The organism is Streptococcus sp. Marseille-Q6488, from assembly GCF_946902925.1.
In the GTDB taxonomy this organism is placed as follows: Bacteria; Bacillota; Bacilli; order Lactobacillales; family Streptococcaceae; genus Streptococcus.
Genome location: NZ_CAMPPZ010000009.1, coordinates 56790 through 114460 on the forward strand (window position 1 = coordinate 56790; position 57671 = coordinate 114460).

The 57671-nt window shown below is 38.6% G+C and carries 60 protein-coding genes, 1 tRNA gene, 1 pseudogene and 1 other annotated feature (1 of these 63 only partly in view); of the genes and pseudogenes, 46 read left to right on the forward strand and 16 right to left on the reverse strand.

From position 1 onward, the window contains the following. From OVN23_RS04835 to trpA, 23 genes and pseudogenes are all read left to right on the forward strand, one after another. On the forward strand, nt 1-523 hold the 3' portion of the coding sequence (locus tag OVN23_RS04835; RefSeq protein ID WP_267240708.1) for an ABC transporter ATP-binding protein. Its footprint begins 1220 nt before the window's first position; only the last 523 of its 1743 coding nucleotides appear in the window; its start codon lies off the left edge, out of view; the stop codon is at nt 521-523. A gap of 130 nt (nt 524-653) precedes the next feature. Further along, nucleotides 654-1346, forward strand: a complete 693-nt coding sequence (locus OVN23_RS04840; protein WP_267240709.1) for a sugar transferase — start codon at nt 654-656, stop codon at nt 1344-1346. 42 nt (nt 1347-1388) lie between these two features. After that, nucleotides 1389-2615 (forward strand): DegT/DnrJ/EryC1/StrS family aminotransferase, encoded by a 1227-nt coding sequence (locus OVN23_RS04845; protein ID WP_173213121.1) that lies wholly within the window; start codon nt 1389-1391, stop codon nt 2613-2615. Nucleotides 2616-3536: 921 nt separating this feature from the next. Further along, nucleotides 3537-5325, forward strand: a pseudogene (locus OVN23_RS04850) (glycosyl hydrolase family 28-related protein). 53 nt (nt 5326-5378) lie between these two features. Further along, nucleotides 5379-5615 carry a hypothetical protein gene (locus OVN23_RS10405; RefSeq protein WP_413777634.1) on the forward strand — a complete coding sequence of 79 codons (237 nt, stop codon included), beginning with the start codon at nt 5379-5381 and terminating at the stop codon, nt 5613-5615. Continuing rightward, a complete protein-coding gene (locus OVN23_RS04855; RefSeq protein WP_084675176.1) occupies nt 5599-6345 on the forward strand; it encodes a protein phosphatase 2C domain-containing protein in 747 nt (248 codons plus the stop codon). Before OVN23_RS10405 ends, OVN23_RS04855 begins: the two co-directional genes overlap by 17 nt. 57 nt (nt 6346-6402) lie before the next feature. After that, nucleotides 6403-7044, forward strand: a complete 642-nt coding sequence (locus tag OVN23_RS04860) for a phosphate signaling complex PhoU family protein (protein ID WP_000945323.1) — start codon at nt 6403-6405, stop codon at nt 7042-7044. Nucleotides 7045-7056: 12 nt separating this feature from the next. Further along, the gene (gene galT, locus OVN23_RS04865) at nt 7057-8532 is read left to right on the forward strand and encodes a UDP-glucose--hexose-1-phosphate uridylyltransferase (protein WP_267240710.1); all 1476 of its coding nucleotides are present in this window, start codon (nt 7057-7059) and stop codon (nt 8530-8532) included. Between the two features lie 12 nt (nt 8533-8544). Then, nucleotides 8545-9555, forward strand: a complete 1011-nt coding sequence (gene galE / locus OVN23_RS04870; protein WP_000996560.1) for a UDP-glucose 4-epimerase GalE — start codon at nt 8545-8547, stop codon at nt 9553-9555. 184 nt (nt 9556-9739) lie between these two features. Next, nucleotides 9740-10399: a DUF1868 domain-containing protein gene (locus OVN23_RS04875; protein ID WP_050206829.1), complete on the forward strand. Its 660-nt coding sequence runs from the start codon at nt 9740-9742 to the stop codon at nt 10397-10399. 24 nt (nt 10400-10423) lie between these two features. Beyond that, nucleotides 10424-11491: an extracellular solute-binding protein gene (locus OVN23_RS04880; protein WP_000738380.1), complete on the forward strand. Its 1068-nt coding sequence runs from the start codon at nt 10424-10426 to the stop codon at nt 11489-11491. Between the two features lie 102 nt (nt 11492-11593). Then, nucleotides 11594-12604: an ABC transporter ATP-binding protein gene (locus OVN23_RS04885; RefSeq protein WP_000589134.1), complete on the forward strand. Its 1011-nt coding sequence runs from the start codon at nt 11594-11596 to the stop codon at nt 12602-12604. 11 nt (nt 12605-12615) lie between these two features. Continuing rightward, nucleotides 12616-14307: an ABC transporter permease gene (locus tag OVN23_RS04890; RefSeq protein WP_138707339.1), complete on the forward strand. Its 1692-nt coding sequence runs from the start codon at nt 12616-12618 to the stop codon at nt 14305-14307. Nucleotides 14308-14309: 2 nt separating this feature from the next. Then, nucleotides 14310-15020, forward strand: a complete 711-nt coding sequence (locus tag OVN23_RS04895; protein ID WP_001149044.1) for an MgtC/SapB family protein — start codon at nt 14310-14312, stop codon at nt 15018-15020. A gap of 686 nt (nt 15021-15706) precedes the next feature. Further along, entirely contained in the window at nt 15707-16702 is a 996-nt protein-coding gene (locus OVN23_RS04900; protein ID WP_000410752.1) for a LacI family DNA-binding transcriptional regulator, read from the forward strand. A 607-nt stretch (nt 16703-17309) separates the two neighbouring features. After that, nucleotides 17310-18488 carry a tryptophan synthase subunit beta gene (gene trpB / locus OVN23_RS04905; RefSeq protein WP_267240711.1) on the forward strand — a complete coding sequence of 393 codons (1179 nt, stop codon included), beginning with the start codon at nt 17310-17312 and terminating at the stop codon, nt 18486-18488. After that, nucleotides 18479-18710, forward strand: a binding site (T-box leader). (Overlaps the previous gene by 10 nt.) A 71-nt stretch (nt 18711-18781) precedes the next feature. Continuing rightward, nucleotides 18782-20143 carry an anthranilate synthase component I gene (trpE, locus tag OVN23_RS04910; RefSeq protein WP_267240712.1) on the forward strand — a complete coding sequence of 454 codons (1362 nt, stop codon included), beginning with the start codon at nt 18782-18784 and terminating at the stop codon, nt 20141-20143. Continuing rightward, complete coding sequence (locus OVN23_RS04915) at nt 20140-20706, forward strand: aminodeoxychorismate/anthranilate synthase component II (RefSeq protein ID WP_267240713.1); 567 nt, start codon at nt 20140-20142, stop codon at nt 20704-20706. Before trpE ends, OVN23_RS04915 begins: the two co-directional genes overlap by 4 nt. Before the next feature lie 10 nt (nt 20707-20716). Then, entirely contained in the window at nt 20717-21721 is a 1005-nt protein-coding gene (gene trpD, locus OVN23_RS04920) for an anthranilate phosphoribosyltransferase (RefSeq protein WP_267240714.1), read from the forward strand. Continuing rightward, a complete protein-coding gene (gene trpC, locus OVN23_RS04925; protein WP_267240715.1) occupies nt 21718-22485 on the forward strand; it encodes an indole-3-glycerol phosphate synthase TrpC in 768 nt (255 codons plus the stop codon). The genes trpD and trpC overlap by 4 nt, the downstream gene beginning before the upstream one ends. Next, a complete protein-coding gene (locus tag OVN23_RS04930; protein WP_267240716.1) occupies nt 22472-23071 on the forward strand; it encodes a phosphoribosylanthranilate isomerase in 600 nt (199 codons plus the stop codon). The genes trpC and OVN23_RS04930 overlap by 14 nt, the downstream gene beginning before the upstream one ends. Next, entirely contained in the window at nt 23049-24272 is a 1224-nt protein-coding gene (gene trpB, locus OVN23_RS04935) for a tryptophan synthase subunit beta (RefSeq protein WP_000331265.1), read from the forward strand. The genes OVN23_RS04930 and trpB (OVN23_RS04935) overlap by 23 nt, the downstream gene beginning before the upstream one ends. After that, nucleotides 24265-25041: a tryptophan synthase subunit alpha gene (gene trpA, locus OVN23_RS04940; protein WP_164226073.1), complete on the forward strand. Its 777-nt coding sequence runs from the start codon at nt 24265-24267 to the stop codon at nt 25039-25041. Before trpB (OVN23_RS04935) ends, trpA begins: the two co-directional genes overlap by 8 nt. Here trpA and OVN23_RS04945 read toward each other — a convergent pair. After that, nucleotides 25013-25672 carry a prepilin peptidase gene (locus tag OVN23_RS04945; RefSeq protein WP_173213100.1) on the reverse strand — a complete coding sequence of 220 codons (660 nt, stop codon included), beginning with the start codon at nt 25670-25672 and terminating at the stop codon, nt 25013-25015. The genes trpA and OVN23_RS04945 overlap by 29 nt on opposite strands. 69 nt (nt 25673-25741) lie before the next feature. On the opposite strand from OVN23_RS04945, the gene OVN23_RS04950 reads away from it, so the two are divergent. Then, nucleotides 25742-26197, forward strand: a complete 456-nt coding sequence (locus OVN23_RS04950) for a GNAT family N-acetyltransferase (RefSeq protein WP_173233217.1) — start codon at nt 25742-25744, stop codon at nt 26195-26197. 122 nt (nt 26198-26319) lie between these two features. On the opposite strand, the gene OVN23_RS04955 is transcribed toward OVN23_RS04950, so the two are convergent. Next, nucleotides 26320-27498, reverse strand: coding sequence for an ROK family transcriptional regulator (locus tag OVN23_RS04955; RefSeq protein WP_173233215.1), 1179 nt, complete (start codon nt 27496-27498; stop codon nt 26320-26322). A 414-nt stretch (nt 27499-27912) separates the two neighbouring features. On the opposite strand from OVN23_RS04955, the gene OVN23_RS04960 reads away from it, so the two are divergent. The 7 genes from OVN23_RS04960 to OVN23_RS04990 all read left to right on the forward strand — a co-directional run bounded on the left by OVN23_RS04960 (nt 27913) and on the right by OVN23_RS04990 (nt 34268). Next, a complete protein-coding gene (locus OVN23_RS04960) occupies nt 27913-28809 on the forward strand; it encodes a haloacid dehalogenase-like hydrolase (RefSeq protein ID WP_173233213.1) in 897 nt (298 codons plus the stop codon). A gap of 14 nt (nt 28810-28823) precedes the next feature. Continuing rightward, nucleotides 28824-29141 (forward strand): PTS sugar transporter subunit IIB, encoded by a 318-nt coding sequence (locus OVN23_RS04965; protein WP_001151646.1) that lies wholly within the window; start codon nt 28824-28826, stop codon nt 29139-29141. A gap of 16 nt (nt 29142-29157) precedes the next feature. Next, a complete protein-coding gene (locus OVN23_RS04970; protein WP_173233210.1) occupies nt 29158-29475 on the forward strand; it encodes a PTS lactose/cellobiose transporter subunit IIA in 318 nt (105 codons plus the stop codon). A gap of 9 nt (nt 29476-29484) precedes the next feature. Further along, complete coding sequence (locus tag OVN23_RS04975; RefSeq protein WP_267240718.1) at nt 29485-30840, forward strand: PTS sugar transporter subunit IIC; 1356 nt, start codon at nt 29485-29487, stop codon at nt 30838-30840. A gap of 322 nt (nt 30841-31162) precedes the next feature. Next, nucleotides 31163-32638: an arylsulfatase gene (locus OVN23_RS04980; protein WP_267240719.1), complete on the forward strand. Its 1476-nt coding sequence runs from the start codon at nt 31163-31165 to the stop codon at nt 32636-32638. Next, nucleotides 32635-33483 carry a formylglycine-generating enzyme family protein gene (locus OVN23_RS04985; protein ID WP_267240720.1) on the forward strand — a complete coding sequence of 283 codons (849 nt, stop codon included), beginning with the start codon at nt 32635-32637 and terminating at the stop codon, nt 33481-33483. The genes OVN23_RS04980 and OVN23_RS04985 overlap by 4 nt, the downstream gene beginning before the upstream one ends. A gap of 14 nt (nt 33484-33497) precedes the next feature. Then, on the forward strand, nt 33498-34268 hold the full coding sequence (locus tag OVN23_RS04990; protein WP_267240721.1) for a sulfite exporter TauE/SafE family protein: 771 nt from the start codon (nt 33498-33500) through the stop codon (nt 34266-34268). A 276-nt stretch (nt 34269-34544) separates the two neighbouring features. Here the strand turns inward: OVN23_RS04990 and OVN23_RS04995 are convergent, their stop codons facing one another. Continuing rightward, the gene (locus OVN23_RS04995) at nt 34545-34790 is read right to left on the reverse strand and encodes an IS30 family transposase (protein ID WP_261024936.1); all 246 of its coding nucleotides are present in this window, start codon (nt 34788-34790) and stop codon (nt 34545-34547) included. A gap of 385 nt (nt 34791-35175) precedes the next feature. On the opposite strand from OVN23_RS04995, the gene OVN23_RS05000 reads away from it, so the two are divergent. The 5 genes from OVN23_RS05000 (at nt 35176) to OVN23_RS05020 (ending at nt 41120) form a co-directional block, all read left to right on the forward strand. Continuing rightward, nucleotides 35176-36177, forward strand: a complete 1002-nt coding sequence (locus OVN23_RS05000) for a LacI family DNA-binding transcriptional regulator (protein WP_172928775.1) — start codon at nt 35176-35178, stop codon at nt 36175-36177. Between the two features lie 151 nt (nt 36178-36328). After that, nucleotides 36329-37246 carry an ABC transporter permease gene (locus tag OVN23_RS05005; RefSeq protein ID WP_045605839.1) on the forward strand — a complete coding sequence of 306 codons (918 nt, stop codon included), beginning with the start codon at nt 36329-36331 and terminating at the stop codon, nt 37244-37246. A 10-nt stretch (nt 37247-37256) separates the two neighbouring features. Next, nucleotides 37257-38147, forward strand: a complete 891-nt coding sequence (locus OVN23_RS05010; protein ID WP_000797956.1) for a carbohydrate ABC transporter permease — start codon at nt 37257-37259, stop codon at nt 38145-38147. Nucleotides 38148-38174: 27 nt separating this feature from the next. Next, on the forward strand, nt 38175-39791 hold the full coding sequence (locus tag OVN23_RS05015; protein ID WP_023935662.1) for an ABC transporter substrate-binding protein: 1617 nt from the start codon (nt 38175-38177) through the stop codon (nt 39789-39791). Nucleotides 39792-39800: 9 nt separating this feature from the next. After that, on the forward strand, nt 39801-41120 hold the full coding sequence (locus OVN23_RS05020; RefSeq protein WP_267240723.1) for a glycoside hydrolase family 32 protein: 1320 nt from the start codon (nt 39801-39803) through the stop codon (nt 41118-41120). A 207-nt stretch (nt 41121-41327) separates the two neighbouring features. Here the strand turns inward: OVN23_RS05020 and OVN23_RS05025 are convergent. Next, nucleotides 41328-41400, reverse strand: a tRNA-Lys gene (locus tag OVN23_RS05025). 264 nt (nt 41401-41664) lie between these two features. Next, on the reverse strand, nt 41665-42936 hold the full coding sequence (locus OVN23_RS05030; protein WP_267240724.1) for a replication-associated recombination protein A: 1272 nt from the start codon (nt 42934-42936) through the stop codon (nt 41665-41667). 115 nt (nt 42937-43051) lie between these two features. On the opposite strand from OVN23_RS05030, the gene OVN23_RS05035 reads away from it, so the two are divergent. From OVN23_RS05035 to pepF, 7 genes are all read left to right on the forward strand, one after another. Continuing rightward, on the forward strand, nt 43052-43522 hold the full coding sequence (locus OVN23_RS05035; RefSeq protein ID WP_000257122.1) for a DUF3013 family protein: 471 nt from the start codon (nt 43052-43054) through the stop codon (nt 43520-43522). An 18-nt stretch (nt 43523-43540) separates the two neighbouring features. Further along, nucleotides 43541-44608, forward strand: a complete 1068-nt coding sequence (locus OVN23_RS05040; protein WP_267240725.1) for a M50 family metallopeptidase — start codon at nt 43541-43543, stop codon at nt 44606-44608. A gap of 1 nt (nt 44609) precedes the next feature. After that, on the forward strand, nt 44610-45038 hold the full coding sequence (locus OVN23_RS05045) for an NUDIX hydrolase (protein WP_173233190.1): 429 nt from the start codon (nt 44610-44612) through the stop codon (nt 45036-45038). Beyond that, a complete protein-coding gene (locus OVN23_RS05050; protein ID WP_173233188.1) occupies nt 45035-45508 on the forward strand; it encodes a GNAT family N-acetyltransferase in 474 nt (157 codons plus the stop codon). The genes OVN23_RS05045 and OVN23_RS05050 overlap by 4 nt, the downstream gene beginning before the upstream one ends. A 137-nt stretch (nt 45509-45645) precedes the next feature. Next, nucleotides 45646-46596, forward strand: coding sequence for a 50S ribosomal protein L11 methyltransferase (prmA, locus tag OVN23_RS05055; RefSeq protein WP_173233186.1), 951 nt, complete (start codon nt 45646-45648; stop codon nt 46594-46596). 1 nt (nt 46597) lies between these two features. Beyond that, nucleotides 46598-47341 carry a 16S rRNA (uracil(1498)-N(3))-methyltransferase gene (locus OVN23_RS05060; RefSeq protein WP_164226094.1) on the forward strand — a complete coding sequence of 248 codons (744 nt, stop codon included), beginning with the start codon at nt 46598-46600 and terminating at the stop codon, nt 47339-47341. A gap of 10 nt (nt 47342-47351) precedes the next feature. Continuing rightward, entirely contained in the window at nt 47352-49148 is a 1797-nt protein-coding gene (gene pepF, locus OVN23_RS05065; RefSeq protein WP_267240726.1) for an oligoendopeptidase F, read from the forward strand. Between the two features lie 168 nt (nt 49149-49316). Here pepF and OVN23_RS05070 read toward each other — a convergent pair whose 3' ends face one another. After that, on the reverse strand, nt 49317-49706 hold the full coding sequence (locus tag OVN23_RS05070) for a nuclear transport factor 2 family protein (protein WP_261024958.1): 390 nt from the start codon (nt 49704-49706) through the stop codon (nt 49317-49319). Nucleotides 49707-49856: 150 nt separating this feature from the next. On the opposite strand from OVN23_RS05070, the gene OVN23_RS05075 reads away from it, so the two are divergent. After that, the gene (locus OVN23_RS05075; RefSeq protein ID WP_000182730.1) at nt 49857-50189 is read left to right on the forward strand and encodes a winged helix-turn-helix transcriptional regulator; all 333 of its coding nucleotides are present in this window, start codon (nt 49857-49859) and stop codon (nt 50187-50189) included. Between the two features lie 11 nt (nt 50190-50200). Continuing rightward, nucleotides 50201-50992, forward strand: coding sequence for a DUF2785 domain-containing protein (locus OVN23_RS05080; protein ID WP_267240786.1), 792 nt, complete (start codon nt 50201-50203; stop codon nt 50990-50992). A gap of 107 nt (nt 50993-51099) precedes the next feature. Here the strand turns inward: OVN23_RS05080 and OVN23_RS05085 are convergent, their stop codons facing one another. Further along, on the reverse strand, nt 51100-51864 hold the full coding sequence (locus tag OVN23_RS05085) for a (S)-acetoin forming diacetyl reductase (RefSeq protein WP_267240727.1): 765 nt from the start codon (nt 51862-51864) through the stop codon (nt 51100-51102). Between the two features lie 255 nt (nt 51865-52119). On the opposite strand from OVN23_RS05085, the gene OVN23_RS05090 reads away from it, so the two are divergent. Beyond that, entirely contained in the window at nt 52120-52788 is a 669-nt protein-coding gene (locus OVN23_RS05090) for an MIP/aquaporin family protein (protein WP_173233180.1), read from the forward strand. A gap of 83 nt (nt 52789-52871) precedes the next feature. Here the strand turns inward: OVN23_RS05090 and OVN23_RS05095 are convergent, their stop codons facing one another. From OVN23_RS05095 to OVN23_RS05135, 9 genes are all read right to left on the reverse strand, one after another. Then, nucleotides 52872-52994, reverse strand: coding sequence for a hypothetical protein (locus OVN23_RS05095; RefSeq protein ID WP_259391141.1), 123 nt, complete (start codon nt 52992-52994; stop codon nt 52872-52874). 11 nt (nt 52995-53005) lie between these two features. Continuing rightward, nucleotides 53006-53497 carry a preQ(1) synthase gene (queF, locus tag OVN23_RS05100; protein WP_267240728.1) on the reverse strand — a complete coding sequence of 164 codons (492 nt, stop codon included), beginning with the start codon at nt 53495-53497 and terminating at the stop codon, nt 53006-53008. A gap of 18 nt (nt 53498-53515) precedes the next feature. Continuing rightward, nucleotides 53516-54232: a 7-carboxy-7-deazaguanine synthase QueE gene (queE, locus tag OVN23_RS05105; protein ID WP_267240729.1), complete on the reverse strand. Its 717-nt coding sequence runs from the start codon at nt 54230-54232 to the stop codon at nt 53516-53518. Next, a complete protein-coding gene (gene queD / locus OVN23_RS05110) occupies nt 54225-54668 on the reverse strand; it encodes a 6-carboxytetrahydropterin synthase QueD (protein WP_267240730.1) in 444 nt (147 codons plus the stop codon). The genes queE and queD overlap by 8 nt, the downstream gene beginning before the upstream one ends. Beyond that, a complete protein-coding gene (gene queC, locus OVN23_RS05115; RefSeq protein ID WP_267240731.1) occupies nt 54668-55321 on the reverse strand; it encodes a 7-cyano-7-deazaguanine synthase QueC in 654 nt (217 codons plus the stop codon). Before queC ends, queD begins: the two co-directional genes overlap by 1 nt. 201 nt (nt 55322-55522) lie before the next feature. After that, on the reverse strand, nt 55523-55837 hold the full coding sequence (trxA, locus tag OVN23_RS05120) for a thioredoxin (RefSeq protein ID WP_267240732.1): 315 nt from the start codon (nt 55835-55837) through the stop codon (nt 55523-55525). 16 nt (nt 55838-55853) lie between these two features. Then, nucleotides 55854-56075: a DUF4649 family protein gene (locus OVN23_RS05125; RefSeq protein ID WP_000570255.1), complete on the reverse strand. Its 222-nt coding sequence runs from the start codon at nt 56073-56075 to the stop codon at nt 55854-55856. A gap of 98 nt (nt 56076-56173) precedes the next feature. Then, nucleotides 56174-56554: a MarR family transcriptional regulator gene (locus tag OVN23_RS05130; RefSeq protein WP_173219545.1), complete on the reverse strand. Its 381-nt coding sequence runs from the start codon at nt 56552-56554 to the stop codon at nt 56174-56176. Nucleotides 56555-56696: 142 nt separating this feature from the next. Further along, nucleotides 56697-57650, reverse strand: coding sequence for an aromatic acid exporter family protein (locus tag OVN23_RS05135; protein WP_267240733.1), 954 nt, complete (start codon nt 57648-57650; stop codon nt 56697-56699). Between the last annotated feature and the right edge of the window lie 21 nt (nt 57651-57671).

A 57671-nucleotide genomic window follows, 5' to 3' on the forward strand; every position in this document is an offset into this window, starting at 1 on the left:
CTACAGTCAGGAAGAGTTGAGAAAAAACATCGGTCTGGTCTTGCAGGAGCCCTTCCTCTATCATGGGACCATTAAGTCCAATATCGCCATGTACCAAGACATCAGTGATGAGCAGGTTCAGGCTGCAGCTGCTTTCGTGGATGCAGATTCCTTTATTCAGGATCTTCCTCAGGGGTACGACTCCCCTGTTTCCGAGCGTGGCTCTAGTTTTTCAACTGGACAGCGTCAGCTTCTTGCCTTTGCTAGAACAGTCGCCAGTCAGCCTAAAATCCTGATTTTGGATGAAGCGACAGCCAATATTGACTCTGAAACAGAAAGTTTGGTTCAAGCTTCTCTGGCTAAGATGAGACAGGGACGGACAACCATTGCCATCGCTCACCGCCTTTCTACCATCCAAGACGCCAACTGTATCTACGTATTGGACAAGGGGCGCATTATCGAGAGTGGAACCCATGAGGAACTTTTGGCCTTGGGTGGAACCTACCACAAGATGTATAGCTTGCAGGCAGGGGCCATGGCCTAATACTCTTTGATTTTCATTGAGTGTAAGAAGGAAATCCTTCAAATTACAGATTTCTTTCACCGCCTTTTCCATTTTGTGGTATAATGAAAAATGTTGACAAATAGTATAATAAAAACAAAGGAGAAACAGCATGCTGAAATGGGAAGACTTGCCCGTGGAAATGAAATCAAGCGAGGTTGAGTCTTACTACCAGCTTGTCTCTAAAAGGAAGGGTTCGCTGATTTTCAAGCGTTGTTTGGACTGGGTTCTAGCCGTAATCTTGCTGATTCTGACCTCTCCCATCTTTCTCATCTTGAGCATTTGGATCAAGTTGGATAGCAAGGGGCCAGTAATTTACAAGCAAGAGCGCGTGACCCAGTACAATCGACCTTTCAAGATTTGGAAGTTCCGTACCATGGTGACGGATGCGGATAAAAAAGGGAGTCTGGTGACTTCTGCTAACGATAGCCGCATTACCAAGGTTGGCAATTTTATCCGCCGTGTCCGTTTGGACGAACTGCCTCAGTTGGTCAATGTTCTTAAAGGTGAGATGTCTTTTGTCGGTACACGACCTGAAGTGCCACGCTACACAGAGCAGTATAGCCCTGAAATGATGGCAACCTTGCTTTTGCCAGCAGGGATTACCTCTCCAGCTAGCATTCACTACAAGGATGAGGACACTATTATCAGTCAAATGACGGAGAAAGGTTTGTCGGTTGACCAAGCCTATGTCGAACACGTCCTTCCTGAAAAGATGCGCTATAACCTCGCCTATCTCCGAGAATTTAGTTTCCTAGGAGACATTAAAATCATGTTTCAAACCGTGTTTGAAGTGCTAAAATAAAGTAGTCATTAGAAAATGAGTACAGATAAAAGGAGCAAATCAATGCCAAATTACAATATTCCATTTTCACCACCCGATATTACGGAAGCAGAAATTGCTGAAGTAGCGGATACCCTGCGTTCTGGTTGGATCACAACAGGTCCTAAGACAAAAGAACTGGAGCGTCGCTTGTCCCAATACACACAGACGCCTAAGACCGTCTGCCTCAACTCTGCGACTGCCGCGCTTGAGTTGATTTTGCGCGTCTTGGAAGTTGGACCTGGTGATGAAGTTGTCGTTCCAGCCATGACCTATACAGCTTCATGTAGTGTCATTACTCACGTAGGAGCGACCCCTGTCATGGTGGATATCCAAGCAGATACGTTTGAGATGGACTATGACTTGCTTGAGCAAGCCATTACTGAAAAGACTAAGGTGATCATTCCGGTTGAGCTTGCGGGGATTGTTTGCGACTATGACCGTTTGTTCCAAGTCGTGGAGAAAAAACGTGACCTCTTTACCGCTTCAAGCAAGTGGCAAAAGGCCTTTAACCGTATCGTGATTGTTTCTGATAGTGCCCATGCTTTGGGATCAACTTATAAAGGGCAACCGGCTGGTTCTATCGCTGACTTTACATCCTTCTCATTCCATGCCGTTAAGAATTTTACAACTGCTGAGGGAGGAAGTGCGACTTGGAAAGCCAATCCAGCGATTGACGACGAAGAGATGTACAAGGAATTCCAAATCCTTTCCCTTCACGGGCAAACTAAGGATGCTCTTGCCAAGATGCAACTGGGCTCATGGGAATATGATATCGTCACACCAGCCTACAAGTGCAATATGACTGATATCATGGCGTCACTTGGTTTGGTACAATTGGATCGTTACCCTGGTTTACTAGAACGTCGTAAGGAGATAGTGGACCGCTATGATCGTGGTTTTTCAGGTTCTCGTATCCATCCATTGGCACATAAGACTGATACTGTCGAATCTTCACGCCACCTCTACATCACCCATGTAGAAGGAGCGAGCTTAGAAGAACGCAACCTCATCATCCAAGAATTGGCCAAAGCAGGAATTGCAAGTAATGTACACTACAAACCGCTTCCGCTCTTGACAGCCTATAAGAATCTTGGCTTTGATATGGCGAATTATCCTAAGGCCTATGCCTTCTTTGAAAATGAAATTACGCTTCCGCTTCACACTAAATTAAGCGATGAAGAAGTGGACTATATCATTGAGACTTTCAAAACAGTTTCTGAAAAAGTACTAGCTTCATCAAAAAAATGACAAACTACAGTCAAGTAATAGTGATTCTGTTTCTAAAAAGTCTAATTGAGTGTAAAACTGTTGTTTTCAATTGAAAGTCCTATAGTAAAATGAAATAAAAACAGGACAAATCAATCAGGATAGTCAAATTAATTTCTAGCAATATTTTAGAAGCAAAGGTGTACTCTTATAGTTTCAATATACTGTATGGTTTGAAATGAGATGTGAGCAATTTGGTGTAGCATTTAGAATTTTTATTAGGCATCATTTAGAAAATGTAGTGTCTTGTTCTAGTTTTCAATTCACCCTATTTTTTGAAAGACGCGAGTTTCCACGAATGAGGTTGTGGAAACTCGCGTCTTTCTTTTTTGTTTTCAGAATATTGTTCAAAGTTTTGAGACTATTTTTCATGTTCTAGTCATTCTTTTGAAATAATCTATAAAACACGTGTCTGCAATGATTTATATGTCCTATTCCAGTATTTTAGAAGAACTGCGTTTATTTTTATAGAGCTTGAATCTAGCTTTTATAGAAAATCTATTTAAGAAATATATTGTATTGTTTTGATTTCAATCCGCTATATGAACGATATTCATGTAAATATACCTGGCGAATGCTTGCATGACAAGATATTTGTTCTTGTATTTATAAATTAGTATTTTACGAGATGTCAACATGCTTTAAATACAGTGAATAGGATATTTTTATGTTCAAGCTAAGAAAGATAGTAATCACTTTTGAATGGAAGGTTAAAGAATTATTAGAAGTATGGTTAGATATATAAATGGTCACGCTTTCACAGTTTTGATATTTTATTGTGTTATTCCTTGACAATTTTGATTTAAAAATATATTATAAAGAAAATGACAGCGGTGTCATTTTCTGGCATGGAATTTATATGAATATTAAATTAGGACATAATGTTTTTAATTGGAGGCTAATATGAAATCTTTTCAACAAAATGAGGTTTTCTCTATTCGTAAGTCTAAGGTGGGAGTTTGCTCAGTTCTCTTAGCGGTTTTATTTATTGGAACACAAAGTGTTTTAGCTAATGAAGTAGTTGGTGAAACTTCTTCGTCTAAAGATAATATGCAAATGAACTCTTTGTTGAGTAGCACATCTACATCATTATCTGCGGAACCCCATTCTGATACTCTCAGTCTTGATAACAATTCAAGTTTAAGTACTGATAATAATGGAGGAGTGAGTATTAATCAAAATAAACCTGATATAACAAATGATACTATGATGGGTAACATCTCTGGGATGGAAGTGAATACTATTTTAAGTACTAATCTGAACGAAGACGTAGCTTTGAATGTTAAAGATTATGGAGCAATAGGTGACGGAGTTAATGATGATTGACAAGCAATTCAAGATGCAATAGATGCTGCAGCTCAAGGGCTAGGTGGAGGAAATGTATATTTTCCGGAAGGAACTTATTTAGTAAAAGAAATTGTTTTTTTAAAAAGTCATACACACTTAGAATTGAATGAGAAAGCTACCATTCTAAATGGTATAAATATTAAGAATCACCCTTCTATTGTTTTTATGACAGGTTTATTTACGGATGATGGTGCGCAAGTAGAATGGGGCCCAACAGAAGATATTAGTTATTCTGGTGGTACTATTGATATGAACGGTGCTTTGAATGAAGAAGGAACTAAAGCAAAAAATCTACCACTTATAAATTCTTCAGGTGCATTTGCTATTGGGAATTCAAATAACGTAACTATAAAAAATGTAACATTCAAGGATAGTTATCAAGGGCATGCTATTCAAATTGCAGGTTCGAAAAATGTATTAGTTGATAATTCTCGTTTTCTTGGGCAAGCCTTACCCAAAACGATGAAGGATGGGCAAATCATAAGTAAGGAGAGCATTCAGATTGAACCATTAACTAGAAAAGGTTTTCCTTATGCCTTGAATGATGATGGGAAAAAATCTGAAAATGTGACTATTCAAAATTCCTATTTTGGCAAAAGTGATAAATCTGGGGAATTAGTAACAGCAATTGGCACACACTATCAAACATTGTCGACACAGAACCCCTCTAATATTAAAATTTTAAATAATCATTTTGATAACATGATGTATGCAGGTGTACGTTTTACAGGATTCACTGATGTATTAATCAAAGGAAATCGCTTTGATAAGAAAGTTAAAGGAGAGAGTGTACATTATCGAGAAAGCGGAGCAGCTTTAGTAAATGCTTATAGCTATAAAAACACTAAAGACCTATTAGATTTAAATAAACAGGTGGTTATCGCCGAAAATATATTTAATATTGCCGATCCTAAAACAAAAGCGATACGAGTTGCAAAAGATAGTGCAGAATATTTAGGAAAAGTATCAGATATTACTGTAACAAAAAATGTAATTAATAATAATTCTAAGGAAACAGAACAACCAAATATTGAATTATTACGAGTTAGTGATAATTTAGTAGTGTCAGAGAATAGTATATTCGGTGGTAAAGAAGGAATTGTTATTGAGGATTCAAAGGGTAAAATAACCGTTTTAAATAACCAATTTTATAATTTATCCGGTAAGTATATATCATTCATCAAATCTAATGCAAATGGGAAAGAACCTGTTATACGTGATAGCGATGGTAATTTCAATATTGTAACGGAGAATGGGCTTTACAAAATTGTAACAAATAATTTAAGTGATAAAAACGAAAAAGAAAAAAACAAAGAGGAAAAACAATCTAATTCAAATAATGTAATTGATAGTAACCAGAAGAACGGAGAGTTTAACTCAAGTAAAGATAATAGACAAATGAATGACAAGAGCGACAATAAACAAGATAATAAGACAGAAGAAGTAAACTATAAAATAGTTGGAGATGGCAGAGAAACTGAAAATCATATTAATAAATCTAAAGAAATAGTAGATGTAAAACAAAAATTACCAAAGACTGGTTCGAACAAGATTATGGAACTATTCTTAACAGTGACAGGAATTGGTTTACTTTTGACACTAAAAGGGTTGAAGTATTATGGTAAAGATAAATAAAATTTGTTCGATACAAGGAAGTTCTGTAGAAAATGAGGATACTGTAGGTTCACAAAATCAGTATTTTTGGATTATCGATGGAGCTACAGATTTATATAATTCTAAAGAGGAGATAGGTTATTCAGTCTCAGAAGTTGTACATATTTTATCAGAAAGTTTGTCGGTTAATTGTAAAGAATCAAAAACTCTTAAACAAATATTTGAAACTGCTTTACTCGAGGTTAAAGATGAAATCGGTTTAAACTCATATGAATTAACAGAGTATTATCGCTTACCAACATTTGCTTTTATATTTGCTAAACTTTCAGAAAAAAAGTTGGAGTATATGATGCTAGGTGACTGCGTCATGTTAGTAAACGAAATGGAAATAACTGATCATAGAGTAGATAACTTATTTGAAAAAGGAAAAAATGAGATAAAAGATTCAATTGGTACAAATAGTGCTTTAAATAAAAAAATTATTTTACAAAAAATCAGAAAATTATCTAATCAACCGAGTGGGTACTGGATAGGTTCGTTGGATGAGAGATTTTTAGACCATGCTATTATTAATCAAATAGATGTTACTAGTGAACAAATTGTTTTAATGAGCGATGGCTTTTATGAATTCTATCAAAATAATCAAAATAAGACTTTTGAAGAGTTAATTAAGATGAGATTTAATTCTTCTGCTATTGATCCAATCTATGGAAAGAAGGATGATGCAAGTATTCTAGTTATTGATGTTTGATATATTGTTTAAAATATTAATTGTTACTATTGAACTTTGTTAAGAAGAGGTACCTAAATGTTAAGGTTATATTTAGAAAATGAAATTATAGAATTATCAAATAATTTAGAGACCATTTGGGTATCTGTGCTTGATAAATACGAGAAGTTATTTGAATATTTATCAAATGAAGAACGAATAGAATTGATTAAAGAAGATTTAATCATAAATGAGTCAGTTCTAAATGTTGATAAAAAAGGATATGAGTTAATTTGTTTACAACATCCTGTTTCATATGACTTAAGAAGAATTATTAGTGTAATAAAAATATCAACTGACATTGAACGTATTGGGGATAGAATTGTTGAAATTTTAAAAAATCTACAGATTATTCAAAATAATGAAATTTTGAAGAAAATTATTTCAGAAATAAAAATACTTCATGAAGTTATCGGACTGCATATGAATAGGGCTATATCTTGTTATAGAGAGGAACAATTTGGATGTTTAGATATGGTTGTTATACAAAAACAGAATGAGATAGAAGAGCTTAGTATAAATATTGAAAAGAAAATAATGAATTACATATTTGAAGATGATGGGAATGTTTCTGAAGTAATTGGTGCTTTGGATATTATTCATCACCTTGATAAAATTGCTCATACTACGCAATCAATTTATAAATGGATAATGTATAGAAAATATGGGAACATAAATTAGAAAGAAAAATATATGAAAACAATTATTGATAATTTTGTTGATAGAGTAATTGAATACGGAATGTATAATGAAATTGACAAAATATATGTGAAAAATAGGGTACTAGCGTTAATAGGTGAGGAGGGAACTGATCGCATTTCCGATGAAAATGACCTGAAACAAATAAAAGATTACTTAGTGGAAATCGCCTTAAAAAACGGTAAAATTAAAGATTTAATTGAGGAAAAGGAATGTTTAGGAGCAGAGTTAATGAATTTCATAGTTCCTTTACCTAGTCGATTAAATGATATTTTTTGGAGTTCATATGATATATCACCTCAAGAAGCAGTTGAAGAGTTTTATAAGTTAAGTAAAGATAGTGATTATATTAAAACTTCTGCTATTGCTAAGAATATTGAGTTTCGAGCATCAACTAAATACGGAGAGCTAGAGATTACGATAAATTTGTCAAAACCCGAAAAAGATCCAAAAACAATTGCTGCTGAAAAATTAGTAAAAGCCACTAATTATCCCAAATGTTTACTATGTATGGAAAATGAAGGATATCAGGGGCGAATAAATTATCCAGCACGTTCGAATCATAGAATTATTCGGATGAAACTTGGTGACGAAGTATGGGGATTCCAGTATTCTCCTTACTCATACTTTAATGAGCATGCGATATTTTTGAATAGTCAACATGTACCAATGGCTATTACCTCTAAAACATTTGAACAATTATTGGAGATTGTTGATATTTTGCCAGGATATTTTGCTGGTTCAAATTCTGATCTTCCTATCTCAGGAGGCTCCATTCTTAGTCATAACCACTACCAGGGAGGGAAACATATTTTCCCAATGGAAAAAGCAAAATTTGAGAGTGAATTTCGTTTTAAAGACTTTGAGGATGTTAATGCTGGTGTTGTAAAATGGCCAATGTCAGTAATTAGGTTACAAAGTGAAAATAAAAATCGCTTGTTAGATTTAGCTACTAAAATTCTAAATAAGTGGAGAGAATATTCAGATTTAGAAGTAGACATCATTGCTATGACTGAAGATGTTCCACACCATACGGTGACTCCTATTGCTCGTAAAGTGGACGGGAGATATGAATTAGATATTGTTCTAAGAGATAATCATACTACTGAACAATACCCAGATGGTGTTTTCCATCCTCATCAAGATGTACAACATATTAAAAAGGAAAATATCGGATTAATCGAAGTGATGGGACTTGCGATATTACCACCTCGTTTGAAACCAGAGTTAGAAGAAGTTGGAAAATATCTTTTAGGAGAGGAAAACGCAATTGCGGATTATCATTTAGAATGGGCCGACCAATTGAAAGAAAAATATCCTCGCATTAATAAAGAAGAGGTTAATAGCGTAGTTCAACACGAAGCAGGACAAGTGTTTGCGAGAGTTCTGGAAGATGCAGGAGTTTATAAGAATACACCGTCTGGGCATGAAGCGTTTATGAGATTTGTTAAGTCGGTTGGAATTAATTAGGAGGAAACCCAAATGGCAATATTGGTAACAGGCGGAGCTGGTTATATTGGTAGCCATACCGTAGTAGAATTACTAAATTTAGGAAAGGAAGTCATCATTGTCGACAACCTTTCGAACTCTAGCATCTTGGTGCTAGACCGTATTGAAGCAATTACAGGAATACGTCCCGTGTTTTACGAATTAGATGTTTGTGATAAACAAGCATTGAGAAAGGTATTTGAACAAGAATCGATTGATGCTGCAATTCATTTTGCAGGTTATAAAGCTGTCGGAGAATCCGTGCAAAAACCTGTGATGTACTACAAAAATAATATTATGAGTACATTGGCACTTGTTGAAGTGATGTCAGAATTTAATGTTAAAAAGATTGTCTTTTCTTCAAGTGCGACTGTATATGGAATTAACAATCAGTCACCTCTAATTGAGACTATGCAAACAAGTGCGACAAATCCTTATGGGTATACGAAAGTGATGCTTGAGCAAATTTTAAAAGATGTTCATGTGGCAGATTCAGAATGGAGTATTGCGTTGCTTCGTTATTTCAATCCAATTGGTGCTCATGAGTCTGGTTTGATTGGGGAAGATCCCTCAGGAATTCCTAACAACTTGATGCCCTATATTGCACAAGTAGCGGTAGGTAAGCTGTCAGAACTAAGTGTGTTCGGAAATGATTATGATACGCTTGACGGTACTGGTGTGCGCGATTATATCCATGTAGTAGATTTAGCAATAGGACATATAAAAGCTTTAGAAAAAGTATCTGAAAAAACAGATGTTTATATCTATAACCTAGGCTCGGGAGAAGGAACTAGTGTATTACAACTAGTAAATACATTTGAAAGTGTTAATAAGATCCCTATTCCTTATAAAATAGTTCCAAGACGTTCAGGAGACGTTGCAACTTGTTATGCAAATGCAGACAAAGCATATAAGGAATTAAATTGGAGGACAACAAAATCGATTGAAGACATGTGTAGAGATACATGGAATTGGCAATCAAAAAATCCCAATGGCTATAATTGATGATACTGTCTATATGAGTGCTGTATTTTGGAAAAATTACTTAACCTTTTAATGAAATGCATATTTAATGAAAGATAAATTTTTTTAAAAAAATTTTTGAAAGCGCTTGACAAAGTAAACGGTTTCGTTATATAATATAAGCATGGATGACACCGGTGTTAAATATAAAAAAGAGGGTCTTTATATGAAAAACCTAACAAAAATTAAGTTCAAAGAAAATGGAGAATTTAATCATTTTCCAGGAAATACTGTTGTAGCAAATCTTTATACTAAACAAGATTTGATGGAAGTTGTTGATATTATTCAATCACGTTATAGAGAATTACCATTTATCGATAAGTTTACTTTAACTCCAAGGAATTCTATTCACATGACTGTAATTGAATTGTTGTGCCATGAAAATCGTGAAACGGAGTTTTGGAGCAGTAATCTTCCTCTTGATACACCTTTACAGGAAATACATGATTACTTTGCTAAACAACTTGAAATTTTTCCATTGTTAAATGAAGAAATTCTTATGCGTGTAACGGAAATGGGAAAACAAAACATACTAGTTGAACCTGCAGATGAAGCTTCTGCTAAGAGATTAGAAGAAATTCGTACTTATGTCTCAGAAAAAGCAGGTGTTCGTTTCCCTAATCATGATAGATATCAATTCCATATTTCAATTGGGTATCTTCGGATTCCTCTAACCGAAGAGGAGGAAGAAGAGTTTACTAAAGTTAGAGCGGAATTAACTGAAATTTTATTAGAGAAGATTCCAACTATTACTGTAAACCGTATTGACTATACTGTATTTGAAGATATGAGACAATTTGTTCCATATCACGAAAAATTTAAATAAAATAATAAAAAAGGAGAACTTATCATGAAAAAAATGAAAGTTTGGTCTACTGTACTTGCAACGGGAGTTGCTCTTACTACACTTGCTGCTTGCTCTGGAGGTTCAAATTCTACGACTGCTTCTTCATCTGAAGAAAAAGCTGATAAAAGTCAAGAACTAGTAATCTATTCGAACTCAGTCTCAAATGGTCGTGGTGATTGGTTAACTGCTAAAGCAAAAGAAGCTGGTTTTAATATCAAAATGGTTGATATCCCTGGCGCTCAATTAGCAGACCGTGTTATTGCTGAGAAGAATAATGCAGTTGCAGATATGGTATTTGGAATTGGTGCTGTTGATTCAAATAAAATTAGAGATCAAAAATTACTAGTACAGTACAAGCCTAAATGGTTAGATAAAATTGATCAATCTTTATCAGATAAAGATAATTATTATAATCCTGTGATTGTTCAACCATTAGTTTTAATTGGAGCGCCTGATGTAAAAGAAATGCCTAAAGATTGGACTGAATTAGGTAGTAAGTATAAAGGTAAATATTCAATTTCTGGGCTCTCAGGTGGAACAGGACGGGCAATTCTAGCAAGTATCTTAGTTCGATACCTTGATGATAAAGGTGAATTAGGTGTTTCTGAAAAAGGTTGGGAAGCAGCAAAAGAATATCTGAAAAATGCATACACTCTTCAAAAGGGAGAAAGTTCAATTGTTAAGATGTTAGACAAAGAAGATCCAATACAATATGGAATGATGTGGGGTTCTGGTGCATTAGTTGGACAAAAAGAACAAAATGTTGTTTTCAAAGTTATGACTCCTGAGATTGGTGTACCATTTGTAACTGAACAAACTATGGTTTTAAGCACTAGTAAAAAACAAGCGTTAGCTAAAGAATTTATTGATTGGTTTGGTCAAACAGAAATTCAAGTAGAATATAGTAAGAACTTTGGATCTATTCCTGCAAATAAAGATGCGCTAACAGAGTTACCTGAAGATACGAAAAAATTTGTGGATCAAGTGAAACCACAAAATATTGACTGGGAAGCTGTTGGAAAGCATTTGGATGAATGGGTAGAAAAAGCTGAATTAGAATACGTACAATAAGAAATAAGAGTTAATTTTTATGTCCAAGTCTCTCTATTATTTCTAAATTTATGGAAGAAATAAAGAGAGGCTTTTGGTTTAGTAATAGAGGGAGTTAGTGAGATGATTAAATTTGATAATATTCAAATTAAATATGGTGATTTTGTTGCAATTGATAATCTGAATTTAGATATACATGAAGGGGAATTTTTTACATTTCTTGGGCCTTCAGGATGTGGTAAATCAACTACTTTGAGAGCATTGGTAGGTTTTCTAGATCCATCATCAGGAAGTATTGAAGTTAATGGAACAGATGTCACTCATTTGGAACCTGAAAAGCGTGGAATTGGTATTGTATTTCAATCTTATGCGCTATTTCCAACTATGACTGTTTTTGATAATATTGCATTTGGTTTAAAAGTTAAGAAGGTAGCTCCAGATGTTATTAAAGCTAAAGTATCAGCAGTAGCAGCAAAAATTAAGATCTCTGATCAACAGTTACAGCGTAATGTATCAGAATTATCTGGGGGTCAACAACAAAGGGTAGCATTGGCTCGTGCTCTGGTTCTTGAACCTAAAATTCTTTGTCTAGATGAACCATTGTCAAACCTTGACGCAAAATTACGTGTAGATTTGAGAAAAGAGTTGAAAAGACTTCAAAAAGAGTTAGGTATTACTACTTTATATGTTACTCATGATCAAGAGGAAGCCTTGACTTTATCTGATAGAATTGCAGTCTTTAACAATGGATTCATCGAACAGGTCGGTACACCAGTAGAAATTTATCATAATTCTCAAACTGAATTTGTATGTGATTTTATTGGAGATATTAATGTTTTGACCGATGAAACAGTCCACGAAGTATTACTGAAAAATGCAAGCGTTTTCTTAGAAGATAAAAAAGGATACATTCGATTAGAGAAAGTTCGATTCAATCGTGAAACTGAACAAGATTTCATTCTAAAAGGGACAATTATTGATGTTGAGTTTTCTGGAGTTACAATTCACTATACAATAAAAGTTTCTGAAAGTCAGATTCTTAATGTAACAAGTATTGATAGTCAGGCTGCTATTAGATCTGTCGGAGAAAGTGTGGAATTATTTATCACACCATCAGACGTTCTGCAATTTTAAGGAGGTGCAGTATGCGTCATAAATTAAATTTAAAAGATTGGCTTATTCGTTTAGGGTTAATCTGGTTCTTAGTAACATTTATTATTTATCCAAACTTTGATCTAGTAGTGAATGTATTTGTAAAAGGAGGAGAATTTTCCCTTGATGCTGTACATCGTGTTCTAAAATCTCAAAGGGCACTTCAGAGTATTATGAACAGTTTTAAGTTGGCATTTTCACTCATTATTACAGTTAATATCGTAGGTATTCTTTGTGTTCTATTTACAGAATACTTTGATATTAAAGGTGCTAAAATTTTAAAATTAGGTTATATGACCTCTTTAATTTATGGAGGAGTGGTTTTAGCGACTGGATATAAATTTGTCTATGGTCCTTATGGATTGATTACAAAATTTTTACAAAATATTATCCCTTCTTTAGACCCTAACTGGTTTATTGGGTATGGTGCAGTCTTATTCATTATGACATTTTCAGGAACTGCTAATCATACATTGTTTTTAACAAATACAATTCGAAGCGTTGACTATCACACTATTGAGGCTGCTCGAAATATGGGAGCAAAACCATTTACTGTTTTCCGAAAAGTAGTGTTACCAACCTTAATTCCAACTCTATTTGCACTTACTATCATGGTTTTTCTTAGTGGTTTATCTGCAGTAGCAGCACCCATGATTGTTGGTGGTAAAGAATTTCAAACTATAAATCCAATGATTATTACATTTGCAGGGATGGGGAATTCTCGTGATTTAGCTGCTCTACTTGCAATTATTTTAGGTATTGCAACTACAATTTTGCTTACTATCATGAACAAGATAGAAAAAGGTGGAAATTATATTTCTATCTCTAAGACTAAAGCGCCTCTTAAAAAACAAAAAATTGCGTCTAAGCCTTGGAATATCATTGCTCACATTGTAGCATATGGATTGTTCACAGTTTTCATGCTTCCACTAATTTTTATAGTATTATACTCATTTACAGATCCAGTTGCAATTCAAACAGGTAACTTAACATTATCAAACTTTACTTTAGAAAATTATCGCTTATTCTTTAGTAATAGTGCGGCATTCTCTCCATTCTTGGTCAGCTTTATTTATTCTATTATTGCTGCGACAACAGCAACAATTCTCGCAGTTGTATTTGCTCGTGTTGTCAGAAAACATAAATCTCGTTTTGATTTCTTATTTGAATATGGTGCTCTACTTCCTTGGTTACTACCAAGTACACTTTTAGCAGTAAGTTTATTATTTACTTTTAATCAGCCACAATTTCTTGTCTTGAATCAGATTTTGGTAGGTAGTTTGGTAATTCTACTTATTGCATATATAGTTGTAAAAATCCCATTTTCTTATAGAATGGTACGTGCTATTTTATTTAGTGTTGATGATGAGATGGAAGATGCAGCAAGAAGTATGGGTGCTTCACCTTTTTATACTATGATGAAGGTTATCATTCCATTTATTTTACCGGTTGTTCTCTCTGTTATTGCTTTAAACTTTAACTCTTTATTAACTGACTTCGACTTATCTGTATTTCTTTACCATCCATTAGCTCAACCACTGGGTATAACTATTCGTTCAGCAGGTGATGAAACAGCAACTTCAAATGCTCAAGCACTTGTATTCGTTTATACTATTGTATTAATGATAATTTCTGGTTCTGTTTTATACTTTACTCAGAGACCAGTTAGTAGAAAAAGGAAATAATAATGCAAGCAACAAGCTTAGGACTATCATATATCGAAATTGTATTAAGAATTGTACTTTCATTAGTTATTGGTGGTGTAATTGGTTTAGAGAGAGGAAGTAAATCTCAACCAGCAGGTATTCGTACACATAGTATTGTTTGTCTGGCTGCATGTTTAATTATGATGACTAATGAGTATGTATCTTATAAATTTGGTACAGGAGATCCTACACGCTTAGGTGCGCAGGTTATATCAGGTGTTGGTTTTCTTGGGGCTGGAACAATACTTATTACAGATAAAAAGAAAATAACTGGTTTAACAACTGCAGCCGGAATATGGGCTTCAGCTGGAATCGGTCTAGCTATTGGTGTTGGTTTTTATGAAGGAGCCATACTAGGAGCAATGTCTGTTTGGAGTGTTATAACTATGTTCCAACCTTTAAAAAAATATCTTCAAAGTCGTTCAAAGATAATCGAATTGTATATCGTTGTTAGATCTACAGAGGCATATAATCGGGTACTAGTATACTGTGCTGAGAATGGCATTAGAATGACTGATTCTAGAACTGCATTTGGAGATGTTAATTCAGAAAGAATTGAATATTTTGATGTTCCAGACAAAAAAATCGCGTCATTTATTACTCTGGAATTATCAGGTAGATTTGAGCACCTTAAACTAATGGAAGAAATTGCTAATATTGTTGGTGTGATTTATGTTGAGGAAATCAGCTAATCTAGGGATAAACAAAGGGACGGATTATTCTAGTCCTTTTGTTTTCTTTAAATAATAAGAAATATAAGGGCACATCTAAAAACTCAATTTCAATACTTTTAAACATTGATGTATCAACGTTTTCTGAGCAATAAAAATAGAAAATCGGTAGTTTTTAGAGGTGTCCATAATAATTTTTGAAGAAAAGGATCTAACTAATTTGAGAGTATATAAAGTGGATTTTGATGCAGGAAAAATAACTTATTTTGATGACTATAATCTCATACAGGTATACCACTTCCATTCATTTTATGATGTTTGTGAGATGGTGTTCGCTTGTCATTTACCATTTGAAGAAATGCTTAGAAATGTTATTGTTAAGGAGAAAGCTGTTCCCATATTAGAGTGTTATATTGAACAGATAATGAATACATTTCTAAATACAGAAGGATTTACTGAAAATGATTCCTTGGAATTTTCAGGTAGTGTATTTTCTTATACGGTGATTTGTAATGCAGTTTACAAAATAGTACAAAACAGTGAATTGAATTGTAAAATTTATGTTACTAGTACTGAAAGTTAATGTAGATTTAGTGAAGTATTTCCTCCAGATGTAAACTAGATTAAAAGATTAGAATGTAATTTTCTTGTTAAAATAATTTAAATATTGTATAGTTATAGTGAAGGTTTATGACAGGAGTATTTTAATGGAAAAAGGGAAAAAGGTAACGATATATGATATTGCACGTTTGTCTGGTTTTTCTCCAAAGACAGTTTCACGTGTAATAAATGGAGGGAATAGAGTAAAACCTGAGACTTATAATGCCATAAAAAAAGTCATCGATGAGTTATCCTATATTCCAAATGCCTATGCTCAGAATTTAACGAAGAAAGAAACCACGAATATTTTAATATCTGTGAAGAAGATTGATTCTTTTCCTTTAATCTGGTTTCAAACACTTTTAGATAAAGTTTTACAAACTTGTAGACAATTTGGAGTAAATGCTATTGTTGAATATTTTGGAGAGGAAGATTCGATTAGTAATTCAATTATTTCAAGTATTGGTAGCCTTGTAGATGGAGTGATTGTCTTTTATGAGGGGGAGAATGATATTCGAATCCAATATTTAAAGAAAAATAATATGCCTTTCATTGTCTTTGGAGAGTCTCAAACACCTGGAGTAGTTTACGTATCTAACAATAACTTTCAAGCTACTTATGATATGATGAAAGTAGTTTTGGAAAAGAATTTTAAAGATATGTGGTTACTTATGGGAGGTGAGTCTTATGTAAATAAGGATCGAGAGAGAGGAGTGAGAACTTTTTTAAAGGATAATAATTATTCTATGGATTTGAAGGTAGTTTATGGTTTAACTACAATAGAGTCAGTTTATTCCTTTGCTGTGAATGATTTGTCTTTTGGAAATTATCCAGATATTATATTTGTTTCAGGCGATGAAAAAGTTCAGGGACTAATTCGTGCGTGTTACGAAAAAGGAATAGCGATTCCGGATAATATATCCGTTGTTGGATTTGATAATATTCCAATTTCACAGTATTACACTCCTGCTTTATCTACAATTTCTCCTAATTATGTTAAATTAGCTCAAGAAATGATTGAAGGGGTATTAGCAATTATAAAGGGGGAAAGTGTCACATCTGTTGAAGTTTCTACTAAACTTGTTAGGAGACAGAGTTTCTAGTATTGTTTAATTCTTGAAAATCCTAATGGAAAAGATGGAGTGTTCTAAAGTAAGTTCTGTTTAGCATCTATTCAGTTTCTATTGAGTTGGATCCAATTTCTAACAAGTGGGACATTTTCACGTTCGATTTACTAAAGACATTATCACATTCGAATCACACATCTTTCAAAAAAATCGTAAAAAAGTCTTGACAAAGAAAAAACAAAGTATTAAAATAAGTTCAACAAATCAGAAAAGTAACTATTTTTAATCTTCAGGGAGCCTGTGGTGATTGTGAATAGGTGGTTGGGAGTAGTGAAAGTGGGCTGATTTTAAAAATGAATTTGAAACAATGAAAATTCGGTGCGCACACCTTACAGTGCAACTTGTTGTTAGACAAGGCAGAGATGTAAAGGGGAATACTCCCTTTATAATTGAGGTGGCACCGCGTTACCAACGCCCTCACATGGAATTTAATTCTGTGTGTGGGCTTTTTTCTATCCGTCGTTTTGTTTATCTTTTATTAGGGCGTTAAGTCGCTTTGATGAACTTGAGTTCTATCTACAGCTCCTTGCCTACTACTAAAAGCAAACAAAAAGTCGAATAAATACAGAAAGAGGAAAATTTTATGACAACTAAAGGTTATTTTGGACAATTTGGTGGTAGTTTTGTACCGGAGCCGATTCAGGCTTTGTTGGATGAGTTGGAAGTGACATTTGAAAAGTACAAGGATGATCCAGAATTTTTGGCAGAATTTCGCCATTACTTGAAGGACTATTCAGGTCGCGAAACACCGCTCTATTTTGCAGAAAGTTTGACAGAGCACCTAGGTGGTGCTAAGATTTATCTCAAGCGCGAAGACCTTAACCACCTTGGTTCTCACAAGCTTAACAATGTTTTAGGACAAATTCTTCTTGCCAAACGTATGGGCAAAAAACGAGTGATCGCGGAAACAGGAGCTGGTCAGCACGGTGTTGCGACAGCAGCGGCTGCAGCCAAGTTTGGTATGGCCTGTGACGTCTACATGGGGGCAGAAGATGTGGAACGTCAACGTCTCAATGTTTTCCGTATGGAGATGATGGGAGCAACTGTTCATGCAGTTGAAACGGGAACACGAACTCTTAAGGAGGCGGTTGATGCAGCCTTTGGAGCATGGATGAATGACCTTGAAGCCTTTTATGTTCTGGGATCTGCTGTGGGACCTCACCCATATCCAACCATTGTTCATGAGTTCCAAAAAGTCATCAGTGAAGAATCTCGCCGTCAAATCTTAGAAAAAGAAGGACGCTTACCAGACTATGTCATTGCTTGTGTAGGTGGTGGTTCTAATGCTATTGGTGCATTTTCTCAGTATGTGGCTGATGAAGAAGTTAAATTGGTTGGGGTCGAAGCTGCTGGTCACGGACTTGACACAGACAAGCACGCAGCTACTATGACAAAAGGTAGTATCGGAATTGTCGACGGCATGAAGACTTATGCAGTCTTTAAGGAAGATGGAGAGTTGGCTCCAGTTTACTCTATCTCAGCTGGATTGGACTATCCAGGGGTTGGCCCAGAACACGCCTACTTCAAAGATTCAGGTCGCGTGGAATATGTGGCTGCGACGGATGAAGAAGCTGTTCAGGCTCTCCTCCTTCTCAGCAAGACTGAAGGAATTATCCCAGCGATTGAAAGTTCGCACGCTATCGCAGAAGCAGTTAAACGTGCACCGAAACTAAGTAAAGACGACATTATCATCATCAATGTCTCTGGTCGTGGAGACAAGGACGTAGCTGCGATTGCAGACTACCTAGAAGCTAAAAAATAATAGATGGAAAAATTACAGTCTTTTCTCTCACAGAGAGCTTGTGGTTGCTGGAAACAAGCAGAGAAAGCTGTAAGGTTGGGTCCATCTGAAACGAGAGAAGAAAACATAATTCTCAAGGGAGTGCCCTTTATCGCACAGCCTGTTACAGGAGGTTTCTGAGACAGGAATGAGAGATAGGAGAAATCCTATAATTGAGGTGGCACCGCGAATTTCGTCCTCACGCAAGTTATTTTGTGTGGGGATTTTTCATACAGTCACCACGGACTAGAAGTAGAACTGAAAGGGAAATTACAATGGAACGAATCATTCATGGAGATGTCTTATCACCAATCTTGGCTTATATGCGCCTAAAGGGGCAACACAAGGTTATTTTAGAGAGTATTCCGAGAGACAAGGAAACAGCTCGTTTTTCTATCTTAGCCTATAATCCAGTCTTTGAGATTAAGTTTGAAAGTGGGGTCCTTTATCAAAATGGGAAAGTGATTGATCAGGATCCCTTGGATTTCCTTTATCAAGTGACTCATAAGAGCCAGCATCATTCAGAGCTACCTTTTGGTGGTGGGGCAATTGGTTTTGTTGGTTACGATATGATTTCGCTTTATGAAGAAATTGGTCAAATTCCTGAAGATACTATTGGAACGCCAGACATGCATTTCTTCGTCTATGAGAGTTACATGGTCTTTGACCACAAGAAGGAAAAAATCCATGTCATCGAGGATGCTCTTTATAGTGAGCGTAGCCAAGAAGACTTGGAAGAAGCCTTGAACCAAGTGCTTGAGGAATTACGCATTCCTGCTCCAAATGAATTTGAAGACTTGGATCTATCTCCACTGGACTTCAAACCGCATATCGCTCCTCAGAAGTTTGAGGAAATGGTGGAAACAGCTCGTGACTTGATTCGTAACGGGGATATGTTCCAATGTGTACTCAGCCAGCGCTTCTCAGCAGAAGTTACTGGAAATCCATTTGACTTCTACAGAAATCTCCGCGTGACCAATCCATCCAATTACCTCTATTTCTATGACTTTGGGGATTATCAAATCATCGGCGCCAGTCCAGAAAGTTTAGTTTCAGTTAAAAATGGCATCGTGACAACCAATCCGATTGCCGGGACACGACCAAGAGGCGCTACGGATGAAGAAGACAAGGATTTGGCGACAGACCTGCTTTCGGATGAGAAGGAAACAGCAGAGCATCGAATGTTAGTAGACTTGGGTCGTAATGATATTGGTCGCATCTCTGAAACGGCCAGTGTCCAAGTCACTAAGTATATGGAAGTGGAGCTCTTCCGCTATGTCATGCATTTGACCAGTGTGGTCAAGGGGCGTTTGCTTCCAGAACTCACTGCCATGGATGCCTTGAAATCAACACTTCCAGCTGGAACAGTTTCAGGAGCACCAAAGATTCGAGCGATGAGACGCATCTATGAACTGGAAACAGAAAAACGGGGTGTATACGCAGGAGCAATTGGCTACTTGTCTGCGACGGGTGATATGGATTTCGCCATTGCCATCCGAACCATGATTCTAAAAAATCAAACAGCCTATGTGCAGGCTGGGGCAGGGATTGTCTACGACTCCATCGCCCAAAACGAATACCAAGAAACCATTAACAAAGCAAAATCTATGACTAGAATTGGAGAACTAAGACCATGATTTTATTGATTGACAACTATGATTCTTTTACCTATAACTTGGCCCAATACATTGGGAATTTTGCAGAAGTTCAGGTTTTGAGAAATGATGATCCCAATCTGTATGAAGAAGCTGAAAAAGCAGATGGTCTGGTCTTTTCTCCTGGTCCTGGTTGGCCAGTTGATGCTGGAAAGATGGAAGACATGATTCGTGATTTTGCTGGCAAGAAGCCGATTCTTGGGATTTGTTTGGGCCACCAAGCCATTGCAGAAGTCTTTGGTGGTAAGTTAGGTTTGGCTCCAAAAGTCATGCATGGGAAACAAAGCAATATCAGCTTTGAAGCGCCATCCGTTTTGTATCAAGGCATCGAGGATGGCCGTGCGGTCATGCGTTATCACAGTATTTTAATTGAAGAAATGCCAGAAGAGTTTGAAGTGACAGCTCGTTCGACTGATGATCAGGCCATTATGGGGATTCAACATAAAAACCTACCGATTTATGGTTTCCAGTATCATCCAGAGAGCATTGGAACGCCAGATGGCTTGTCTTCTATTCGGAATTTTATCGAGAATGTTGTAAAGTGAGGAAACTAGGATGAAAGAGATTATTGAAAAACTAGCAAAATTTGAAAATTTATCAGGTGTGGAAATGACGGATGTCATTGAGCGTATCGTAACTGGGCGTGTAACGGAGGCGCAGATTGCTTCTCTCCTCTTAGCTCTTAAGATGAAGGGGGAAACACCTGAAGAACGCACAGCCATTGCCCAAGTCATGAGAGGGCATGCCCAACATATTCCAACTGAGATTCATGACGCCATGGACAACTGTGGTACAGGTGGGGACAAGTCTTTCAGCTTTAACATCTCCACAACTGCAGCCTTTGTCTTGGCTGGTGGTGGTGTTCACATGGCCAAGCACGGTAACCGCTCGATTTCTTCTAAATCTGGTTCTGCAGACGTTCTCGAAGCCTTGGGCATTAATCTAGACCTCAAACCAGCTGAACTAGGTAAGGTCTTTGATAAAACTGGCATCGTCTTTCTCTTTGCTAAAAATATGCATCCAGCTATGAAATACATCATGCCAGCTCGTTTGGAATTGGGAATCCCAACGATTATGAACTTGACTGGTCCACTGATTCATCCAATGGCTTTGGAAACACAGCTTCTTGGAATTAGTCGTCCAGAATTGCTAGAAAGTACAGCTCAGGTTTTGAAAAATATGGGTCGTAAACGTGCTATCGTGGTTGCTGGGCCAGAGGGATTGGATGAAGCTGGTTTGAATGGAACAACCAAGATTGCACTTCTTGAAAATGGCGAAATCAGCTTGTCAAGCTTTACTCCAGAGGATTTGGGAATGGAATGCTACGCTATCGAAGACATTCGTGGAGGCAATGCTCAGGAAAATGCAGAAATTTTGCTCAGCGTTCTTAAGAACGAACCAAGTCCATTCTTGGAAACGACAGTCTTGAATGCTGGTCTTGGTTTCTATGCTAATGGTAAGGTAGCTAGTATCAAGGAAGGAGTTGCCTTAGCCCGTCAAGTCATTGCTAGTGGCAAGGCCCTTGAAAAACTCAGACTGTTACAGGAGTACCAAAAATGAGTCAGGAATTTTTAGCACGAATCTTGGAGCAGAAGGCGCGTGAGGTTGAGCAGATGGAGCTGGAGCAAATCCAGCCCTTGCGCCAGACCTATCGCTTGGCAGAATTTTTGAAAAATCATCAGGATCGCTTGCAGGTAATCGCTGAAGTCAAGAAGGCTAGCCCTAGTCTGGGAGATATCAACCTCGATTTAGATATTGTGCAACAGGCCCAGACTTATGAAGCGAATGGCGCAGTAATGATTTCGGTTTTGACAGATGAAGTTTTCTTTAAAGGTCATTTGGATTATCTACGGGAGATTTCCAGTCAGGTACAGATTCCAACGCTGAACAAGGACTTTATCATCGATGAAAAGCAAATCATCCGCGCTCGCAATGCCGGTGCGACAGTCATCTTGCTCATTGTGGCTGCCTTGTCAGAAGAACGCCTCAAGGAACTTTATGACTATGCGACAGAGCTTGGTCTGGAAGTCTTGGTGGAGACTCACAATCTAACTGAACTAGAAGTGGCTCACAGACTTGGTGCTCAGATTATTGGGGTTAATAACCGCAATTTGACCACCTTTGAAGTTGACTTGCAGACCAGTGTAGATTTGGCTAAACATTTCAAAGATGATTGCTTGTACATTTCTGAATCTGCTATTTTCACAGGGCAGGATGCGGAACGAGTAGCACCATACTTTAATGGAATTTTAGTTGGGACAGCTCTTATGCAGGCAGAAGATGTGGCCCAGAGAATCAAGGAGTTGCAGATTGACAAAGGTTAAGATTTGTGGACTATCGACCAAAGAAGCGGTGGAAACAGCTGTATCAGCAGGAGCCGACTACATCGGTTTTGTCTTTGCACCTAGTAAAAGACAGGTGACCTTGGATCAGGCTGCTGAGTTGGCAAAGCTTATTCCTGCAGATGTCAAAAAGGTTGGTGTATTTGTTTCACCAAGTCGGGCAGAACTGCTAGAAGCGATTGACAAAGTTGGCTTGGACTTAGTTCAAGTTCACGGCCAGGTGGCAGATGATTTGTTTGAAAATTTGCCTTGTGCCAGCATTCAGGCGGTACAGGTGGATGGAGAGGGTCATGTGCCCAATTCTCAGGCAGACTATCTCCTCTTTGATGCCCCTGTGGCTGGGAGTGGCCAGACCTTTGACTGGGGCCAACTGGATACGACAAAACTAGCTCAGCCATTTTTCATCGCAGGTGGGCTTGACGAAGACAATGTAGCAAAAGCAATTCAACAATTTACTCCCTATGCAGTAGATGTATCGAGCGGAGTGGAGACAGATGGACAAAAAGATCATGAAAAGATTAGAAGATTTATAGAGAGGGTAAAGAATGGCATATCAAGAACCAAATAAAGATGGATTTTACGGAAAATTCGGCGGACGTTTCGTCCCAGAAACATTGATGACAGCAGTTTTGGAGTTGGAGAAAGCCTACCGGGAAAGTCAGGCAGACCCAAGTTTCCAAGAGGAATTAAACCAGCTCTTACGTCAGTACGTAGGACGTGAAACTCCCCTTTACTACGCAAAAAACTTGACCCAGCATATCGGCGGAGCCAAGATTTATCTTAAACGTGAAGACCTCAACCATACAGGAGCCCACAAGATTAACAATGCCTTAGGACAAGTTTTGCTTGCCAAACGCATGGGCAAAAAGAAAATTATCGCTGAAACAGGTGCTGGTCAGCACGGTGTAGCAACTGCAACAGCTGCGGCCCTCTTTAACATGGAATGTACTATTTACATGGGTGAGGAAGATGTCAAACGCCAAGCCCTCAATGTCTTCCGTATGGAGCTTTTGGGAGCTAAGGTTGAGGCAGTGACAGACGGTTCGCGCGTGCTCAAGGATGCGGTCAATGCAGCCCTTCGTTCATGGGTAGCTAATATCGATGATACCCACTATATCCTTGGTTCTGCCTTGGGTCCTCATCCATTCCCAGAAATTGTTCGTGACTTCCAAAGCGTTATTGGTCGAGAAGCTAAACAACAGTACCGTGACTTGACAGGACAAGATCTGCCAGATGCTTTAGTAGCCTGTGTTGGCGGTGGTTCTAATGCTATCGGGCTCTTCCATCCATTTGTAGAAGATGAGTCTGTAGCTATGTATGGGGCTGAAGCAGCAGGACTTGGTGTGGATACAGAGCACCACGCAGCTACCTTGACCAAGGGTCGTCCGGGTGTTCTTCACGGTTCTCTCATGGATGTGCTCCAAGATGCCCATGGTCAAATTCTTGAAGCCTTCTCTATCTCAGCAGGTTTGGACTATCCTGGTATCGGTCCAGAACATTCTCACTACCACGATATTAAACGTGCCAGCTATGTTCCTGTGACAGACGAAGAAGCCTTGGAAGGATTCCAACTCTTGTCTCGTGTGGAAGGGATTATTCCGGCCTTGGAATCTAGCCACGCTATCGCTTTTGCGGTGAAATTGGCCAAAGAACTTGGCCCAGACAAGTCCATGATTGTCTGTCTATCAGGTCGTGGGGACAAGGATGTGGTTCAAGTCAAAGACCGCTTGGAAGCAGATGCAGCAAAGAAGGGAGAAGCTCATGCCTAAGACACTAACAGAAAAATTGAATGCTATAAAAGCAGCTGGAAAAGGAATTTTCGTGCCCTATATCATGGCTGGAGACCATGAGAAAGGTTTGGATGGTTTAGCTGAAACAATCCACTTTTTAGAAGATTTGGGTGTCTCTGCAATTGAAGTGGGCATTCCCTTTTCAGACCCTGTTGCAGATGGACCTGTGATCGAAGAAGCAGGCTTGCGTAGTCTAGCTCACGAAACTTCTACCCAGGCTTTGGTTAAAACCTTGAAAACCATTCAAACAGAAGTTCCACTTGTCATTATGACCTACTTTAATCCCCTCTTTCAGTACGGTGTTGAGAACTTTGTCAAAGATTTGGCTGATACAGGGGTTAAGGGTTTGATTATTCCAGACCTTCCTCATGAGCATGCCAACTTTGTAGAACCATTTTTGGCAGATACAGACATGGCCTTGATACCCCTAGTTAGTTTGACAACAGGACTTGAGCGCCAGAAAGAGTTGATTGATGGGGCAGAAGGATTCGTCTATGCGGTTGCCATCAATGGGGTGACAGGGAAATCCGGCAATTACCGTGCAGACTTGGACAAGCACTTGGCGCAATTGCATCAAGTGGCTGACATCCCAGTCTTGACAGGTTTTGGTGTGTCTAGTCAAGCCGATGTAGAACGCTTCAATGCGGTGTCAGATGGCGTGATTGTCGGTTCGAAAATCGTAAAAGCTCTCCACCAAGGAGAGCCAATTGAGGACTTTATCAAACAAGCAGTAGCTTACCAAAAATAATCACACAAGTAGCGAGTAAGAGGAAAGGCACAAAAGGAAGTCTTTCCTTTTTCTTTTGCAGGAGAAAGGCTAGGATGCCCGTCGCCGAAGCAAACTGAATCAAGATCAGTAATTCTGTTGCGCTAAAGACGATAGCACAAGAAGCTAAAAAGAGAAAATCCCCTGCGCCCATGCGGATATCGATAAAATGAGCCACAATTCCAAGTACAAGGAAGAAGACCATGACTAGATTCCAGCCAGAGCAGGCCATTAGGATTATATGAAAAGTCATCCAGACCAGTAAGGGATATTCCTGATGGCGAAAGTCGTAGATGCCCAAGGTCAAACCAGCAGTGATTAGGATGACTTGACCCAAGGAAAGAAAGCTCCAAGACCAGGACAGAAATAGGAGCCCTAAGCCTAGTTCAAAAAGGGCATACCAGACAGGATAAGTAGCCTTGCAGTAGCGACAGCGAAAGCGATTAAAAACCTGCGAGAGAATCGGAATCAAATCTAAGGGCCGCAAGCGAGTCTGACAGGAATCACAATGACTAGCTGGAAAGATAATAGATTGCTCTGGAAAGCGGTCAATGACCAAACCAAGAAAGGAAGCGAGAATGCTCCCAACAAGAAAAAAATAAAAATCAATCATACTTATCTATTCGTAAAAAATGGGAGAAGTAGTATAATGGAGAAACATAGATAAGATGGTGAGGCAAAGATGATAATTCGTTTTGAAGAAAAGGTGAGTACAGAAAACGCTCAGCTCGTATGCAAATGGTCCAACTCTCTTGGCAAATCCTTTCAAGAACAATGGATGGGAACAATGATTCCTTTTCCCTTGACAATTCAAGTTTTGCAAGAGTTGGAAGGAATCTTTTCAATCTTTGATGGACAAGAGTTTGTGGGACTTATCCAGAAAATCAGGCTAGAAGGCAGGAATCTTCATATTGGAAGATTTTTTATCAATCCCGAGAAACAGGGGCAGGGCTTAGGTAGCCAGGTTTTCAGGAAATTTGTTAGTTTGGCCTTTGAAAATGGAGACATAGACAGTATTTCTCTAAATGTCTTCGAAGCAAATCAAGCAGCCCAGCACCTTTATCAAAAAGAAGGATTTGAAATCGTTCAAATGGTTGAAACACCTGTACGAAAATACATCATGAAAAAGGGGAGATAGGAGTTTAATTACAAATATAAAGAAAGCGAACAAAACAGAATTCTGATTTTCAGAAAACAGGTTTGTTCGCTTTTTATGATATACTCCCTCTTTTTAGCCTATTTATTAAATGTAATAGAAAATTAGGAATGTAGAATTGTATGATACAAACAAAGTGCAATAGCTGAGTGTGCAGCTGTAAAATCATTATAAGGTTCAATAATAACTTCAGGTAGGCGATTATAGAGCAATTTGGGTTTGTAGTTCATTTCACTATATAGTTTTTGGATGATGTGCTGATTTGTTAGTAAAGGACTATGTAGGTAGATTTTTTGAGAGTCAATCATCATACTGATATTTAAAATGGTTTGACTAAGATAGAGTAAGGCTTGATGGATAAGTGTGATTATTCCAGTGTCACCTAATTGATAAGCGGTTAAAATAACTTGGATATCAATATCATCGGCATTTTTGACTAAGCTAGGAAGTAAAGAATAGGTAGATTGATGATATAGAATTTTTGATTTTTTGATTAACCAAGATTCTCCAGCAAAAGTTTGTAAGCATCCCTTGCGCCCGCAACTACATTCTTCTCCCTCAGATGAAACAACTGTATGCCCTATTTCTCCAATCATTAGATTTCCTTTCCCATAAATGTTCCCGTCGTAGATATAAGAACAGTGCATACCTCTAGCAAAATGAAAATAAGCAAAATTAGGGTCATTCTGTTGGCGGCTAAATAGGCGTTTACCTATAGCCATACAGTTAACATTGTTAGAGAAAAACAAAGGCTTATCAAAGTGAGATTGAATCATTTCTAAGTCGATATGTTGCCATAAAGGATTGTTTGTTGTTATTTTATAATCATCTAAATAGCGACCAGGTAGCGCAATTCCAATTGCTTCTATTGCATAATCAGAGCAGTTATTTAAGAATTGCTTTAGTGTCTGGCTAATGAGTTGATTCCCCTTTTCTTGGATTAACTGTTTAGTAACAATTTCTTTCTCTTCTTTTAAGATGTTTCCTAGATTATCTCCTAAAGAAAAAGTAAAGTGTTTTTCAGATAGTTCACAACCAATGTAGTAAAATCGTTTAGCTTGAATATCTAGCAGGATTTTTTTTCTTCCTACACTTGTATCGTGTTCGTCTTCACCAAGTTCTAAGAGAATGTTTTCTTTAATCAACTCATTTGTGATACTGCTGGTTGTTGCAGGTGTTATTCCTGTTTTTGTAGCAATTTCAATTCGTGAAATGGGGCCTAATGTATAAATTGTCTCCAGTATTTTAGCTCTTAGTTGTAATTGTTTCTTAGATAAGGTCATATTAGTTGTCTTTCTAGTTGTCAGATTTTTAAAATCTTATGATTTTTTGTTATGGAAAAATGTAGATGTTAATCTTTTTAAGCTTTTTAAGCTTTTCATTACCTACAAGTCTCTTTTTATTATATATTGATAATAAAAAATAATCAAATGTTTACACAAATCCTTGACAAGGCTTTCTTATAGTTGTAAAATATAAATAACAAAAGATAATCAAATAACAACTTGACGTCAAAAAATAAAGCTAATTGATAACTTTTGATAATAAAATATATTTAAGAGGAAGTGCAACGGAAAATAATGGAAAGTAATTCACAAGATAGAAAATAGAGTAGTATGTGATGATAGGGGTTCTTGCTAACAATGATATAGAGCCTAGTTGTTACGAAAATATTTCAATCAGTTGGAGGATTGAGAATGAAACGTTTAATTAGTGCAAATCCATCTGAGATATTAGAGATGAATGCTGAAGAATTAAAACAAAGTATTTTAGCAAGTGAAGGTAGAGTTGTTCTATCTGAAAATGTAGCCACTCGTGAGACATTTGTTGGAGATATCACTAATTCTGAAATTGCTAGAGCTTTTGGAGCTGACATGATTTTATTGAATTGTGTTGATGTTTTTGAGCCTAAAATTTATGCTTTGGATAGTTCAGGTGATGATGTTATTCATCGCTTACACCAGCTCGTTGCTTGCCCAATTGGTGTAAATTTGGAACCGATTGACCCATCTGCAAAGATGCTAGAGGAAACACAGGAAATTGTTGCAGGTCGTGTTGCAAACAGAGATACCTTTAAGAGGATTGAAGAACTTGGGTTTGATTTTGTTTGTCTGACTGGAAATCCAGGTACAGGAGTTAGCAATCAAGAGATTATCAAAGCAGTTCAATCTGCTAAAGAGAATTTCTCAGGTTTGATTATAGCTGGTAAAATGCACGGCGCTGGTGTAAAGGAACCTGTCGCGGATATTTCCGTTGCGGAGCAGTTGCTTGAAGCAGGTGCAGATGTGATTTTGGTTCCAGCTGTTGGGACAGTTCCTTCTTTTAACGATGAAGAATTACGCGCAGTGGTAGATTTAGTTCACAGTAAAGGTGGGCTAGTACTGAGTGCTATTGGGACTAGCCAAGAAACATCTGATACGGAGACAATTAGGGAAATAGCGCTGAGAAATAAAATTTGTGGAGTTGATATTCAACATATAGGTGACGCAGGATATGGGGGACTGGCAACAGTCGAGAATATTTATGCATTGAGCAAGGCAATTAGAGGAGTGAGACATACAGTATCTCGCTTGGCTAGGTCAGTAAATAGGTGATAAAGGAGTAAGCTATGGCTAAAGTAACAATTATGTTAGCATGTGCAGCAGGTATGAGTACAAGTCTGCTAGTGACAAAGATGCAAAAGGCAGCAGAAGATAAGGGGTTGGATGCAGAAATTTTTGCAGTTCCAGCTCCTGAAGCAGAAGAAATTGTAGCAACAAAGGAAGTAAATGTGTTGCTTTTAGGCCCTCAAGTTCGCTATTTACTAGGGGACTTTCAAGAAAAACTAAAAGATAGACAGATTCCTGTGGCGGTTATTCCGATGACAGATTACGGAATGATGAATGGTTCTAAAGTCTTAGATTTAGCTGAAAGTTTATTAGACTAAGATTGAGGAGAATGCTATGAATGAAAGTAATTTAGAATCTGTAATGGGGCTAATTATGTATGGTGGGGAAGCCAAAAGTAATGCTATGGAGGCTATTCAGGCAGCAAAAAAAGCTGATTTCTCAAAAGCCAATCAAAGATTAGCTGATGCGAATGCTGCCTTATTACAGGCGCATAAAGCTCAAACAGAAATGTTGACAAGAGAGGCACAGGGGGAAGAAACTTCAATTAGCCTCTTGATGGTACACGCGCAAGATCATTTAATGACGAGTCTGACCTTTGTTGACTTAGCAAAAGAAGTGGTAGAAGTGTACAAACGATTTGAAAAAAATTAGGAGTTTGGTATGAATACAATGTTGGATAAAATGCAAGAAAAACTTTCTCCAATTGCAATGAAAGTTGGGAATCAGAAGTTTTTAGTTGCTTTACGTGATTCATTTGTGGGGACTATGCCTGTTATTATGACAGGTTCCATTGCTTTGTTATTAAATGCTTTTCTAGTGGATTTACCACAACAATTTCACTTAGAAAGTATTACGAAAACCTTTCAGTGGCTTGTTGACATCAATAATTTGGTATTCAAGGGAAGTATACCAATTGTTTCATTGTTGTTCATCTATTGCTTGGGAGTGAATATCGCTAAGATTTACAAGGTTGATACAGTTTCTGCTGGTTTGGTATCACTTGCCTCGTTTGTCATTTCGATTGGAAGTACAGTTACAAAGAGTTTCCCTTTGGCAAATGTAGGAGATGTGAAATTAGATCAAATCCTACAAGGAATTGATAATCTAGCATTTGATGGTAAAAATCTGATGGTAACTATTGGGAATGTGATTCCAGGAAACCATATCAATGCTAGAGGCTACTTTACAGCCATGATGATTGGATTTTTAGCCTCTATTATTTTCTGTAAAGTAATGAAAAAGAACTGGGTAATCAAGTTACCAGATTCAGTTCCCCCTGCGATTGCTAAGCCGTTCACTTCTATCATTCCAGGATTTATGGCGATGTATATAGTAGCCATCTTGACTTATGTTTTCCATTTACTTAGCAATGACTTATTGATTGATTGGGTTTACAAGGTGTTACAAACGCCATTACTAGGTTTGTCTCAAAGTTTCTTTGCAGTTATTCTGATGATCTTTTTGAATAAGTTATTCTGGTTTTTTGGTCTCCATGGAGGAAATGTATTGGCTCCCATCATGGAAGGGCTATTTGGAGTTGCTATGTTAGCGAACTTGGATGCTTTCCAAAAAGGTGAACCGATTCCTTATATATGGACAAGTGGATCTTTTGGGGCGTTTGTCTGGTTTGGAGGATTAGGATTAGTACTTGCTATTTTAATTTTTTCAAGAAACAGTCATTATCGAAAAGTTGCCAAACTTGGTCTAGCACCAGTTCTGTTTAATATTGGTGAGCCGGTCAATTATGGTTTACCAGTTGTCTTGAATCCTTTGCTATTTATACCATTTGTACTTAGCCCAGTTTTCATGGCAACGGTAGCTTACTGGGCAACAAGCTGGGGTCTTGTTTCACCTGTTACGCAAAATGTTACTTGGGTAATGCCACCAATTTTATATGGTTTCTTCTCTACAGCATTTGATTGGCGTTCCATCATCTTATCAGTTGTTTGTTTGATTATTAGTGTCTTGACTTATTTCCCATTTGTGAAAATGGCAGATAAAACTGAATTGAGTTAATGGTCTTACTTGCGTTTTTTGTGATAAAATAGAAATAGATTACGTGTAAGATGAGTTAGGTGTAGGATTTCTTATCTCCACTAAAATTGTTATTAGACAAAGGTTTATAGTCTGTTGAAGTTAGAATAGTACACTGTAACTTCTAAAACAGTGCTAGAAAATGATTTGAATTTCCTAATAGATTTAGTCATATTTTAGTTCATTTTTCTATAGAACATAACAAGAATGTTATTGCTTTATATAGAGAGATTGATATAGAAAGGGGTGCAGTAAAGGTAGATATCTTCTTGTGCCTCTTTTGCCATATTAGAAAGGAGATTTTATGGTTCAGACAAAACAGCCAAATATTGTTTTGATTGTTGTAGATCAAATGAGAGCAGATGCCTTATCCTTGAATAGTAAGGATAAGCTAGTTAGCACTCCAACATTAGATATGATGGCTAGTGTGGGTTATAATTTTGAAAATGCCTATTCTCCAGTTCCTTCTTGCGTTCCTGCTAGGGCGGCTTTATTGACTGGTTTAGATCAAGATAAAAGTGGACGTGTTGGTTATCAAGATGAGGTGCCTTGGAATTTTACTAATACCCTGCCAAAGGTCTTTAAAGATATGGGGTATCAAACAGAGTGTATTGGTAAGATGCATGTTTTTCCTTCCAGAAAGAGACTTGGGTTTGATCATGTCTTACTTCACGATGGGTATCTACATGTTGATAGAAAGTATGACAAGGCTTATGGAAGTCAATTTGATTATGCTAGTGACTATCTAGCCTTTTTAAAGGGTAAAGTTGGTTATGATGTTGATTTGATTGATGACGGAATGGATTGTAATTCTTGGGAAGCTAGACCTTGGGATAAAGATGAGAAGCTACATCCAACAAACTGGGTTGTGAGTGAGTCCATTTCATTTTTACAAAGAAGAGATCCAACGGTTCCTTTTTTTCTCAAAATGTCTTTTGAAAAACCACATGCTCCATTAAATCCCCCAAAATACTATTTTGATATGTATATGGAACGCTTGCCTCAATTTCTCGATTTGCATATCGGGAATTGGGAAGTATTAGAAAAGCAAATTCCGTCTATTTATGCTTTAAGAGGGAAATTAAAGGAAGATGATCAAAGAAGAATGGTTGCTGCTTATTTTGGATTGATTACTCATATAGACCACCAAATTAGTCGCTTTTTGACTGCCCTAAAAGAATTTCGTCATGATAAAGATACGATTATCTGGTTTGTTTCGGATCATGGGGATCAGCTTGGTGAACATTATCTGTTTAGAAAGGGATATCCTTATCAAGGAAGTATCCACATTCCTTCGTTTATTTACGATCCGGCTGGATTGATAGCTGGTAATAGGGGAACAATCAAGCAATTAGTGAAAATTCAAGATATTTTTCCTTCACTCGTGGATTTGGCAGGAGGAACTACTACAGATGAACTAGATGGACGGAGTGTTAAGAATTTATTATTTGGACAGTACGAGGGGTGGCGAACAGAATTTCATGGTGAACATGCTTTAGGAAAAGATTCTAGTCAATATATCTTGACAGACCAGTGGAAATTTATCTGGTTTCCTGTTTTAAATCATTATCAGTTATTTGATATGAAAAAAGATCCGCATGAAATGAATGATTTGTATCCAAGTGCAAAATACCAACCTATTGTTCGTCAGATGAAGAAAAAATTAGTAGACTTTCTTAGATATAGAGAAGAAGGTTTTGTTGTGGATGAAGAGTTAGTTCCTGTTGAACTATCTAAAATAACACCAACTCTAACGAAAACGAGGGATATTCAATCATGAAAATGAAACAAATCAAGGGTGGGAAATTTATGATGGGAACAAATTCTGAGGAGGGCTTTTTAGATGATTTTGAAGGTCCTCAAGTTGCTGTTAGTGTAAAGGATTTCTCCATTGCAGATACTCCAGTTACGAATCAAGAATTTGCTCAATTTGTGAAAGAAACAGGCTATAAAACACTAGCTGAGCGACAAGAGTGGTCTTTTGTTTTTATATTGTTCGTTCCAGAGGCAGAAAGGGAGGGATATCCTCATCCTGCTGGGGCTCCGTGGTGGTTACAAGTTCCGAACGCTTGCTGGAAACATCCCTACGGTGAGAACAGTAATCTAGTGGGTTTAGAAGACCATCCAGTAGTTCATGTTGCTTTAGAAGATGCATTGGCTTTCTGTAATTGGAGCGGAATGTCTTTACCGACTGAAGCACAGTGGGAATATGCTGCTAGAGGAGGAAGACAATCTGAATATCCTTGGGGAGATACTCTTTTAGAAGGTGGATATTATCATGCCAATACTTGGCAAGGAAGATTTCCTTATGAAAATACTGCCTTAGATGGATTTATAGGAACGGCTCCTGTCTATGAATTTTTACCTAATGATTTTGGTCTATATCAAATGATTGGGAATGTTTGGGAATGGTGTCGCAATCCGAGATATACCTTATTAGCTAGTTTTAATGAAGATGACTATGAGTTGCCAAAATATGGGATACAAGAGGAGGAGTATGCTATCAGAGGAGGTTCCTTTTTATGTCATTGTTCTTATTGTAATCGATACCGAGTAGCTGCTAGAAATGGATGTATTTCTACTTCCACTAGTAGCCATCTAGGTTTTAGATGTTTGAAAGAATAGGATGGACTTAAAAAGTGGTTGAGATTATTTATTTTCTAATCATTATAATAGCTAGTGGATTGGGTTCTATATCAGGCATGGGTGGTGGAATTATAATTAAGCCACTTATGGATAGTTTTGGATACCATTCGATCAGTGATATTGCTTTTTATTCTAGTTTCTCTGTTTTTATAATGGCGATTATTTCAACAATCAAAAGATTTTCACAAAGTAAAGAGATAAAATGGAGATTGATTTTTACGGTATCCTTTTCTTCTGTTTTAGGAGGATTTCTAGGTCATCTTATTTTTCAAGTTCTGTTATCTCAATTATCAGTACGGCTAGTATTCATTGTTCAAATGATTTTACTATTTGTGATGTTACTTGTATCATTTGTTTTAACAGATTTTAAAAAAACTTATCAATCTGATAAGATAGGATTCTATATGATTTGTGGTATTCTATTGGGCTTGATTTCTAGTTTTTTAGGGATTGGTGGTGGTCCGCTCAATGTATCTTTATTGATGGTATTTTTTTCTATTTCGATAAAAGAAGCAACGATGTATTCTCTTGCAATTATTTTCTTTTCCCAGCTGTCTCATTTGGCTACAATTGTTGTGGTTACAGGTTTAAATCAGTATCATTTAGCACCTGTTCCAGTTATTTTTCTTGCTTCTATATGCGGAGGGGTATTGGGGACGGTTGTATCAAAAGTCTTACCTGAAAATTGGGTAAGATACTGTTTTAAAGGGATGTTATTCTTTGTCATGGGAATGACTTTATATAATTTATTTCATATTTTGTAAGGTCAGTGTGAAAATATTTAAATAGACTTCCTGTAAAAACTGGATTTAACGCCCTCCATTTGTCAAATTAAGCTAGACAGTCTTACCAACTCAGAAAATACCTGATGAGGTGTTTGGTATCCAAGGGATTTAGGTGGGATGTGATTTCTTGAGGCTGGGAAAAAAGTCTTTAAAATTAAAAAACGTATAATATCAGGTGTTGAAAACTTTGATACTATGCGTTTTATTGTGGGAATATTTATTTCATTTTCTCCTGAAATTGAGTTTTTGCCCAGCCTAAAATTCTTGACTGACTTCGTTGAAGTCTGTCTGCTTTGGCAAGTCATGACACCTTAAAAGTCTATTTGAATGTTCGTTGAGACACCGCTGTCTTGGACATCCTAGATTCGCAAAAAAGCTCTCACTATCGTGCTGATTGGAAATATCTTTCCATTTTGAAAACTCTTTTCCACAGTCAAATGTAATAGATTTAAAGAGGTTCACTAGAAATTGTGCTAGCCACCCTTGGATGGATTCTGCCACATATTTTGCCTTACGACTCTTGGTCTTCAAACTGACAATCAATTGACTATACCTGTTCGCTCACAAATAGGAGAGAACTTTTTACGAAAATCTAATGAATATGCCATAAGAACATTATACCGCAACGTGTACTATTTTTGGTTCATTTTACTATAGAAACTATTGAAGCACCTGTACGAAAATACATTATGAAAAAGGGGAGATAGGAAGAAACAAAGTCTGTTCCTGTGGTAGGTAGATTCCTATATATGAAAATTGAAGTATTTTCAAAAGCTAATTGGAGTGATTTTATTCATGATGGAAAAAGGGTCTGGACAAAAATGATTGAGAAATAGTTGCTAAAAAAGCGTTTGCATGATACTATATATTGAAAGGAGGTGATAATATGGTAGAACAAAGAAAATCAATTACCATGAAAGATGTTGCTTTAGAAGCAGGAGTTAGTGTTGGAACAGTTTCACGTGTGATTAATAAAGAAAAAGGTATTAAAGAAATAACTTTGAAAAAAGTGGAACAAGCAATTAAAACCTTGAATTACATTCCAGATTACTACGCTAGAGGAATGAAAAAAAATCGAACAGAAACGATTGCAATCATTGTACCAAGTATCTGGCATCCCTTCTTTTCAGAATTTGCTATGCATGTGGAAAATGAAGTCTATAAGAGGAATAATAAATTACTCTTATGTTCTATAAATGGTACAAATAGAGAGCAAGACTATCTGGAGATGTTGCGTCATAATAAAGTTGATGGAGTGGTTGCTATTACCTATAGTCCAATTGAACATTACCTGTCGTCAGGAATTCCCTTTGTCAGTATTGACCGTACATACTCAGATATTGCCATTCCTTGTGTTTCATCAGATAATGATGCAGGTGGAAGAGAAGCAGCTAAACAACTAATTAGTAAAGGATGTCAGCATTTAGCCTTTGTGGGCGGACATAATACAACCATTAATGAAACCAAACGTCGTAGAATTTCCTTTGAAAAGTATGTCCAAGAGCATAAAATACCTCTTAGTATTTTTGATTTGGATGAGACAGTTACTGACTATCATGGGAAGCTAGAGAGTTTCTTGGAAGAAAATTCTTCTATAGATGGAATTTTTACAATTAACGACTTTACAGCTTTAGATGTTATTGATATACTAGAAAAAAATGGCAAACATATTCCTCATGATGTCCAAATTATTGGATACGATGGAATTAAAATGGCTGGAGATAGAGATTATCTACTTTCAACAATTGAGCAACCCCTGGAAGAAATGGCCAAAGAAGCGGTTCGGATTTTGTTTGATATTCTTGATGGAAAGACTGTTAATTTGCAGACAATCCTACCAGTAAAATTTGTTGAAGGAAAAACAACAAAAAATGAAAATAAGTCTTGACAGAAAGCGCTATCAATGATAGAATGAATTCAGATAAAAAAAGATTTATTTTTTAAAGAAAAAATGAAACGTTTCAAAAATAAAATAAATAGACAGCGCCAAGCGCTATCTTTTCTAGGTAAAAATGAAACGTTTCAAAAAGGAGGTTGCTATGAATAGCAAAGCGAAGCAAGTTTCTCTTTGGGAAAGAATCAAGAAACAAAAACTCTTGTTATTGATGACTGTCCCTGGTTTAGTTTTAACATTTATCTTTAAATACATCCCTATGTATGGGGTTTTAATCGCATTTAAAGATTATAATCCCTTAAAAGGAATTTTAGGGAGTGATTGGATTGGTTTTTCTGAGTTTACAAAATTCATATCCTCTCCCAACTTTGGTATCTTGTTAGCCAATACCTTAAAATTAAGTATCTATGGTTTATTGCTTGGCTTTTTACCACCAATCATTCTTGCTATTATGCTCAATCAACTCTTGAGTGAAAAAGTCAAAAAACGAATTCAGCTCATTTTATATGCACCAAACTTTATTTCAGTCGTTGTTATCGTTGGTATGATTTTTCTTTTCTTTTCAGTGGGAGGACCAATTAACAATTTTCTCTCTATGTTTGGAATAAAGGCTGACTTCTTGACAAATCCAGACTTCTTTAGACCTTTATACATCTTTAGTGGTATCTGGCAAGGAATGGGCTGGGCTTCAACGCTCTACACAGCAACATTAGTAAATGTAGATCCAGCTTTAGTAGAAGCAGCCCGACTGGATGGAGCCAATATCTTCCAACGAATCTGGCACATTGATATTCCAGCTCTTAAGCCTATTATGGTTATCCAATTTGTTTTAGCTGCAGGTGGAATTATGAATGTCGGATATGAAAAAGCATTCTTGATGCAGACATCGTTAAACTTGCCAACTTCTGAAATTATCTCTACATATGTCTATAAAGTTGGTCTTGTATCAGGAGATTATTCTTACTCAACAGCGGTTGGTTTGTTTAATGCAGTGATTAACGTAGTATTGCTTGTTGCAGTTAACCAAATCGTTAAACGCATGAATAATGGTGAAGGAATTTAAGGAGGAAAGTATGAAAAATTCGATTATGGATACAAAATTTGATAGACGTATCTTACTCTTAAATAAAATCATTATTGTCTTTATCGTTTTGATAACCTTACTTCCTTTACTTTATATTGTCGTAGCATCCTTTATGGATCCTAAGGTTCTGGTTAGTAGAGGGATTAGCTTTAATCCAGCCGATTGGACGGTAGAAGGTTACCAGCGTGTATTCAGTGACCAATCTATTCTAAGAGGTTTTATCAATTCCCTGCTTTATTCTTTTGGCTTTGCGGCTTTAACAGTCTTGCTATCTGTGTTTACAGCTTATCCTCTTTCTAAGAAAGACTTGGTAGGGCGCCGTTGGATTAACTACTTCTTGATTGTGACCATGTTCTTTGGTGGTGGTTTAGTCCCAACTTACTTGCTGGTAAAAGATTTGGGAATGCTCAATACTCCATGGGCTATCATCGTTCCCGGTGCTGTCAATGTTTGGAATATTATTCTTGCTAGGGCCTATTTCCAAGGATTGCCTGAAGAATTGGTAGAAGCAGCCGTCATTGATGGTGCAAATGATTTACAGATTTTCTTCAAAATCATGCTTCCTCTTGCAAAACCAATTATGTTTGTTCTCTTCCTCTATGCTTTTGTCGGCCAGTGGAACTCATACTTTGATGCAATGATTTATATCAAGGATCCAAATTTGGAACCATTGCAACTTGTACTTCGTAAAATTCTCATTCAGAGCCAACCAGGTCAAGACATGATTGGAGCACAAGCGGCTATGAATGAAATGAAACGTTTAGCTGAATTGATTAAATACGCAACTATTGTCATTTCCAGCTTGCCATTGATTGTTATGTATCCATTCTTCCAAAAATACTTTGATAAAGGAATTATGGCTGGTTCACTTAAAGGATAAAAAAGAAAAAATAAAAGGAGATTTCTCATGAAATTCAAAACATTCTCAAAATCAGCAGTTTTGTTGACAGCTAGTTTAGCAGTACTTGCAGCCTGTGGCTCAAAAAATACAGCTTCAAGTCCAGATTATAAGTTGGAAGGTGTAACATTCCCGCTTCAAGAAAAGAAAACATTGAAGTTTATGACAGCCAGTTCACCGTTAGCTCCCAAAGATCCAAATGAAAAGTTAATTTTGCAACGTTTGGAGAAGGAAACTGGCGTTCATATTGACTGGACCAACTACCAATCCGACTTTGCAGAAAAACGTAACTTGGATATTTCTAGTGGTGATTTACCAGATGCTATCCACAACGACGGAGCTTCAGATGTGGACTTGATGAACTGGGCTAAGAAAGGTGTAATCATTCCAGTTGAAGACTTGATTGATAAATACATGCCAAATCTTAAGAAAATTTTGGATGAGAAACCAGAATACAAGGCCTTAATGACAGCACCTGACGGACACATCTATTCATTCCCATGGATTGAGGAGCTTGGAGAAGGCAAAGAATCTATCCATAGTGTCAACGATATGGCTTGGATTAACAAAGATTGGCTTAAGAAACTTGGTCTTGAAATGCCAAAAACTACTGATGATTTGATTAAAGTCCTAGAAGCTTTCAAAAACGGGGATCCAAATGGAAATGGAGAGGCTGATGAAATTCCATTTACATTTATTAGTGGTAACGGAAACGAAGATTTTAAATTCCTATTTGCTGCATTTGGTATAGGGGATAACGATGATCATTTAGTAGTTGGAAATGATGGCAAAGTTGACTTCACAGCAGATAATGATAACTATAAAGAAGGTGTCAAATTTATCCGTCAATTGCAAGAAAAAGGCTTGATTGATAAAGAAGCTTTCGAACATGATTGGAATAGTTACATTGCTAAAGGTCATGATCAGAAATTTGGTGTTTACTTTACATGGGATAAGAGTAATGTTACTGGAAGTAATGAAAGTTATGATGTTTTACCAGTACTTGCTGGGCCAAGTGGTCAAAAACACGTAGCTCGTACAAACGGTATGGGATTTGCGCGTGACAAGATGGTTATTACTAGTGTAAACAAAAACCTAGAATTGACAGCTAAATGGATTGATGCACAATACGCTCCACTCCAATCTGTGCAAAATAACTGGGGAACTTACGGAGATGACAAACAACAAAACATCTTTGAATTTGACCAAGCAACTAACAGCCTCAAACACTTACCACTAAACGGAACTGCACCAGCAGAACTTCGTCAAAAGACTGAAGTAGGAGGACCACTAGCTATCCTAGATTCATACTATGGTAAAGTGACAACTATGCCTGACGATGCCAAATGGCGTTTGGATCTTATCAAAGAATATTATGTTCCTTACATGAGCAATGACAATAACTATCCAAGAGTCTTTATGACACAGGAAGATTTGGACAAGATTGCCCATATCGAGGCAGATATGAATGACTATATCTACCGTAAACGTGCTGAATGGATTGTAAATGGCAATATTGATGCTGAGTGGGATGATTACAAGAAAGAGCTTGAAAAATACGGACTTTCAGATTACCTCGCTATTAAACAAAAATACTACGACCAATACCAAGCAAACAAAAACTAGAGGTTGATTATGGGAGATAAGAAATACACAGTAGAAAAAGCCAATCGTTTTATAGCAGAAAATAAACATCTCGTAAATACTCAATATAAGCCTAAAGAACATTTTTCAGCTGAGATTGGTTGGATCAATGATCCAAATGGATTTGTCTATTTTCGTGGAGAATACCATCTCTTTTATCAATTCTATCCTTATGATAGTGTTTGGGGGCCTATGCACTGGGGTCATGCTAAAAGTAAGGACTTGGTGACTTGGGAGCACTTGCCAGTGGCACTTGCTCCTGACCAAGGCTACGACCGCAATGGATGTTTCTCAGGCTCTGCCATTGTCAAGGATGATCGCCTATGGCTCATGTATACTGGGCATATCGAAGAAGAAACCGGTGTCCGCCAAGTGCAAAATATAGCATTTTCAGACGACGGGATTCACTTTGAAAAGATTGAACAAAATCCAGTTGCAACTGGAGCAGACTTGCCAGATGAGTTGATTGCTGCTGATTTCCGTGATCCAAAACTCTTTGAAAAAGATGGACGCTATTACTCCGTAGTAGCTGCCAAACACAAGGATAATGTGGGCTGTATCGTTCTACTAGGGTCCGATAACCTAGTAGAATGGCAGTTCGAATCCATCTTTTTAAAAGGGGTAGAACACCAAGGCTTTATGTGGGAATGCCCAGATTACTTTGAGTTAGATGGGAAGGATTGCCTTATTATGTCACCCATGCATTATCAGCGTGAGGGAGACTCATATCATAACATCAACTCATCGGTTTTGTTTACGGGTAAGGTAGATTGGGGAGAAAAACGTTTTATCCCAGAATCAGTTCAAGAAATTGATCATGGCCAAGACTTTTATGCGCCTCAAACATTGCTGGACGATCAAAATCGTCGTATCCTGATTGCTTGGATGCAGACATGGGGACGTACCCTTCCAACCCATGACAAAGAACACAAGTGGGCATGTGCCATGACTTTACCTCGTGTACTTCGATTGAAGGATGGGAAGTTATTCCAAACTCCTATCAAGCAAGGGGGCCATCACATTCAAATTGATGGTAATCAGCGTTACCGTTTGGGAAGCGATACAGATTATCTAGAGTTTGGTTATGATAGCACAGCCAAGCAAGTCTATATTGATCGTAGTCATCTGGCTCAGAAAATCCTCGGTGAAGAAGAACAGGACACTAGCCGACGGTATGTAGATATTGAAGCTAAAGAATTGGATGTTATTTTAGATAAAAATTCCATCGAGATTTTTGTCAATCAAGGTGAAGCAAGCTTGACTGCAACTTATTACTTAACAGTGCCAGCTAAGCTATCACGAATCGATTAAAAATTAAGTTATTTCTCCTAAAGAAAAAGTTCTCTTTCTAGCAAAATGGAAAGAGAACTTTTTGTGTTTTGGGTATATAAGCTTAGTTTATAGTATTTGTAAAATTGGTGTTGGATTATGATTTAAGCTAGTTTTCTAAAGAATTTGAAAAAAATTTTATTTAAGCAAAAAAACCTTGGTTCCAAGACTTTTCCTGTTGTATGTAGATGCCCCCTACAGGGATCGAACCTGTGACCCACGGATTAAGAGTCCGCTGCTCTGCCAGCTGAGCTAAGGAGGCAAAGAAAAAAGCTGTATTGGTGCCGAAACTTCACGGTTTGTATTGAACCCGCGCAATTAAGCAGGTGGGCAACTCGCTCTAACTGAAGCTGTTTCCGTGTGAGACGGCCTACATGCTGTTAGAAGACTTTTGTTTCCCTAATAATACAAAAAATAGTCGGTCAACACTTAAGTGTGAAGTCGTACACCACAGCGTTTCTATGTTTATATGATACCACTTTTTCAAAAAAAATCAAGAGGAAAGTGCAATTTTTTGAAAAGGATTTCAGATTTTTCGCAAACGGTCGATAGTTTCCTTTCTTTGAGCCAAAGCCCGTTCATATTTACCAGTATCTTCTGCTTGGAAATAGTGATGATTACGAATTTTTTCTGGCAGATAGTCTTGCTTGACCCAATTTCCAGGATAGTTGTGTGGATAGAGATAGTCTTGGGCATTCCCCAGTTCCTTGCTTCCACTGTAGTGCCCATCACGCAGGTGTCGCGGAATAGGCAAGTGCCCTGATGTTTTGAGGTCAGCGAGAGCCTTGTCCATAGCTATATAGGCTGAGTTGGATTTTGGAGAAAGGGCTAAATCAATGACGACATTGGCAATGAGAATGCGGGCTTCTGGGAACCCAATCTTCTGGGCAGCATCCAGAGCAGTCACGGTGTGAATCTGGGCTTCAGGATTGGCCAAACCGATATCTTCATAAGCGATAACAGTCAAACGACGAGCGAGACTTGGCAAATCACCAGCATCAATCAAGCGGGCAGCATAGTGAAGACTGGCATCAACATCTGAGCCACGGATAGACTTTTGCAGGGCAGATAGAACATCATAGTGACCGTCTCCATCCTTGTCCATGGTAATGTAGCTTCTCTGAAGACTATTTTCCATTATGTCTAGGGTGATATGGCGGATGCCCTCGTCATTCTCAGGGGTAGATAGAACTGCCAAATCCAGTGAGTTGAAGGCAGAGCGAAGGTCTCCGTTTGTAGAGGTGGCAATGAAGTCCAGCGCATCCTCATCTAGTTCTACTGGAAAATCAAAACCACGTTCAGGGTTATTTAGAGCTATCTGTAGGGCCTCTTTGACGTCTTGGTTAGACAGAGGTTCCAACTCAAAAATTTGAACACGACTACGAATGGCAGGAGTGACAGAAAAGAAAGGATTTTCAGTCGTAGCGCCAATCATGATGACTAGTCCACTTTCCAAGAGTGGCAGGAGGAAGTCTTGTTTGGTCTTATCCAGTCGATGAATCTCGTCTAGTAATAGGACGAGACCACCAGAGAATTTAGCCTCTTCCGCAATTTCTTGCAGTCGCTTTTTACTATCAACTGTCGCATTGAAAGTTCGAAAGGCATACTTGGTCGTCCCTGCGATGGCAGAGGCAATACTGGTCTTGCCAATTCCAGGAGGTCCATAAAGAATCATGGAGGACAGGCGGTTGGCTTCCACCATGCGGCGGATAATTTTTCCAGGCCCAACCAGATGTTCCTGACCAATGACCTGGTCGATGGTTTTAGGGCGCATGCGAAGCGCGAGATTGTCTGGCATAGCAGTCCTTTCTAGCGTGGATTTTCTGATACATATGTGGTAAGATGGTAGTATCTATTTTAGCATATTTCCGAGCAATCGGGGCGATTAAAGAGTCGCATAGAAAGAGGACAAAATGGCAACATACGGATTTTTAGATGTTTTAGAGGAAGAGTTGGAGAAGAATTTTCCCTTTGACTTTGAGATTAGTTGGGACAAGCGCAACCACGCGGTTGAAGTGAGTTTTCTATTGGAAGCGCAAAATGCTGCAGGTGTGGAGATGGTGGATGAGGATGGAGAGGTTTCATCGGATGATATTCTCTTTGAAGAAGCAGTGCTTTTTTACAATCCTGCTAAGTCAACTGTCAATGAGGAAGACTATTTGACTGTTATTCCTTACCTGCCTAAAAAAGGATTTTCTCGCGAATTTTTAGCTTATTTTGCGCTATTCCTTAAAGATACTGCCGAGGTTGGACTAGATGCCCTTATGGACTTTTTGGAAGACCCAGAAGCAGAAGAATTTGTCATGGAATGGAACCAAGAAGTCTTTGAAGAAGGAAAAGTAGGCTTGGAAGAGGGAGAGTTTTATCCTTATCCGAGATACTAGGAGTTGGATGGAGATTTTATGAAGAAAATTGGGATTTATTTGGTTTATGTGCTAGCTGTTGTCTTTATTATGCTGGCTTGTGCTTGTGGAACAATCGCATTTGCAGAGTTGGGGTATTCTGCAGTTTTAGTCTTTACTTTTGGTTATGCCTTCGCTCTTCTAAGTATGTATTTAATCTTGATTCTTCATGAGCTGGGACATGCTTTTTGTGGCTACTTGACAGGCTATCGGCTGGTGGCTTTTGGGTTAGGACATTTTATTTTGACCAAAAAGTCAGGCAGGTTTCATCTTAGTAGAACAGCCATTCTGAAAAATGTTGGTGCTCAATACATTGGTTTAAAAGAGGATGAAAGTGATCAAAGAATCATCCTGATGCTTTCAGGAGGCTTGATGGTTCATATCAGCTTGATATTATTGGCGATAGTGTTTGGATTTTTGACAAGAAGCTGGTATTTTGCAGGGACTTGGATTTTTCTTAATTTGTCTTTCTTCCTAAATAACATTTTGCCAGTCGGCATCACCGATGGCGCAAAAATTTGGGAATTACTACAACACCCTGAAAATACGAAATACGCCTACCTGATGTTGAGGCATTCTGCCCAGACCTTGCTGGCTCCTCAAGAATATGATTTAAAAGACTTTATCATGCCTGTTGATGAGGAGGCGAGAGGGAGTTTTGCAGAAAGTGTTCAGACTCTTCAGGGCTTGGTATTCATATTGGATGATAATATAGAGCTTGCAAAGCAACAGTTGCAGTCTGTGCTAGAGAAAACAGATAATCCAATGTCTAAAACTATTTCTCAATTATACCTTCTTCAAATTGCTCTGATGGAAGGAGATAATAAGAAAGCGGAAGAATATGCAAGTATTCGAGGAGTCAAATCCTTTTTATCTCTAAAAACAGCAGATATGCAGGTCATTCAAGCTTGGTATCAATTTAAGGTAAAGAAAGATGTAGTTCAAACTCACAAGGCTATGAAGATTGCTAGACAGAAAATGAATAGCAGTCGGATGTTACGGGATGAGAAAATCTATTATCAAAACTGGTTAGCCGATCTGGAAAAGGAATTAACCGAAGGAGTCTAATATGGAAATAGAAATTTCTGATTTCACAGGCTGTAAGATTGCTTTGTTTTGTGGGGATAAGCTTCTGACTATCTTACGCGATGATAAGGCAAGCATTCCCTGGCCCAATATGTGGGAACTGCCCGGTGGGGGACGAGAGGAGGATGAAAGTCCTTTTGAGTGCGTGGCGCGTGAAGTTTATGAAGAACTTGGTGTTTATCTGACTGAGGATTGTCTGCTTTGGAGTAGGGTTTATCCAAGTATGCTTTTTGCGGATAAACAATCTGTATTTCTAGTCGGCAAGTTAACGCAAGAACAGTTTGACCAGATTGTATTTGGAGATGAAGGACAGGGCTATCAGTTAATGAATGTCGAGGAATTTCTTACTTCCAGTCAAGTTGTACCTCAGTTGCAGGGTAGATTGAGGGATTATTTGGAGGAAAGTTTATGATAAGACTTGAACGAGCAGGAGCAGAGGATTTGGAGACCATCATTGCGATTCAAAGAGCTAGCTTTAAGGCTGTCTATGAAAAATATCAAGATGAGTATGATCCTTATCTGGAGGACAGTGAACGAATCAAGTGGAAATTGGTTGAGCGTCCCAATAGCTATTACTACTTTTTGAAAGAAAAGGGAGAAAATATCGGATTTTTACGAGTTCAGACCAATGAAGAGTTGACGGAGGCTTGGCTGGGAACGGCAGCGATTTTGCCCCAGTATCAAGGAAAAGGTTATGGTTCTGAAGGATTGAAATTGCTGGAAAAGGAATTTCCAATGATTAAACAGTGGGATTTGTGTACGGTATTACAGGATGAAGGTATGGTTGCTTTCTATGAGAAGAACGGCTACCATCAAACCCATATTGAACCTGAAAAAGAAGGTATGGATATGGTTTACATGAAAAAATGCATAGAGAAATAGAAAGGATAGTTCAGTTACATTTCTAAACTGAACCCGCCCTAAACACTGTGCTAAAAAGATAAACTTCTCTTAGACACAAGCGTCTTCAGAGAATTTCCTATTTTGGCTTTGTGTTCTACGGGCTTGGTATCTTAAATATGGAAACATGGCAAGAGTTAAAAGTTACAGTCAAGCGTGAGGGAGAGGAATTGGTTTCAAATATCTTGATCGAGCTGGGAGCGCAAGGCGTTGCGATTGAAGACAGCATGGACTATGTGGGAAATGTTGACCGTTTCGGCGAGATTTTCCCAGAGGTCGAGCAGCAAGAAGAAATTGTGGTGACCGCCTACTATCCTGATACGGTTGATGTGGCAGTGGTTGAGGCGGACTTACAGGCTCGCTTAGCAGAATTGACAGATTTTATGGATTTGGGTGAGGTCAAGATGGGAACGACTGCCTTGGCTGAGGAAGACTGGGCAGACAACTGGAAGAAATACTATGAACCAGCTCGAATTACTCATGACTTGACCATCGTGCCGTCGTGGACGGACTACGAGGCGACTGCTGGGGAAAAGATTATCAAGCTGGATCCTGGCATGGCTTTTGGAACTGGGACGCATCCAACTACTAAGATGAGTCTCTTTGCCTTGGAGCAGGTTCTTCGTGGTGGCGAAACGGTGCTAGATGTGGGGACTGGTTCAGGAGTTCTTTCTATTGCTAGCTCGCTTCTGGGTGCCAAAGAAATTTTTGCCTACGACCTAGATGATGTGGCAGTTCGGGTTGCTCAGGAAAATATTGAGCTAAACTCTGGCATGGAAAATATCCATGTAGCAGCAGGAGACTTGCTTAAGGGAGTTGAGATTGAGGCAGATGTGATTGTAGCTAATATCTTGGCGGATATCCTCATTCATCTGACGGATGATGCTTATCGTTTGATCAAGGATGAAGGCTACCTCATCATGAGTGGGATTATCAAGGACAAGTGGGACATGGTGCGCGAGTCGGCTGAGTCAGCTGGATTTTTCCTTGAAACTCACATGGTTCAAGGGGAATGGAATGCCTGTGTCTTTAAGAAAACCAAGGATATTTCCGGTGTGATTGGAGGCTAGCATGCAACAGTATTTTGTCAAAGGCAGTGCTATCTCTCCTGTCACCATCGAGGACAAGGAAACCAGCAAACATATGTTTCAGGTTATGCGCTTGAAAGAAGATGATGAGGTGACTTTGGTCTTTGATGATGGAATTAAGCGCTTGGCGCGTGTGCTGGATGTGGAAGCCCGTCAGTTTGAGTTGGTTGAAGAGTTAGATGACAATGTGGAACTGCCAATCCAAGTGACCATCGCCTCTGGTTTTCCCAAGGGAGACAAGCTGGAATTTATTACTCAGAAAGTAACCGAACTAGGTGCCAGTCAAATCTGGGCCTTTCCTGCTGACTGGTCGGTCGCCAAATGGGATGGCAAAAAATTGGGTAAAAAGGTTGAAAAACTAGAAAAAATTGCTCTTGGAGCAGCAGAACAAAGCAAGCGTAATCTAGTACCGAGTGTCACACTTTTCGAGAAAAAATCAGATTTTCTAGCCCAACTAGACCAATTTGACCGCATCGTAGTGGCTTATGAAGAGTCGGCAAAAGAAGGTGAAGCCGCTGCGCTCTTACAAGCGGTCTCTGGTCTTGAAAAAGGAGCCAAACTGCTCTTTATCTTTGGTCCAGAAGGTGGCCTGTCACCTGCAGAAATTGAGAGTTTCGAAGCTAAGGGATCAGTCTTAGCAGGACTTGGACCTCGTATTTTGCGAGCAGAAACAGCACCACTTTACGCTTTATCAGCCCTTAGTGTTTTATTAGAATTAGAGAAATAAGAGGAAGAAAATGGAACAAAAACACCGTTCAGAATTTCCAGAGAAGGAACTTTGGGATTTAACAGCCCTATACCAAGATCGTGAGGATTTCTTACGTGCGATCGAGAAGGCTCGTGAAGACATCAACCAATTTAGTCGTGATTACAAGGGCAATCTTCATACTTTTGAGGATTTTGAAAAGGCCTTTGCGGAATTGGAACAAATCTACATTCAGATGAGCCATATTGGAAACTATGGTTTTATGCCTCAGACGACAGACTATAGCAATGAAGAATTTGCCAATATCGCCCAAGCTGGGATGGAATTTGAAACAGATGCCAGTGTAGCCTTGACCTTCTTTGACGATGCCTTGGTGGAAGCTGATGAGGAAGTCTTGGATCGTTTGGGTGAATTACCTCATTTGACGGCGGCCATTCGTCAGGCAAAAATCAAAAAAGCCCACTACTTAGGGGCTGATGTGGAGAAGGCATTGACCAATTTAGGAGAAGTTTTCTACAGTCCGCAGGACATTTACACTAAGATGCGAGCTGGGGATTTTGAAATGGCTGACTTTGAAGCCCATGGCAAGACCTACAAAAACAGCTTTGTTACCTATGAAAACTTCTACCAAAACCATGAGGATGCTGAGGTTCGTGAGAAATCCTTCCGTTCCTTCTCAGAGGGACTTCGTAAGCACCAAAATACGGCCGCTGCAGCCTATCTAGCCCAAGTCAAGTCTGAAAAACTACTAGCAGATATGAAGGGTTACGACTCAGTCTTTGATTATCTCCTGGTTGAGCAAGAAGTGAACCGTGCTATGTTTGATCGTCAGATTGACCTCATCATGAAGGATTTTGCGCCCGTTGCTCAGAGATACCTCAAGCATGTTGCCAAGGTAAATGGTCTTGAAAAGATGACCTTTGCAGACTGGAAATTGGATTTGGATAGTGCCCTCAATCCTCAAGTGACCATTGACGACGCCTATGATTTGGTCATGAAGTCGGTAGAACCTTTGGGACAAGAATATTGTCAGGAAGTTGCTCGCTATCAAGAAGAGCGCTGGGTGGACTTTGCTGCCAATAGTGGTAAGGATTCTGGTGGCTATGCGGCAGACCCATATCGCGTGCATCCTTATGTCCTCATGAGCTGGACAGGTCGTTTGAGCGATGTCTATACCTTGATTCATGAAATTGGGCATTCTGGTCAATTCATCTTTTCAGATAATCACCAAAGCTACTTCAACGCCCATATGTCGACCTACTATGTTGAAGCGCCTTCGACCTTCAATGAATTGCTTCTCAGTGATTACTTGGAGCACCAGTCTGACGACCCTCGTCAAAAACGCTTCGCTCTTGCTCACCGCTTGACAGACACCTACTTCCATAACTTTATCACTCACCTTTTGGAAGCAGCCTTCCAGCGTAAGGTTTATACATTGATTGAAGAAGGAGAAACCTTTGGGGCAAGCAAACTCAACAGCATTATGAAGGAAGTTTTGACGGATTTCTGGGGAGATGCTATTGAAATCGACGACGATGCAGCTCTGACTTGGATGCGCCAAGCTCACTACTACATGGGCTTGTATAGTTACACTTACTCAGCAGGACTAGTTATCTCGACAGCTGGTTACCTCCATCTTAAAAACTCTGAGAATGGAGCTGAAGACTGGCTCAATCTCCTCAAATCAGGTGGTAGCAAGACACCGCTTGAGTCAGCCATGATTATCGGAGCCGATATTTCAACAGACAAACCACTCCGTGATACCATTCAATTCTTGTCAGACACGGTTGACCAGATTATCGCCTACAGTGCCCAGTTGGGAGAGTAAATTAAAAGAGTCTGGGACAAAAGTTTAACTTTAAATATAAAAAGCGAACAAAACGAGTTATCTGACACTCAGAATTCTGTCTTGTTAGCTTTTTTTCTAATCTATCGATTTTAAAAATTTATAATAAAGAATTCCTAAAATCAAAATTTTTTGTCCTGGCCTCTTTAATTATCCCCAAAAGCTATCTTCTTCAGCTTGATCTGAAGAGAAGAGCCAAACTTCTTTGATTTTTCCGTCTTCAATACGGAAGAGGTCAATCCCGTTCATATTGAGTTCAGTACCATCAGCACGTGTTCCAAGAAAAGTAACATTAGCTGCGACAAAATCCTTATTGTCAGAAACCCAATTTGTTACCACCTTAAAGGTTCCATTAGTTTTCTCAGCAAATGTAGCCAAGTGAGGTCCTAGCTTGTCCTTACCAACAACTGTACCAGATATACTATGAGTACCAGGTTGATGCCAGATAATATCGTCTGCCATCGTTTCAAAGACACCAGGAAAGTCACCAGCAATTAAAGCTTGGTTATAAGCGTTGAAAATTTCTAAGTTTGTTGACATATCTATTCTCCATTTCTTTTTTATGATATAATTGTAACAGTTACAATCTAAAAAACAAGTAGACACTTTTTCGATAGCTAGTATCAAAAGTAGTACTTTTATTGATACTAAAAGATAAATTTTTTTAAAAAAATAGAAAGAAGATATTTTATGACAAATAAAGTGAGTGAGTATGGTATTTGTCCATTTGCGACAACGCAGAGGGTTTTAACGGGGAAATGGGCACTGGTAATCATTTATCAGTTGAGTACGGGTACCAAACGATTTAAAGAATTGCAGAGATTATTGCCTGGGATTACTCAAACTATTTTGACCCGTCATCTCCGTCAATTAGAAAAGGATAAGATTGTTCAACGAAAGGTCTATGCCGAAGTTCCACCACGAGTTGAGTACAGCTTAACCGAAATGGGGCAGGAATTCAGAGTTGTTTTAGACGCTGTCGAGAAATGGGGTCTAGATTATATCAAGTTGCTAGAAATGTAGAGGTATTGACCATGTATCAAGAGTTACTTAGAAAAATAGCAGAAGAAAAACCGAGCTATCGTCAAGAAGAACTCCAGTGGTTGCTTGATCACTTAGGGGATCCCAATCCAGAGATTCGTGATGAATTGGTTTTTACTAGTTTGGCTAGAGGGATTCAGGAAGAGCTATTTACACAGGAACAATTTCATTTCATTGCTGAGGCGGTTTTATCTGATGGAGGACTAGACAAAGAGATTGATAAGACAGGAACTTCAACGCTTGAACGTTCTTTTAGGGCACTTATTTATGCAAATCTCTTGTCTGCGGATGCCAACCCGCAATCAATTTTCTATCAGGGATTAAAAGCAGAAATTCGTAATGTTCTTTTAAATCAAGGCTTGCACTATCTTTCAAAAGAACAGGATACAACAGGTTTTTCAAGTCAGTATGGTTGGGTTCACGCTTTTGCACATGGATCCGATTTACTGACAGAGGTGGTTTGTCATCCAGACTTTCCTAAAAACAGAGTTCATGAAGTATTTGACATACTTGGTCAATTATTTAAAAGAATTACCATTCGTTTTACAGATGATGAGGATTGGCGTTTAGCGAGAGTGATCTATGAACCTATTTTACAAGGGAAGTTGGAGCAAGAGCAAGTAACCTCTTGGATAAAAACTGTTGATTTTTCGATAGAAGAAAGGGAAGATTTTTATAAATTTTCCAACTTCAGATCCTGTTTGTTGGAAGTCTATGTCCAACTTGATCAGAGAAATAGTTTACAAGATGACTTGAAACAAGCAATCCAGTCTTTTCAATACTAGGGATAAGCTAATATTGCCTATTGAGAGAGTTTCTATTGTATCCTTCTAACTAATAATGAAGACTAATAAAAGAGGTTGAATCATTTTCCAACCTCTTTTTGTGTATCTTAATGGAATTGCATACCACCATCAACGATAATGGTTTGTCCTGTAATGTAGTTTGAATCTGGTCCTGCAAGGAAGCTGACAGCAGCAGCCACATCTTCTGGTTCAGATAGACGTTTTAGAGTAATATCTTTTGCAAATGTCTGCATACCCCACTCGTCATCTTTTCCTGCATTTTTACCAACTTCATGAGCGATGTCGTACATCATTGGTGTTTTCACAATACCTGGTGCGTAGGCGTTAACAGTGATTCCTGAGTCTGCTAGATCACGTGCTAATGTTTGCGTAATTCCACGAACAGCAAATTTGGTTCCACCATAAACAGTTAGATTTGGATTGCCGACTACACCGGCTTGAGAAGTTGCGTTGATAATTTTACCTCCGTGGCCAAGTGCTTTAAATTGCGCTTGTGCAGCTTGTGAACCCCAAATGACACCACCAACGTTGATACCGAAAGTGCGTGTAAATTGTTCCTCAGTAATTGTATCAAGAGGAGTAGTTGGAGCAACACCAGCGTTATTTACGACAACATTCAAATCACCAAAATGGTCAACAACCTTTTGAAATGCTTGTGAAACTTCGGCCTGTTTCGAAACATCGGCCACGACAGCGAAGGCATTTTCAGCTGATAATTCTGCAACAGCTTTTTCAGCTGTTTCTGGATTGTAGTCTAAGACTCCTACCTTAAAGCCATCTTGAACCAATCGTTTTGCGATTGCAAAACCGATTCCTTGACCTGCACCTGTGACAATAGCAACTTTAGACATATGATTCCTCCTTGGTATCCACGATACCATTTAAACGTTCATAAAAGAACAGCAAAGTTGTAAAAATTAGTTCAAATTAGGGACTGAATAACTAATTAGAACTATATTGACATTATATAACTTTAGAAAAAATGTTTCAAATAAATGCTACCGTTTTTATAGAATTCTATCCTGAAAATTTCCAATCAATTTTCTTGAAACCTTTTCCCTCTTTTGATAGACTAGTATCTAGTTTTTGAAAAAAGGAGAAAGAGAATGAAAAAATTTGTCGCTGAGTTAATCGGTACGTTCATGCTTGTGTTCGTTGGGACAGGGGCTGTTGTTTTTGGAAATGGTCTTGATGGCCTTGGTCACCTTGGAATCGCCTTTGCCTTTGGTTTGGCAATCGTGGTGGCAGCCTACTCAATCGGAACTGTTTCAGGTGCTCACTTGAACCCGGCTGTTTCGATTGCTATGTTTGTTAACAAACGTTTGTCATCTTCAGAACTTGTAAACTACATCCTTGGTCAGGTTGTTGGAGCTTTCATCGCTTCTGGCGCAGTCTTCTTCCTCTTGGGTAATTCAGGTATGTCAACTGCTAGCCTTGGTGAAAATGCCTTGGCAAACGGTGTCACTGTCTTTGGTGGTTTCTTGTTTGAAATCATCGCAACTTTCTTGTTTGTCTTGGTTATCATGACTGTGACTTCAGAAAGTAAGGGCAATGGCGCGATTGCTGGTTTGGTAATCGGTTTGTCATTGATGGCGATGATTCTTGTCGGATTGAAGATTACTGGACTTTCAGTAAACCCAGCTCGTAGCTTGGCACCAGCTGTCTTGGTAGGTGGTGCAGCCCTTCAACAAGTATGGATTTTCATCCTTGCACCAATCGCTGGTGGAGTTCTTGCAGCCCTCGTTGCAAAAAACTTCCTTGGAACAGAAGAATAAATGAAAAACAAAAAGCCTTGCTCCTCATCTAGAGGAACAGGGCTTTTTCGTATGATACTCTTCGAAAATCTCTTCAAACCACGTCAGCTTCCATCTGCAACCTCAAAACCATGTTTTGAGCTGACTTCGTCAGTCTTATCTACAACCTCAAAGCAGTGATTTGAGCAACTTGCGGCTAGCTTCCTAGTTTGATTTTTGATTTTCATTGAGTATGAGTTTAACGGTTGTCAATTTTCTCTGGATAAAGGTCGTGTTGGAAGAGGCGTTGTTCTGCCAAGCCTTCATACTTAGTTCCAGGCTTACCGTAGTTGTAGTAGGGGTCGATTGAAATGCCACCACGCGGAGTGAATTTTCCCCAGACTTCTAAATAGCGAGGGTCTAGCAAGTTGATCAAGTCTTTCCCGATGGTGTTGATACAGTTTTCGTGGAAATCTCCGTGGTTTCGGTAGCTAAAGAGGTAGAGTTTGAGGGATTTTGACTCAACACAGAGCTTGTCAGGGATGTAGGAAATATAAATCGTCGCAAAGTCTGGCTGAGCAGTGATTGGACACAGTGAGGTAAATTCAGGACAGTTAAATTTGATAAAATAGTCATTTTCCACATGACGATTGTCAAAGGATTCGAGGACTTCTGGTTGATACTCGAAAATGTAGTTGGTTTCTTTGTTGCCCAGTAGGCTTAGGTTTTTCATTTCTTCTTGTTGTGACATGATTTTTTCTTTCTAATCTTAAACACCACGTTTATTATCGTAGAGGAGGGTATGGAGTTGGGGAAGGACGCGGACATTGCCCCAGCTATCGTCGGCAGCGATGCGTTCCCAGAGTTCTTTGAGACGATCCAATTGGTCTTGGACAATATTACCTGTAGCCTTGGGCTCAGGATTTCCTGCAGATAAGAAAAGGACATCTGGTTGGTAGCGCTCTTGTATGCCTCTGGCAAAGGACAAATCTGCATCGTCAAAGATAGGGATTTTAAAGGTGACCTTGTCTGGATCCAGTTGGGAAACGATAAAGTCCAAGGTCTCAAAGTTGACTTCCATCTTGGATGAAGGAGGTTTGGGACTCAGAGTGACCTGGTCGATGTCTTTCAACCAATTTTGCCAGCGGGAGCCTTGGGTCTCAACAGCAAGAGTGACACCACGTTCCTTGAGTTTAGTGACCAATTCGGCCATGTTAGCTGCTAGGATGGCAGGATTTCCCCCAGATAGGGTGACGTAGTCGTAGCTTCCTAGTTTATCCAAGGCAGCAATGACTTCGTCAGCTGTCATACGAGTTGGCTTTTCAGAACCATCCCAAGTAAAGGCAGAATCGCACCAGTCGCAGTGGTAGTCGCAACCAGCAGTGCGGACAAACATGGTTTTCTGGCCGATAGCACGGCCTTCACCTTGAAAGGTTGGGCCAAAAATTTCTAGAACTGGTAGTTTGAGGACACGTTCCCTAGTCATCTAACCACTCCCGTCTAAACTCTGCAAAGGCAGTCGGAGTCTCATAGAGGCGAACGTATTCCAAACGGAGACCGCGCTCGTCTGGCAACTCTTGACTCATGGTTTGGAAAATCCAGTAAACCATATTTTCAGCAGTTGTGTTCATATAGGGAAGAGTTTCATTGAGATAGCGATGATCCAAGTGGGGTTCTAAGTAGTTCTTGTAGCTCGCTTTGATATCTCCGAAATCGTAGGTCATGCCACGTTCATCTAAAAATCCACTGACAGCAATCTGCAGATGATAGGTGTGGCCGTGCAGGGATTTGCATTTTCCCTCATAGTGAAAGAGGTGGTGGGCAGCATCAAAGGTAAACTCTTTTGATACCAAGGTTCTGTGAGGATTGTAGATAAGAGACTCCCCAGTTTCCTGTTTGATTTCTTTGGGTGCAAAAAACATTAGGCCTCTCCTTTCTGTGAGAGATAAACATCTAGACCATGCTGACGTAGGTGGCAGGCTGGGCAATCTCCACAGCCACTCCCGATAATTCCGTTGTAGCAGGTTAAGGTCTTTTCACGAACATAGTCAAAGGCACCGAGTTGGTCAGCTAACTCCCAAGTTTCAGCCTTGTCTAGCCACATGAGAGGTGTTTGGATAACAAAGTCGTAATCCATAGCAAGGTTGAGAGTAACATTGAGAGATTTGACAAAGACGTCCCGGCAGTCAGGGTAGCCAGAGAAGTCTGTCTCGCAGACACCTGTCACGATATCTTTAATGCCTTGTTGCTTGGCAAGAACTGCCGCAAAGGACAGAAAGAGGTGGTTGCGACCATCAACGAAGGTATTGGGAAGCTCTCCTTCTTTTTGCTCAATTTCCAGATCAGAGGTCAGGGCATTTTCAGTGATTTGCCCCAGCAGAGACATATCTAAGATGTGATGACGAATACCTTGTTCCTTAGCGATTTCTTTAGCAATTTGAATTTCGAGATGATGGCGTTGACCGTAGGCAAAGGTGACGGCCTCGACCGTTTCATAGTGTTCTTTAGCCCAAAAGAGGCAGGTTGTAGAATCTTGACCGCCACTAAAGACGACCAAGGCTGATTGACGTTTCATAGTACTCCTTCCAAAATGGGAAATGTTCAGAGCACGCAAAAAGCTCCCTTGAGGGAGCTAAAAAATACCAAGTAGAGGTTTTTTTTAGCGATGGCATGTCCCAAACATCGTAATATTTTACCTATAGTCTAGCATATTTTTTGAAAAATGGCAAAGGGCAAGAAAAAAGAGACCAAAGAAAGTACTTGGTCTCTAGTGTGATTAGCTCAATTCAGCAACGATGGCCTTAATTTGTTCTGCTGTGTGAACACCAGCAACTTGTTTCACAACTTGGCCGTCTTTTTTTAAGAGAAGAGTTGGGATAGACATGATTCCAAAGGCACGAGCTGTGTTTGGATTTTTATCAACGTCCATTTTAACGATTTTCAAGACATCTTCTGAAAGTTCTTCAGACAATTTGTCCAAGATTGGACCTTGCATACGACATGGACCACACCAAGTTGCCCAGAAGTCTACCAAGACCAAACCGTCTTTTGTTTCTTGTTCGAATGTTGCATCTGTAATTGCTTTTGCCATTGTATTTCTCCTTTTTTTAGTTATATTGGCTTAAATCTTGTTTCTTGAGATAGAAGAAGATATCTCCATAAGTCCCATGGTAGTCCAAATCATGGCCGTTGTAAGTTAATTTTTGGACAGGGTAGTAGTCTGCGACGCCGATAAGGCAAGCTTGTTGCGAACGATCAAAGTCTTCATAAGACTCGAAAGTCACAGTTCTTTCGTTCTTGCTGGCATCTAAATAGGTGATTTCAATCATGTTTAAAACTCCTTTGTTTGATGATGACTTTATTTTACTCCTTGTAAAAGAGAATGTCAAGAAAAATGATTGCGCACGCAACTTTTTCTAAAATCATCTTAAATCAAGAAATCCAAACCAGTTTCCAAGCTTGCTTCGACAGCCTTTTGTAGAGAGGTCAGTGTCTTTTGCCCATCACTTGTCAGGCAGATAAAACTAGAGCGTCGATCTTGATGGCAACACATGCGACTGAGTAGACCGCAATTTTTGGCTTCCAAGCGAGCCACCATCCGAGAAACAGCGCTTGGGCTCAGATGAAGCTTATCTGGCAGGTCAATCTGGCGTAGAGATTTTTCTTGAGCCAAGTCCAGATAGTAGAGCAGGTAGAACTCTTTCAAGGTCAGGCTTTGCTCGCTCTGCTGGGCAATTGTCTCTTCCAAGAGACTTTCAATTTCTTTCTGACGACGATTGAAGTCAAACCATTTTTCCAAATAGGTCATAGTATATCCTTTCTTTTTAGAGTTGTAAATAGAAGAAAGTCCATTCACGGACAGTCTCTGCATCACAAGATGATTGTGCATGCAATAATTATACTACTTTTCAAAAGAGCTAGCAAGTTCTGTTTTTTAGTGGTTTTCTTTTTTACTGTCCATATTTTTGGTAAAAATCAACTTTTACTTGGATGAAAGTTTTGGCTTCACGTAGGAGTTGGAGAAGGGTGGCGCGGGTTTCAAATTCTTCTCTTGTCTTGGGCAGACTGCGGTTGCGGAAGACTTCCAGATAGCGTTCAATTTCATCTAGCAAATCAGAGGCAGGATTGGTCTGACTCAGTTGACCGGCAATTTTTGAAAAGAGTTGTGCTAAGATCAGGCTTTCACTGGCAGCTAGGTGGCAGGTGTTGATTTGCTGGGCCATATTTCTCAGGATACGACTTTGGCTTTGTCTCATCTCAAAGTAGTGGATATGGTAATCGGTCTGGTGAAAGAGGTGGTCAGAGTGATCCAAATAGACCAGTCTGAGGGCTTCTTCCAAAAGCGTGTCTAATTCTGCTACCAGCTGTGCTTGGTTGCGTCCGTCTCCTCTGGATAAATAGTATTTGAAGCGCTGGAGGATATCTTTTAACTTTTCTTCCACCAGCGTGTGGTAGTGCTGGATTTCCTCTTTTCGTGAAGGCATGTAGAGATTGACCAGTAAGGCAAATGCTGTACCAATTGCAAAGAGAAGGAATTCATTGACTAGAAGGTCTGGAGAGGTTGACTCTTGTACCAAGAGATGGCTAACCAAAACCGTGCTTGGTGTGATGCCAATTTCCAAGCCCATCTGGTAGGCTAGGGGAACATAAAGAGCCAGATAGAGGCCAAGGCTCCAGATATGAAATCCGCTCAAGTGAAAAGCCAAAACCCCGATAACCAGAGCCAGAAGCATGGAAAAGAGCCGATTGCGGGCCAGTTTTAAAGTACTTCTACGGGTATCAGATAGGCTCAAGAGAGCGATAATTCCAGCCGAAACTGCTGAGGAAAGATTGAGAAAATAAGCAAGCAGGCAGGCAAGGCAGGTAGCTAAGATGAGCTTGGTCGTACGTTGGCTAATAGACATAAGAATTTCCTGATAATACTC

Coding starts and splice junctions, on each gene's coding strand:
- OVN23_RS04950 (WP_173233217.1), top strand. CDS start 25,742: ATGATAATTCGTTTTGAAGAAAAGGTGAGTACAGAAAACGCTCAGCTC.
- OVN23_RS05050 (WP_173233188.1), top strand. CDS start 45,035: ATGATAAGACTTGAACGAGCAGGAGCAGAGGATTTGGAGACCATCATT.
- queC (WP_267240731.1), bottom strand. CDS start 55,321: ATGAAACGTCAATCAGCCTTGGTCGTCTTTAGTGGCGGTCAAGATTCT.
- galT (WP_267240710.1), top strand. CDS start 7,057: ATGAAAACAATTATTGATAATTTTGTTGATAGAGTAATTGAATACGGA.
- trpC (WP_267240715.1), top strand. CDS start 21,718: ATGAGTCAGGAATTTTTAGCACGAATCTTGGAGCAGAAGGCGCGTGAG.
- OVN23_RS04895 (WP_001149044.1), top strand. CDS start 14,310: ATGCAAGCAACAAGCTTAGGACTATCATATATCGAAATTGTATTAAGA.
- OVN23_RS05125 (WP_000570255.1), bottom strand. CDS start 56,075: ATGATTGAAATCACCTATTTAGATGCCAGCAAGAACGAAAGAACTGTG.
- OVN23_RS05060 (WP_164226094.1), top strand. CDS start 46,598: ATGCAACAGTATTTTGTCAAAGGCAGTGCTATCTCTCCTGTCACCATC.
- trpD (WP_267240714.1), top strand. CDS start 20,717: ATGAAAGAGATTATTGAAAAACTAGCAAAATTTGAAAATTTATCAGGT.
- OVN23_RS04975 (WP_267240718.1), top strand. CDS start 29,485: ATGAATACAATGTTGGATAAAATGCAAGAAAAACTTTCTCCAATTGCA.
- queE (WP_267240729.1), bottom strand. CDS start 54,232: ATGACTAGGGAACGTGTCCTCAAACTACCAGTTCTAGAAATTTTTGGC.
- OVN23_RS05090 (WP_173233180.1), top strand. CDS start 52,120: ATGAAAAAATTTGTCGCTGAGTTAATCGGTACGTTCATGCTTGTGTTC.
- OVN23_RS05005 (WP_045605839.1), top strand. CDS start 36,329: ATGAATAGCAAAGCGAAGCAAGTTTCTCTTTGGGAAAGAATCAAGAAA.
- OVN23_RS10405 (WP_413777634.1), top strand. CDS start 5,379: ATGAATGACAAGAGCGACAATAAACAAGATAATAAGACAGAAGAAGTA.
- OVN23_RS05045 (WP_173233190.1), top strand. CDS start 44,610: ATGGAAATAGAAATTTCTGATTTCACAGGCTGTAAGATTGCTTTGTTT.
- OVN23_RS05015 (WP_023935662.1), top strand. CDS start 38,175: ATGAAATTCAAAACATTCTCAAAATCAGCAGTTTTGTTGACAGCTAGT.
- OVN23_RS04845 (WP_173213121.1), top strand. CDS start 1,389: ATGCCAAATTACAATATTCCATTTTCACCACCCGATATTACGGAAGCA.
- OVN23_RS05085 (WP_267240727.1), bottom strand. CDS start 51,864: ATGTCTAAAGTTGCTATTGTCACAGGTGCAGGTCAAGGAATCGGTTTT.
- OVN23_RS04840 (WP_267240709.1), top strand. CDS start 654: ATGCTGAAATGGGAAGACTTGCCCGTGGAAATGAAATCAAGCGAGGTT.
- OVN23_RS04915 (WP_267240713.1), top strand. CDS start 20,140: ATGATTTTATTGATTGACAACTATGATTCTTTTACCTATAACTTGGCC.
- trpB (WP_000331265.1), top strand. CDS start 23,049: ATGGCATATCAAGAACCAAATAAAGATGGATTTTACGGAAAATTCGGC.
- OVN23_RS05035 (WP_000257122.1), top strand. CDS start 43,052: ATGGCAACATACGGATTTTTAGATGTTTTAGAGGAAGAGTTGGAGAAG.
- queD (WP_267240730.1), bottom strand. CDS start 54,668: ATGTTTTTTGCACCCAAAGAAATCAAACAGGAAACTGGGGAGTCTCTT.
- OVN23_RS05080 (WP_267240786.1), top strand. CDS start 50,201: ATGTATCAAGAGTTACTTAGAAAAATAGCAGAAGAAAAACCGAGCTAT.
- pepF (WP_267240726.1), top strand. CDS start 47,352: ATGGAACAAAAACACCGTTCAGAATTTCCAGAGAAGGAACTTTGGGAT.
- OVN23_RS04900 (WP_000410752.1), top strand. CDS start 15,707: ATGGAAAAAGGGAAAAAGGTAACGATATATGATATTGCACGTTTGTCT.
- queF (WP_267240728.1), bottom strand. CDS start 53,497: ATGTCACAACAAGAAGAAATGAAAAACCTAAGCCTACTGGGCAACAAA.
- OVN23_RS05095 (WP_259391141.1), bottom strand. CDS start 52,994: ATGAAAATCAAAAATCAAACTAGGAAGCTAGCCGCAAGTTGCTCAAAT.
- OVN23_RS04885 (WP_000589134.1), top strand. CDS start 11,594: ATGATTAAATTTGATAATATTCAAATTAAATATGGTGATTTTGTTGCA.
- OVN23_RS05020 (WP_267240723.1), top strand. CDS start 39,801: ATGGGAGATAAGAAATACACAGTAGAAAAAGCCAATCGTTTTATAGCA.
- OVN23_RS04965 (WP_001151646.1), top strand. CDS start 28,824: ATGGCTAAAGTAACAATTATGTTAGCATGTGCAGCAGGTATGAGTACA.
- OVN23_RS05135 (WP_267240733.1), bottom strand. CDS start 57,650: ATGTCTATTAGCCAACGTACGACCAAGCTCATCTTAGCTACCTGCCTT.
- OVN23_RS04985 (WP_267240720.1), top strand. CDS start 32,635: ATGAAAATGAAACAAATCAAGGGTGGGAAATTTATGATGGGAACAAAT.
- trpE (WP_267240712.1), top strand. CDS start 18,782: ATGGAACGAATCATTCATGGAGATGTCTTATCACCAATCTTGGCTTAT.
- trpB (WP_267240711.1), top strand. CDS start 17,310: ATGACAACTAAAGGTTATTTTGGACAATTTGGTGGTAGTTTTGTACCG.
- trxA (WP_267240732.1), bottom strand. CDS start 55,837: ATGGCAAAAGCAATTACAGATGCAACATTCGAACAAGAAACAAAAGAC.
- OVN23_RS04855 (WP_084675176.1), top strand. CDS start 5,599: ATGGTAAAGATAAATAAAATTTGTTCGATACAAGGAAGTTCTGTAGAA.
- OVN23_RS05070 (WP_261024958.1), bottom strand. CDS start 49,706: ATGTCAACAAACTTAGAAATTTTCAACGCTTATAACCAAGCTTTAATT.
- OVN23_RS04945 (WP_173213100.1), bottom strand. CDS start 25,672: ATGATTGATTTTTATTTTTTTCTTGTTGGGAGCATTCTCGCTTCCTTT.
- OVN23_RS05075 (WP_000182730.1), top strand. CDS start 49,857: ATGACAAATAAAGTGAGTGAGTATGGTATTTGTCCATTTGCGACAACG.
- OVN23_RS05130 (WP_173219545.1), bottom strand. CDS start 56,554: ATGACCTATTTGGAAAAATGGTTTGACTTCAATCGTCGTCAGAAAGAA.
- OVN23_RS04970 (WP_173233210.1), top strand. CDS start 29,158: ATGAATGAAAGTAATTTAGAATCTGTAATGGGGCTAATTATGTATGGT.
- galE (WP_000996560.1), top strand. CDS start 8,545: ATGGCAATATTGGTAACAGGCGGAGCTGGTTATATTGGTAGCCATACC.
- prmA (WP_173233186.1), top strand. CDS start 45,646: ATGGAAACATGGCAAGAGTTAAAAGTTACAGTCAAGCGTGAGGGAGAG.
- OVN23_RS05010 (WP_000797956.1), top strand. CDS start 37,257: ATGAAAAATTCGATTATGGATACAAAATTTGATAGACGTATCTTACTC.
- OVN23_RS04880 (WP_000738380.1), top strand. CDS start 10,424: ATGAAAAAAATGAAAGTTTGGTCTACTGTACTTGCAACGGGAGTTGCT.
- OVN23_RS04860 (WP_000945323.1), top strand. CDS start 6,403: ATGTTAAGGTTATATTTAGAAAATGAAATTATAGAATTATCAAATAAT.
- OVN23_RS05000 (WP_172928775.1), top strand. CDS start 35,176: ATGGTAGAACAAAGAAAATCAATTACCATGAAAGATGTTGCTTTAGAA.
- OVN23_RS04875 (WP_050206829.1), top strand. CDS start 9,740: ATGAAAAACCTAACAAAAATTAAGTTCAAAGAAAATGGAGAATTTAAT.
- trpA (WP_164226073.1), top strand. CDS start 24,265: ATGCCTAAGACACTAACAGAAAAATTGAATGCTATAAAAGCAGCTGGA.
- OVN23_RS04890 (WP_138707339.1), top strand. CDS start 12,616: ATGCGTCATAAATTAAATTTAAAAGATTGGCTTATTCGTTTAGGGTTA.
- OVN23_RS04960 (WP_173233213.1), top strand. CDS start 27,913: ATGAAACGTTTAATTAGTGCAAATCCATCTGAGATATTAGAGATGAAT.
- OVN23_RS04955 (WP_173233215.1), bottom strand. CDS start 27,498: ATGACCTTATCTAAGAAACAATTACAACTAAGAGCTAAAATACTGGAG.
- OVN23_RS05030 (WP_267240724.1), bottom strand. CDS start 42,936: ATGCCAGACAATCTCGCGCTTCGCATGCGCCCTAAAACCATCGACCAG.
- OVN23_RS04980 (WP_267240719.1), top strand. CDS start 31,163: ATGGTTCAGACAAAACAGCCAAATATTGTTTTGATTGTTGTAGATCAA.
- OVN23_RS05040 (WP_267240725.1), top strand. CDS start 43,541: ATGAAGAAAATTGGGATTTATTTGGTTTATGTGCTAGCTGTTGTCTTT.